This is a genomic window from Hydrogenophaga borbori, assembly GCF_003417535.1.
Classification (GTDB): domain Bacteria; phylum Pseudomonadota; class Gammaproteobacteria; order Burkholderiales; family Burkholderiaceae_C; genus Hydrogenophaga; species Hydrogenophaga borbori.
Genome location: NZ_QVLS01000001.1, coordinates 389,353 through 445,058, shown reverse-complemented (window position 1 = coordinate 445,058; position 55,706 = coordinate 389,353). Strand labels below are relative to the sequence as shown.

The 55,706-nt window shown below is 69.5% G+C and carries 54 protein-coding genes and 1 tRNA gene (1 of these 55 running past the window's edge); 17 read left to right on the top strand and 38 right to left on the bottom strand.

Annotation, left to right across the window (positions count from 1 at the left end; translation table 11 throughout):
* Nucleotides 1-1,283, top strand: the 3' portion of a protein-coding gene (locus DY262_RS02110; protein ID WP_181936382.1) for a winged helix-turn-helix domain-containing protein. It extends 847 nt beyond the left edge of the window; only the last 1,283 of its 2,130 coding nucleotides appear in the window; its start codon lies beyond the left edge, outside the window; it ends in the stop codon at nt 1,281-1,283.
* Here DY262_RS02110 and trhO read toward each other — a convergent pair.
* The 5 genes from trhO to DY262_RS02085 all read right to left on the bottom strand — a co-directional run bounded on the left by trhO (nt 1,229) and on the right by DY262_RS02085 (nt 7,753).
* A complete protein-coding gene (trhO, locus tag DY262_RS02105) occupies nt 1,229-2,278 on the bottom strand; it encodes an oxygen-dependent tRNA uridine(34) hydroxylase TrhO (RefSeq protein WP_116957318.1) in 1,050 nt (349 codons plus the stop codon). The genes DY262_RS02110 and trhO overlap by 55 nt on opposite strands.
* A 31-nt stretch (nt 2,279-2,309) precedes the next feature.
* The gene (locus tag DY262_RS02100; protein WP_116957317.1) at nt 2,310-3,407 is read right to left on the bottom strand and encodes a patatin-like phospholipase family protein; all 1,098 of its coding nucleotides are present in this window, start codon (nt 3,405-3,407) and stop codon (nt 2,310-2,312) included.
* Between the two features lie 38 nt (nt 3,408-3,445).
* Nucleotides 3,446-4,306 (bottom strand): HDOD domain-containing protein, encoded by an 861-nt coding sequence (locus DY262_RS02095; protein WP_070398400.1) that lies wholly within the window; start codon nt 4,304-4,306, stop codon nt 3,446-3,448.
* Between the two features lie 93 nt (nt 4,307-4,399).
* Entirely contained in the window at nt 4,400-5,227 is an 828-nt protein-coding gene (locus DY262_RS02090; protein ID WP_070398399.1) for an HDOD domain-containing protein, read from the bottom strand.
* 186 nt (nt 5,228-5,413) lie between these two features.
* On the bottom strand, nt 5,414-7,753 hold the full coding sequence (locus DY262_RS02085) for a Tex family protein (RefSeq protein ID WP_116957316.1): 2,340 nt from the start codon (nt 7,751-7,753) through the stop codon (nt 5,414-5,416).
* Between the two features lie 243 nt (nt 7,754-7,996).
* Between DY262_RS02085 and DY262_RS02080 the strand changes: the two genes are divergently transcribed.
* Nucleotides 7,997-8,971, top strand: coding sequence for a response regulator (locus DY262_RS02080; RefSeq protein ID WP_116957315.1), 975 nt, complete (start codon nt 7,997-7,999; stop codon nt 8,969-8,971).
* A 33-nt stretch (nt 8,972-9,004) separates the two neighbouring features.
* Here the strand turns inward: DY262_RS02080 and DY262_RS02075 are convergent, their stop codons facing one another.
* A complete protein-coding gene (locus DY262_RS02075; protein ID WP_116957314.1) occupies nt 9,005-9,553 on the bottom strand; it encodes a cysteine hydrolase family protein in 549 nt (182 codons plus the stop codon).
* A 117-nt stretch (nt 9,554-9,670) separates the two neighbouring features.
* Between DY262_RS02075 and DY262_RS02070 the strand changes: the two genes are divergently transcribed.
* A complete protein-coding gene (locus DY262_RS02070; RefSeq protein ID WP_116957313.1) occupies nt 9,671-10,642 on the top strand; it encodes a GlxA family transcriptional regulator in 972 nt (323 codons plus the stop codon).
* An 8-nt stretch (nt 10,643-10,650) separates the two neighbouring features.
* Nucleotides 10,651-11,745: a DUF72 domain-containing protein gene (locus DY262_RS02065; RefSeq protein ID WP_116957312.1), complete on the top strand. Its 1,095-nt coding sequence runs from the start codon at nt 10,651-10,653 to the stop codon at nt 11,743-11,745.
* Here the strand turns inward: DY262_RS02065 and DY262_RS02060 are convergent.
* The 13 genes from DY262_RS02060 to DY262_RS02000 form a co-directional block, all read right to left on the bottom strand.
* Nucleotides 11,735-12,304 (bottom strand): methylated-DNA--[protein]-cysteine S-methyltransferase, encoded by a 570-nt coding sequence (locus DY262_RS02060; protein ID WP_116957311.1) that lies wholly within the window; start codon nt 12,302-12,304, stop codon nt 11,735-11,737. The genes DY262_RS02065 and DY262_RS02060 overlap by 11 nt on opposite strands.
* A 6-nt stretch (nt 12,305-12,310) precedes the next feature.
* Entirely contained in the window at nt 12,311-13,216 is a 906-nt protein-coding gene (locus tag DY262_RS02055; protein ID WP_116957310.1) for an SDR family oxidoreductase, read from the bottom strand.
* Nucleotides 13,217-13,241: 25 nt separating this feature from the next.
* Nucleotides 13,242-13,682 (bottom strand): GNAT family N-acetyltransferase, encoded by a 441-nt coding sequence (locus DY262_RS02050; RefSeq protein ID WP_245980765.1) that lies wholly within the window; start codon nt 13,680-13,682, stop codon nt 13,242-13,244.
* 8 nt (nt 13,683-13,690) lie between these two features.
* Nucleotides 13,691-14,629 (bottom strand): glutathione S-transferase family protein, encoded by a 939-nt coding sequence (locus DY262_RS02045; protein ID WP_116957540.1) that lies wholly within the window; start codon nt 14,627-14,629, stop codon nt 13,691-13,693.
* 37 nt (nt 14,630-14,666) lie between these two features.
* Nucleotides 14,667-16,316 (bottom strand): isovaleryl-CoA dehydrogenase, encoded by a 1,650-nt coding sequence (locus tag DY262_RS02040; protein WP_116957309.1) that lies wholly within the window; start codon nt 16,314-16,316, stop codon nt 14,667-14,669.
* Entirely contained in the window at nt 16,300-17,352 is a 1,053-nt protein-coding gene (locus DY262_RS02035; protein WP_116957308.1) for a fatty acid desaturase, read from the bottom strand. Before DY262_RS02035 ends, DY262_RS02040 begins: the two co-directional genes overlap by 17 nt.
* 7 nt (nt 17,353-17,359) lie before the next feature.
* Nucleotides 17,360-18,376 carry an NADP-dependent oxidoreductase gene (locus DY262_RS02030; protein WP_116957307.1) on the bottom strand — a complete coding sequence of 339 codons (1,017 nt, stop codon included), beginning with the start codon at nt 18,374-18,376 and terminating at the stop codon, nt 17,360-17,362.
* Nucleotides 18,377-18,393: 17 nt separating this feature from the next.
* Nucleotides 18,394-18,822 (bottom strand): PaaI family thioesterase, encoded by a 429-nt coding sequence (locus DY262_RS02025; RefSeq protein ID WP_181936381.1) that lies wholly within the window; start codon nt 18,820-18,822, stop codon nt 18,394-18,396.
* On the bottom strand, nt 18,822-19,613 hold the full coding sequence (locus tag DY262_RS02020; protein ID WP_116957305.1) for an SDR family oxidoreductase: 792 nt from the start codon (nt 19,611-19,613) through the stop codon (nt 18,822-18,824). Before DY262_RS02020 ends, DY262_RS02025 begins: the two co-directional genes overlap by 1 nt.
* A 114-nt stretch (nt 19,614-19,727) precedes the next feature.
* Nucleotides 19,728-21,551, bottom strand: coding sequence for an acyl-CoA dehydrogenase (locus tag DY262_RS02015; RefSeq protein WP_116957304.1), 1,824 nt, complete (start codon nt 21,549-21,551; stop codon nt 19,728-19,730).
* A 13-nt stretch (nt 21,552-21,564) separates the two neighbouring features.
* Nucleotides 21,565-22,002, bottom strand: coding sequence for a PaaI family thioesterase (locus DY262_RS02010; protein WP_116957303.1), 438 nt, complete (start codon nt 22,000-22,002; stop codon nt 21,565-21,567).
* A gap of 14 nt (nt 22,003-22,016) precedes the next feature.
* Nucleotides 22,017-23,192, bottom strand: a complete 1,176-nt coding sequence (locus tag DY262_RS02005) for an acetyl-CoA C-acyltransferase (protein ID WP_116957302.1) — start codon at nt 23,190-23,192, stop codon at nt 22,017-22,019.
* Nucleotides 23,193-23,220: 28 nt separating this feature from the next.
* On the bottom strand, nt 23,221-25,335 hold the full coding sequence (locus DY262_RS02000) for a 3-hydroxyacyl-CoA dehydrogenase NAD-binding domain-containing protein (protein ID WP_116957301.1): 2,115 nt from the start codon (nt 25,333-25,335) through the stop codon (nt 23,221-23,223).
* A gap of 363 nt (nt 25,336-25,698) precedes the next feature.
* Here DY262_RS02000 and DY262_RS01995 point away from each other — a divergent pair, with 363 nt between their 5' ends.
* Both DY262_RS01995 and DY262_RS01990 read left to right on the top strand, forming a co-directional pair.
* Nucleotides 25,699-26,388 carry a hypothetical protein gene (locus tag DY262_RS01995; RefSeq protein ID WP_116957300.1) on the top strand — a complete coding sequence of 230 codons (690 nt, stop codon included), beginning with the start codon at nt 25,699-25,701 and terminating at the stop codon, nt 26,386-26,388.
* Between the two features lie 69 nt (nt 26,389-26,457).
* Nucleotides 26,458-28,491 carry an ATP-binding response regulator gene (locus DY262_RS01990; protein WP_116957299.1) on the top strand — a complete coding sequence of 678 codons (2,034 nt, stop codon included), beginning with the start codon at nt 26,458-26,460 and terminating at the stop codon, nt 28,489-28,491.
* A gap of 81 nt (nt 28,492-28,572) precedes the next feature.
* Here the strand turns inward: DY262_RS01990 and DY262_RS01985 are convergent, their stop codons facing one another.
* The 7 genes from DY262_RS01985 to DY262_RS01955 form a co-directional block, all read right to left on the bottom strand.
* The gene (locus tag DY262_RS01985; RefSeq protein WP_116957298.1) at nt 28,573-29,268 is read right to left on the bottom strand and encodes an ABC transporter ATP-binding protein; all 696 of its coding nucleotides are present in this window, start codon (nt 29,266-29,268) and stop codon (nt 28,573-28,575) included.
* Nucleotides 29,268-30,053, bottom strand: coding sequence for an ABC transporter ATP-binding protein (locus tag DY262_RS01980; RefSeq protein ID WP_116957297.1), 786 nt, complete (start codon nt 30,051-30,053; stop codon nt 29,268-29,270). The genes DY262_RS01985 and DY262_RS01980 overlap by 1 nt, the downstream gene beginning before the upstream one ends.
* Nucleotides 30,050-31,297: a branched-chain amino acid ABC transporter permease gene (locus DY262_RS01975; RefSeq protein WP_116957296.1), complete on the bottom strand. Its 1,248-nt coding sequence runs from the start codon at nt 31,295-31,297 to the stop codon at nt 30,050-30,052. The genes DY262_RS01980 and DY262_RS01975 overlap by 4 nt, the downstream gene beginning before the upstream one ends.
* A 113-nt stretch (nt 31,298-31,410) precedes the next feature.
* Nucleotides 31,411-32,445, bottom strand: a complete 1,035-nt coding sequence (locus tag DY262_RS01970) for a branched-chain amino acid ABC transporter permease (RefSeq protein WP_116957295.1) — start codon at nt 32,443-32,445, stop codon at nt 31,411-31,413.
* Nucleotides 32,446-32,606: 161 nt separating this feature from the next.
* A complete protein-coding gene (locus DY262_RS01965) occupies nt 32,607-33,842 on the bottom strand; it encodes a branched-chain amino acid ABC transporter substrate-binding protein (protein ID WP_116957294.1) in 1,236 nt (411 codons plus the stop codon).
* Nucleotides 33,843-33,996: 154 nt separating this feature from the next.
* Entirely contained in the window at nt 33,997-35,640 is a 1,644-nt protein-coding gene (locus tag DY262_RS01960; RefSeq protein WP_116957293.1) for a 3-(methylthio)propionyl-CoA ligase, read from the bottom strand.
* A 118-nt stretch (nt 35,641-35,758) separates the two neighbouring features.
* Nucleotides 35,759-36,922, bottom strand: a complete 1,164-nt coding sequence (locus DY262_RS01955; RefSeq protein ID WP_116957292.1) for a hybrid sensor histidine kinase/response regulator — start codon at nt 36,920-36,922, stop codon at nt 35,759-35,761.
* Between the two features lie 147 nt (nt 36,923-37,069).
* Here DY262_RS01955 and DY262_RS01950 point away from each other — a divergent pair, with 147 nt between their 5' ends.
* The 3 genes from DY262_RS01950 to DY262_RS01940 are packed head-to-tail and all read left to right on the top strand — an operon-like array spanning nt 37,070 to nt 40,005.
* Entirely contained in the window at nt 37,070-38,560 is a 1,491-nt protein-coding gene (locus tag DY262_RS01950; RefSeq protein WP_116957291.1) for a protein adenylyltransferase SelO, read from the top strand.
* Between the two features lie 13 nt (nt 38,561-38,573).
* A complete protein-coding gene (gene msrB, locus DY262_RS01945) occupies nt 38,574-38,981 on the top strand; it encodes a peptide-methionine (R)-S-oxide reductase MsrB (RefSeq protein ID WP_116957290.1) in 408 nt (135 codons plus the stop codon).
* Nucleotides 38,982-38,985: 4 nt separating this feature from the next.
* Nucleotides 38,986-40,005 carry an LLM class flavin-dependent oxidoreductase gene (locus DY262_RS01940; RefSeq protein ID WP_116957289.1) on the top strand — a complete coding sequence of 340 codons (1,020 nt, stop codon included), beginning with the start codon at nt 38,986-38,988 and terminating at the stop codon, nt 40,003-40,005.
* A 9-nt stretch (nt 40,006-40,014) separates the two neighbouring features.
* Here DY262_RS01940 and DY262_RS01935 read toward each other — a convergent pair whose 3' ends face one another.
* Nucleotides 40,015-40,977, bottom strand: a complete 963-nt coding sequence (locus DY262_RS01935; protein ID WP_116957288.1) for a YcjF family protein — start codon at nt 40,975-40,977, stop codon at nt 40,015-40,017.
* A 108-nt stretch (nt 40,978-41,085) separates the two neighbouring features.
* On the opposite strand from DY262_RS01935, the gene DY262_RS01930 reads away from it, so the two are divergent.
* From DY262_RS01930 to DY262_RS01920, 3 genes are all read left to right on the top strand, one after another.
* Nucleotides 41,086-41,631, top strand: coding sequence for a septation protein A (locus DY262_RS01930; protein ID WP_116957287.1), 546 nt, complete (start codon nt 41,086-41,088; stop codon nt 41,629-41,631).
* Between the two features lie 6 nt (nt 41,632-41,637).
* Nucleotides 41,638-41,919: a BolA family protein gene (locus tag DY262_RS01925; RefSeq protein ID WP_116957286.1), complete on the top strand. Its 282-nt coding sequence runs from the start codon at nt 41,638-41,640 to the stop codon at nt 41,917-41,919.
* A 91-nt stretch (nt 41,920-42,010) separates the two neighbouring features.
* Entirely contained in the window at nt 42,011-42,790 is a 780-nt protein-coding gene (locus DY262_RS01920) for a peptidylprolyl isomerase (protein ID WP_116957285.1), read from the top strand.
* Nucleotides 42,791-42,866: 76 nt separating this feature from the next.
* Here DY262_RS01920 and DY262_RS01915 read toward each other — a convergent pair whose 3' ends face one another.
* From DY262_RS01915 to DY262_RS01885, 7 genes are read right to left on the bottom strand one after another with little or no spacing between them, the layout of a single operon-like run.
* Complete coding sequence (locus tag DY262_RS01915; RefSeq protein WP_116957284.1) at nt 42,867-43,481, bottom strand: malonic semialdehyde reductase; 615 nt, start codon at nt 43,479-43,481, stop codon at nt 42,867-42,869.
* A complete protein-coding gene (locus tag DY262_RS01910; protein WP_181936380.1) occupies nt 43,481-43,789 on the bottom strand; it encodes a Dabb family protein in 309 nt (102 codons plus the stop codon). The genes DY262_RS01915 and DY262_RS01910 overlap by 1 nt, the downstream gene beginning before the upstream one ends.
* A gap of 8 nt (nt 43,790-43,797) precedes the next feature.
* Nucleotides 43,798-44,103, bottom strand: coding sequence for a YciI family protein (locus tag DY262_RS01905; RefSeq protein ID WP_116957283.1), 306 nt, complete (start codon nt 44,101-44,103; stop codon nt 43,798-43,800).
* 4 nt (nt 44,104-44,107) lie between these two features.
* Nucleotides 44,108-45,427, bottom strand: coding sequence for a TRAP transporter large permease (locus DY262_RS01900; RefSeq protein WP_116957282.1), 1,320 nt, complete (start codon nt 45,425-45,427; stop codon nt 44,108-44,110).
* On the bottom strand, nt 45,424-45,993 hold the full coding sequence (locus DY262_RS01895; protein ID WP_116957281.1) for a TRAP transporter small permease subunit: 570 nt from the start codon (nt 45,991-45,993) through the stop codon (nt 45,424-45,426). The genes DY262_RS01900 and DY262_RS01895 overlap by 4 nt, the downstream gene beginning before the upstream one ends.
* Before the next feature lie 9 nt (nt 45,994-46,002).
* Nucleotides 46,003-47,100, bottom strand: a complete 1,098-nt coding sequence (locus DY262_RS01890; RefSeq protein ID WP_116957280.1) for a C4-dicarboxylate TRAP transporter substrate-binding protein — start codon at nt 47,098-47,100, stop codon at nt 46,003-46,005.
* Between the two features lie 37 nt (nt 47,101-47,137).
* Complete coding sequence (locus DY262_RS01885; RefSeq protein ID WP_116957279.1) at nt 47,138-47,968, bottom strand: intradiol ring-cleavage dioxygenase; 831 nt, start codon at nt 47,966-47,968, stop codon at nt 47,138-47,140.
* A gap of 146 nt (nt 47,969-48,114) precedes the next feature.
* On the opposite strand from DY262_RS01885, the gene DY262_RS01880 reads away from it, so the two are divergent.
* From DY262_RS01880 to DY262_RS01870, 3 genes are read left to right on the top strand one after another with little or no spacing between them, the layout of a single operon-like run.
* Nucleotides 48,115-49,050 carry a LysR family transcriptional regulator gene (locus tag DY262_RS01880; protein WP_070398361.1) on the top strand — a complete coding sequence of 312 codons (936 nt, stop codon included), beginning with the start codon at nt 48,115-48,117 and terminating at the stop codon, nt 49,048-49,050.
* A gap of 28 nt (nt 49,051-49,078) precedes the next feature.
* On the top strand, nt 49,079-49,345 hold the full coding sequence (locus tag DY262_RS01875) for a DUF2164 domain-containing protein (protein ID WP_116957278.1): 267 nt from the start codon (nt 49,079-49,081) through the stop codon (nt 49,343-49,345).
* Nucleotides 49,346-49,378: 33 nt separating this feature from the next.
* On the top strand, nt 49,379-51,025 hold the full coding sequence (locus DY262_RS01870) for a hypothetical protein (RefSeq protein WP_116957277.1): 1,647 nt from the start codon (nt 49,379-49,381) through the stop codon (nt 51,023-51,025).
* Here DY262_RS01870 and DY262_RS22200 read toward each other — a convergent pair.
* The gene (locus DY262_RS22200; protein WP_116957276.1) at nt 50,967-51,134 is read right to left on the bottom strand and encodes an aminoglycoside adenylyltransferase domain-containing protein; all 168 of its coding nucleotides are present in this window, start codon (nt 51,132-51,134) and stop codon (nt 50,967-50,969) included. The two genes, DY262_RS01870 and DY262_RS22200, sit on opposite strands and share 59 nt — an antisense overlap.
* Nucleotides 51,135-51,271: 137 nt before the next feature.
* Here DY262_RS22200 and DY262_RS01860 point away from each other — a divergent pair, with 137 nt between their 5' ends.
* Both DY262_RS01860 and murI read left to right on the top strand, forming a co-directional pair.
* Nucleotides 51,272-52,825: a fumarate hydratase gene (locus DY262_RS01860; protein ID WP_116957275.1), complete on the top strand. Its 1,554-nt coding sequence runs from the start codon at nt 51,272-51,274 to the stop codon at nt 52,823-52,825.
* Nucleotides 52,822-53,637: a glutamate racemase gene (gene murI, locus DY262_RS01855; protein WP_116957274.1), complete on the top strand. Its 816-nt coding sequence runs from the start codon at nt 52,822-52,824 to the stop codon at nt 53,635-53,637. Before DY262_RS01860 ends, murI begins: the two co-directional genes overlap by 4 nt.
* Here murI and DY262_RS01850 read toward each other — a convergent pair.
* The 3 genes from DY262_RS01850 to DY262_RS01840 all read right to left on the bottom strand — a co-directional run bounded on the left by DY262_RS01850 (nt 53,628) and on the right by DY262_RS01840 (nt 55,703).
* Nucleotides 53,628-54,929 carry an MFS transporter gene (locus DY262_RS01850; protein WP_116957273.1) on the bottom strand — a complete coding sequence of 434 codons (1,302 nt, stop codon included), beginning with the start codon at nt 54,927-54,929 and terminating at the stop codon, nt 53,628-53,630. The genes murI and DY262_RS01850 overlap by 10 nt on opposite strands.
* Nucleotides 54,929-55,552: a DUF6806 family protein gene (locus tag DY262_RS01845; protein ID WP_116957272.1), complete on the bottom strand. Its 624-nt coding sequence runs from the start codon at nt 55,550-55,552 to the stop codon at nt 54,929-54,931. Before DY262_RS01845 ends, DY262_RS01850 begins: the two co-directional genes overlap by 1 nt.
* 58 nt (nt 55,553-55,610) lie before the next feature.
* A tRNA-Leu gene (locus DY262_RS01840) sits at nt 55,611-55,703 on the bottom strand.
* Nucleotides 55,704-55,706 lie beyond the last annotated feature (3 nt).

The following is a 55,706-nucleotide window of genomic DNA, read 5'->3' as shown; positions in this document are numbered from 1 at the left end:
CCGACATCCTCATGGAAAGCGCTTGGCGTGGTGACCCGCGCACACCTCAGGAAGCCTTGGAGCTGCGGCGGCGGGCCTCCCGCTCGAACGCCCCTCACCACGAAGGCTGGGCGGACCTGTGCCTGGCTGTGTACGAATGGACCGCTGGCGACTCGCGCCGCGTGGCCCATCTGGTGGACCGTGCCTTGACCCACTTCGATCACGTCGCCACCACGCCTCAAGCGGTGCGGGCCGGGGCGACGGCCGAACACCTGATGGCGGTGGTGGGGGCCGACTGGGCGCCGCCCGCGTGGTGGCGCAGCCTGCGCGACGCGCCCGCGGTGGACGGCTCGGCAGGCATCCGCCGCTGGCACCGCCTGGCCAACCTGCACCGGCAGATCACGCGCGAGACGTCCGGCGGGCCGGCCTTCCACCGCAGCAGCGAAGCCGGCAGCAACGTCTCGCCGGGCTGCGAAGGCCTGCAAGCCCTGTTGCATGCCCTCTCCGGCCTGACACGGCATGCCGATGGCGACCTCGACACCGCCTTGAGCGAGTGTTCGCGCGCCCAGGAGCTCGCCGAGCGCTCGCCCTGGCTCACGCCCCGGATCCTGTGCCGGCTCGCGCTGGGCGACCTGGCCGCTCGGCTGGGTGACGAAGCGCGCCTCGGCGCCTGCCTGCAAGGCTTCGATGCCCTCCCCCTCACCGGCCTGACCCGCTGGAATGCCACACGGGACTGGCTGTTGGCGCGGCGCCTGCGGCTGAACGGCTTGCCCCATGAAGCGTGGCGACTGGTGGAGAAAGCCCTGCCGGTGCTGTCGCACTGCAGCCTGTGGTTTCGTGACGAGGCCTGGCTCTTTGCCATCGACATCGCCTGGCAAACGCGCTCGCGCACGGCACTGCAGGGTTTGCGCGAAACACTGGGGGGCCACACGCGGCGCGACAACCGCAGCATCACCGCCATCGTGCTGGCCACCGACGCCACCATCGCCCTGCTCGACAACGATGTCGCCCACGCGCACCAACTCATCCTGCGTGCCTGGCAAACCGCGCCTTCGTCGGGCGCCAAGCGCCAGCTCGCCATGGCGGCCGCCACCGCCATGCTGTGGCGCCGGCCGGCCTCGTCTCAAACCCTTGATCAGGCCCTCCTGCAGGCCGGTGCCTGGCTGCAGCGCTCGGCGAGCGGCCTTCGCCTGAGCCAACTGCACCGCCGGCCACACAGCGTGCCAATCACGGTGCAGGCCCCGTCGTTCTATCGGGTGACGGAACCCGCCGAAGACAACACCGGCTGGCTCTGGGCACCCTGAACGCTGGCAGGCCGCACCGGACCCGCCCCGCCCTCAACGGATCCTTCGGCCCCGGTCGGCGCTGCGGCCATGGGAATGGGCGAACCGATATGGGTCAGACCGCGTTCTCGCGCCAGCGTGACCTGGCGTTGGCGCTCGGCCAGGCGCTCCCGGTCCGCGTCACCGCGCTGGGCGTGGCAATGGGGGCAGCTCACCCCTTCCTCGTAGAGCGGCGAGGCGCGGTCGGTCTCGTCGAGCGGCCATCGGCAGGAGCGACACAGCGCGTGCCCGCCAGGCTTCAAACCATGGCCCACACTCACCCGCTCATCGAACACAAAACACTCGCCGCGCCAGCGGCTCTCGGCCTCAGGCACGGTTTCCAGGTACTTCAGGATGCCCCCCTGCAGGTGGTACACCTCCTCAAACCCTTGCTGGCGCAATAGGGCCGTGGACTTCTCGCAGCGGATGCCACCGGTGCAGAACATGGCCACGCGCGGCTTTGCCGGGCCTTGCAGCGCCGGCTGGTTCGCCAGCCAGGCGGGCAGCTCCGTGAAGGCGCCGATACCCGGGTCGATCGCCCCCTCAAAGCTGCCGATCTTGACCTCGTAGTGATTGCGCGTGTCGATCAGCAGCACGTCCGGCTGGGCGATCAGGGCGTTCCAGTCCTCGGGCTTCACGTAACGGCCGGCGTGCTCTTGCGGCCGCAAGCCAGGCACGCGCAGGGTCACGATTTCGCGCTTGAGCCGCACCTTGAGGCGGTGAAACGGCGGCCGCTCGGACCAGGAGACTTTGTGCTCCAGGTCGCTCAGGCGCGGATCGCGCCGCAGCCAGGCCAGCACCGCCTGCACGCCCGCCTCAGGCCCCGCGATGGTGCCGTTGATGCCCTCGGCCGCCAGGAGCAGCGTGCCCTTGACCTGATGCGCCCGGCACAGCGCGATGAGCGGTTCACGCCAATCGGCGTGGTCGGGCAGGTCGACGAACTTGTAGAGCGCGGCGGTGAGGTACGGTGCAGTCACCCAGGGATTATCCCGCGCGGCCTCGCGGGGCTCACAGCGGTTCGACCCGGCGGACGTCGGGCCGGGCCAGCCACTCCCCCAGTTCTTCCGCCAGCTGCCGCGCCGCCTTCACGGCCGCGCCCCAGGCCCTGACGCGCGCGGCCAGGTCCTGCCCGTAGCGCCCGAAGTCGCTGCGATCGGGCAGCTTGCCGCCCGGCAGGGCCTGCCTCACCCAGTCGGGGTCGGGCGCCACCACCAGCATGTGGTCCAGCGCGGGGCTGCTTCGGTGGCGGCGCTTCCAGGCCTTGTCCAGCCAGCCCGGCACCACCGCCCGCTGGAAGTGCGGATACAGCACGATGGGCGCGGCGGCGTCGTGCCGGTAGTGCAGGTGCAGGTGGTAATCGGTGATGCCACCGTCCCAGTACGGCCCGTGCGGCGCGCCCGGAATATCCACCACCGGGCGCAGCACGAAGGGAATGGAGCAGCTGGCCTGCAGGGCCTGCATGAAGTTGTGCGGTCCCATCGGGATCTGGCGCGTGCGCAGATCGTGGGTGGCGAAGGGCAAGGCGCTGGTGGTGCCGGCCGCCACGTCCGGCCCCGAGAACACCACCCGCTCCAGCCACTGGCCGAGCGCCGGGCGGCGCACGGCATTGGCCGCATAGGCGCTCAGGTAACCCAAGGGCGTGCGCCAGCGCCCGTCGTGCGCGAGCAGTCGCCGCCCGCGCGAGGTGACGACGTGCAGCCGCCAGCGCGGGTGCTGCAGCACGGGCTCGACGCGCCCGCCGTAGAAGGATTGAAGATTGAGCGAGAACTGTTCGCTCACCTGCTGTGCCGTGGGCCGGCGCTGGCCGGGCGGCAGTTCATAGTGCTGGTGGATGTAGTCGTGCTCGAGCCGCTCGAAACTGCCCACCGCGTCGGGCAGACAGGCCGTGGCCATGCGCCAGGCGCCGATGGAGGCGCCCACCAGGTGGATGGGTTGCGGCGCGTCGGCCAGCCAGTGGCCGAACAGCAGGCGGTCGATGGGCCCGAGGATGAGGCCCTTGGGTCCACCGGCCGCGGCGGGAACGACGCCAACGTCCGAGGGGCGCAGGCCCCGCTCGCGCAGGTGGTCTAAGGCCGAAGGGCCGGCATAGAGGCGCAGGGCTCGCATGGGCCCGAATTGTCACCGAGCGCCGCGGCCCCCGGTCATCAGTGGGGCACGGAATCGCTGGCCGGCTCGACGCGCGGCTTGGCCTCGTCCTCCACCGGGTGGCGGGAAATCGAGGGAATGCGCTCGGCCACCACGGTGTCCGGATCGATGCCCAGCACCACGCCCACCGGGTCCGGGTAGGTGTTGATGAGCAGCTCGCCCCGCAGGTCCTGCTCTTCGGCGCGGGCGCGCCAGGAGCCGATGTGGATGACGCCGGCGATCGGTTCGTACACGTCGTTGTCGAAGGGTGCCGTCTGGTGTTCGATGGCGTTGATCATGCGGCGCGGGAACTTCCATTCGCGCGCCAGCGCCGCGCCCACCTCGGCGTAGCTGTAGCCGAACAGGCTGCGCTCGGCCTTGGCGCGTTTGAGGTCGAGCATGGGAATGTTGCGGTCCAGCTCGATCATGGCCTCGGGCATGCCCACATGCATCACCAGTTCGCCGATGGCGTGGATCAGGCCGGCGGTGAAGGCGGTGTTCTCGTCGATGCGGATGGGCAGCGCGATGTAGCGCGACAGGTTGGCCGTGTTCAGGCTGTAGCGCCAGAACTGGTTGAGGTTGACGCCACCCACCATGTGGAAGCTCTCGCCCAGGGCGCTGGCCACCACCAGCGCGCGCACCTTGATGAGGCCCAGGATGTTCATGGCCTCACGCGCGTTGGTCACGTTGCGCGACAAGCCGAAGAAGGCCGAGTTGGCGGTCTTGAGCAGCTTGGCCGTGAGGACCGGGTCCTCTTCGATCAGCGAGGCCACCAGCATGGGATCGACGTCGGCCTGCTCGAAGGTTTCGATCAGGCGCCGCACCACCTTGGGTACGGACGGAAGGGCCTGAGGCTGCTTGAGCAGTTTTTCGAGATGCATGGCGATCCTCTTGCGGCTGGAACGTCGGGTGTTTGCTTTGTTTATCGTTACCGGCAGGCGTTTCTTTAGAACTATCGACGACATGGGGTGCGATCAATCCAGGAAGGCGGACAGCGCGTCGGTGAACTCCCACTCGGCCGGGTCTTTGCCCAGCACGCTGCCCAGGTCCAGTCCCAGGGTCAGGCCCACCATGTCCGGGAAGGTGGCGGCCAGGCCGCCATCGTCGAGCTGGATTTCCTCGGCGCGCGCGCGCCAGGACGCCAGGTGCAGGATGCCGGCCAGCGGGTCATACACGTCGCCGTCGAAGGGCGCGGTCTGGTGCTTCAGCGCGCTCACGATGGCCGGGGGGAAGTTCCAGCGCTCCACCATGCCCGCGCCGACCTCGGCGTAGGTGTAGTCGAAACGGTTGCGTTCGGCCTGGGCGCGCTGCAGGTCCAGCGGCGGCGTGCCCATGTCCAGGGGGGCGATCTCATCGGGCATGGCGATGTGCATCACCAGGTCGCCGATGGCGTGGATCAGGCCGGCCGTATAGGCATTGGACTCCTGCTGGCGCAGCAGGCCCGCCAGGGATTTGGAGATGTCGGCCACGCGCAGGCTGTAGCGCCAGAACTGCGGCAGGTTCACACCGGGCACGTTCTTGAAGCTGGAGCCCAGCGCGGCGGCCATGACCAGCGAGCGCACGTGCGTCATGCCCAGCATGGCCACGGCTTCCTGGGCGCTGCCGATCTTGCGGCTGGCGCGGAAGAAGGAGGAGTTGGACAGGCGCAGCACCCGGGTGGTGAGCGAGGGGTCTTGCCCCACCAGCTCGGCCACCCGCTTGGGGCTCGGGTCGTCCTTGTTCATCTCCGACATCAGGTCGGCGACGGTGCGGGACATCGCCGGCAAGGCGCCGGGGTAGTTCAGGAGCGCTTCAAGATCCATGGCGGGCGGTGGGGATGAATACCTCGGACTGACATTGACCCCCCCGCCGCACTGCGCGCGCCCTCTCGGGGCGGCACCTGCGGCCCGGCACAGCCGGTTCCGCGGTGCCCCGATCAGGGCACGCCAGTCAACGGAGTTGTCGCTTCCTGCCCTATCGGCACGCGGCAGCGGAACTTGATGCGCCGCTCAGCGCGGCTTGGCGCCGCGCAGCTTCTCGAAAGCCGAGGCCATGGCCGACGGCGCGGCCACCGTGTCCCGCCCGCCCGAATAGCGCGCGAAGCCCTCGCGCCCGCCGCGCGGCGCGCCCGCCCCCGCGCCGCCGCCCTCGCGCCGCGCGGGCGCGGCGTCGAGCTTCATGCTCAGCGAGATGCGCTTGCGCGCCGTGTCGACCTCCAGCACCTTGACCTTCACGATGTCGCCGGTCTTGACGACCTCGCGCGCGTCGTTCACGAACTTGTGACTCAGCTGGCTCACATGGACCAGGCCGTCCTGGTGCACGCCCAGGTCCACGAAGGCGCCGAACTGGGCCACGTTGCTCACCGTGCCCTCCAGGATCATGCCCTCGCGCAGGTCCTTGATGTCCTCCACGCCCTCGTTGAAGCGCGCCACCTTGAAGTCCGGGCGCGGGTCGCGGCCGGGCTTCTCCAGCTCTTTCAGGATGTCCTTCACGGTGATGGCGCCCACGCCGTCCACCGCGAACTGCTCGGGCTTGAGCCGGCCCTGCCAGTCGGCGCGGCCCATGAGCTTGTTCACCGGCTCGCCCACGCTGGCGATGATTTTTTCAACCACGGCGTAGCTCTCGGGGTGCACGCCGGTCATGTCCAGCGGGTTGTCGCCGTCGCGGATGCGCAGGAAACCGGCCGCCTGTTCGAAGGTCTTGGCGCCCAGGCCGCTCACCTCGAGCAGTTGCTGGCGGCTGCGGAAGGCGCCGTGCGACTCGCGCCAGCGCACCACGGCCTTGGCCTGGGAGGCCGACAGGCCCGATACGCGCGACAGCAGCGGCGCGCTGGCGGTGTTCAGGTCCACGCCCACGCCGTTCACGCAATCCTCGACCACGGCGTCGAGCGTGCGCGCCAGCTCGCTCTGGTTCACGTCGTGCTGGTACTGGCCCACGCCGATGCTCTTGGGGTCGATCTTCACCAGCTCGGCCAGCGGGTCCTGCAGGCGGCGAGCGATGCTGGCGGCGCCGCGCAGGCTCACGTCCACGTCCGGCATTTCCTGGCTGGCGTATTCGCTGGCCGAATAGACCGAGGCGCCGGCCTCGCTCACCACCACCTTCTGCACGGCCGGGAAGCGCTTGAGCAGATCGGCCGCGAGCTTGTCCGTCTCGCGGCTGGCGGTGCCATTGCCGATGGCGATCAGGCTCACGCCGTGTTTCTCGCACAGGCGGCCCAGGGTGTGCAGGGCACCGTCCCAGTCGCGCCGGGGCTCGTGCGGGAACACCGTCGCGGTATCGACCAGCTTGCCGGTGGCGTCCACCACCGCCACCTTCACGCCGGTGCGGATGCCCGGGTCCAGGCCCATCACCACCTTGGGGCCGGCCGGCGCGGCCAGCAGCAGGTCGCGCAGGTTGGCGCCGAACACCTGGATGGCCACGCCCTCGGCGCCTTCGCGCAGGCGGGCGAACAGGTCGCGCTCGCTGGACAGGCTCAGCTTCACGCGCCAGGTCCATGCGACGCATTTGCGCAGCAGGTCGTCGGCGGGGCGGCCCTGGTGGCTCCAGCCCAGGTGGCGCGCGATGCGGCCTTCGGCCAGGCTGGGCTGACCGGGCAGCGCGTCCTCGGGCAGGGCCAGCTTCACGTCCAGGATTTCCAGCCCGCGCCCACGGAACATGGCCAGCGCGCGGTGCGAGGGCACCTTGCCGATGGGCTCGCGCTGGTCGAAGTAGTCGCGGAATTTGGCCACCTCGGGCGCGTTCTCGTCCTTGCCGGCCACCAGCTGGCTGGTGATCTCGCCCTCGGCCCAAAGCCACTCGCGCAGGGCCTGCACCAGCGCGGCGTCCTCGGCCCAGCGCTCGGACAGGATGTCGCGCACGCCGTCGAGCACGGCCGCCGCGGTGGTGAAGTCGCTGCCGTCCTCGCCCTTTTCGGCCTTCACGTAGGGCGCGGCGGCGGTGGCCGGGTCCAGCGAAGGGTCGGCCCAGAGCGCGTCGGCCAGGGGCTCGATGCCCGCCTCGCGCGCGATGGCGCCCTTGGTGCGGCGCTTGGGCTTGTAAGGCAGGTAGAGGTCTTCCAGGTCCTGCTTGGTGTCGGCGGCCTCGATGGCCGCGCGCAGGGTGTCATTGAGCTTGCCCTGCTCCTCGATGCTCTTGAGCACCGTGGCGCGGCGGTCTTCCAGCTCGCGCAGGTAGGCCAGTCGGGCGTCGAGCTCGCGCAACTGCACGTCGTCGAGGCCGTCGGTGGCCTCCTTGCGGTAGCGGGCGATGAAGGGCACCGTGGCGCCGCCGTCGAGCAGTTCGATGGTGGCCCGCACCTGCTGCTCACGAATCTTCAGGTCTTGCGCCAGGCGCGCAACGATCTTCTGCATGGGTCTCCCGGTGGCCCCCCAAGGGGTGCCTCACTTCACGAAGCGCGGGAGTTTGCCACAGGCCGATGCCCCGCCCGGTTCCTTTGCCAGCCATCAAGAAATGCGCCGCTGGCACGGGAGAAGGCCCGAATACTGCAGCGGCAGTATGTGGTCGGCCGCTCGCCGTTCCTAGCATGCCGCGCCTGAGCCCGTCGGCGCTCCAGCTGCAGCCGAACGACCTGCCCCTTCCTCCCAAGGCACGGCATGAAGAACGAAGCCAGGCATCGGCCCAAAGTGCTCTGCGTGGACGACGAACCGCCGCTGTTGCGCTCGCTGCGCTGGCTGCTGCGCGGCGAATTCGACGTGGTCGTGGCGAGCGACGGCGCGCAGGCGCTCGCCCTGCTGGGGGCCCAGCGCTTCGACGTGCTGCTGTCCGACCAGTGCATGCCTGGCATGTGCGGCACCGAGCTCCTGCGCCAGGCCCGCGAAGCCTCGCCGCACACCGTGCGCCTGCTGCTCGCGGGTTACGCCGATTTTTCCTCGGTGGTGTTCGCGCTGAACGAGGGCGACGTGTTCCGCTGCATCAGCAAACCCTGGAACGACGCCCGGCTGCTCCGCCACGTGCAGGACGCGGCCCGTCTGTCGCGCCTCACGCGCCTGGCCTGGAGCGATTTCCAGGACACGGGCGCCGACGCCGACTCGCCCGTCCGGCACGAAGAAGTGCTGCTCGTGCAGGCCGACGCCGAGCTGGGGCGCGCCTGCGACCAGGCCTGCGCGCGCCGGGCCCCGGCGCCTGCCCGCCTGCTGCGGGCCCAGGACATGGCCGATGCGCTCACGCTGCTCGCGCAGCGCCAGCCGGCGGTGCTGGTGCTGCAGCAATGCGGCGACCCGCGCGGCACGCTGGAACTCGTGCGGGCCGCCAAACGCCGCACGCCGGCCCTGTCGGTGGTGCTGGCCAGCGCCTCGCACGACGCGGCGGCGCTGCAGCAACTGATCAACGAGGGCCTCATCTACCACTACCTGTGCCTGCCCGCGCACGGCGCCCACCTGGCCTTGGTGATCGACAACGCCATCGAGCGCCACCTGGTGCTGCGCCGCCAGCCGCGCTGGCTGGCACGCAAGCGCCGCCCGCCGCCCGACGAAACGCGGCTGGGCCTGGAGCCCCAGCGCGAAACCGCGCCGCGCCGGCACCGGCGCCACTGGCTGCTGCGCTGGTGGCCCGATACCGACGAGGGCTGAGCCGTGGACCCGCGGCGGCCGGCCACGCGTGCTTCAGCGCGCCAACAAGGCCTCGGTGGTGCTGAGCGTGGCGTACGACGCCCCCAGCGCTGCCATGAAAGCGGCGTGCACCTGTGCCGCCGGCACCGTCTGCCCGCCAAACACCAGGTCGCGCGTGGCGCAGGCGTCGTGCACCACGGTCACGGCATAGCCCAGATCGGCGGCGGCGCGGGTGCCGGCGTCGATGCACATGTGGCTCATGGCGCCCACGATCACCAGCTCGCGCACGCCCAGCTCGTCCAGCAGCGCCTTCAGCGGCGTCTCGCGAAACGCATTGGGAAAGTGCTTGACGATCACCGCCTCGCCCTCGGCGGGCGCCACCGAGGCGTGGATCTGCACGTTGGGCGTGCCTGGCCTGAACACCGGCGCGTCGGGCCGACCGGCCTCGTGCCGCACGTGGACCACCGGCACGCCCTGGGCGCGGGCCTTGGCGATCACGCGTGCCGCGTTGGCGGTGGCCGCCTCGATGCCGACCAGGGGCAGTTGGCCGGTGGGGAAATACTCGTTCTGCAGGTCGATCACGACCAGGGCGCTGGCGGGCATTCGGTTCTCCGTGGGTTCAAGCGTCGTCCGTCCCGGAAAAGGGGCGAACGAATGATCCCTGGGGTGCCCGCCGGCGCACAGTGGCGTCATCGACATTCCAAGGGGCAGAATCGACACATGCCCTCCCCCGCCCCCACCGAAATCGGCCTCGTGCTCTACCCCGGCGCGCAGCAGGCCGCCGTGCTGGGCATGAGCGACCTCTTCGACTACGCCTCGCGCACCGCCACCCCGCGCGTGGGCGGCACCGCCCACGCCCTGCGCGTGAGCCACTGGCAGCTGCATGAGCAGGGCCCGCCGTCGCGCGTGTTCGACAGCGCCCCCGGCCAGGAGGGCACGCCCGCCGTGCTGGTGCTGCCCCCCAGCCTGAACCCGCCGCTGGCGCGCGAAGCGGCGGCGCCCTTCGGCGCCTGGCTGCGCGAGCGGCACGCGGCCGGTGTGGCCCTGGCCTCGGTCTGCGCGGGCGCCTTTGTGCTGGGCGAAACCGGCCTGCTCGTCGGGCGCACCATCACCACCCACTGGCGCTACGCCGAGGCCTTCCAGGACCGCTTCCCCGGTGTGCGGCTCGACACCGACCAGCTGATCGTCGACGACGGCGACATCCTCACCGCCGGCGGCGCCATGGCCTGGACCGACCTGGGCATGCGCCTGATCGACCGCACCCTGGGGGCCACGGTGATGGTGGAGACCGCGCGCTCGCTGCTGGTCGATCCGCCGGGGCGCGAGCAGCGCTACTACAGCGCCTTCTCACCCCGGCTGCGCCACGGCGACGCCGCCGTTCTCAAGGTGCAGCACTGGCTGCAGGCCACCGACGCGAAAGACATCGCCCTGCCCAGGCTGGCGGCCCAGGCCGGTCTGGAAGAGCGCACCTTCCTGCGCCGCTTCCAGAAGGCCACCGGCATGACCACCACCGAGTACTGCCAGCGCCTGCGCGTGGGCCGGGCGCGCGAGATGCTGCAGTTCGGCCGGCTGCCGGTGGACCGCATCGCCTGGGATGTGGGCTACGGCGACACCAGCGCCTTCCGCAAGGTGTTCATCCGTTTCGTGGGCCTCACGCCGGGCGAGTACCGCCGGCGCTTCCACGCGGTTTGACGGCACCGATGCAAGACGACCTGTTCGGCGGACCGCCCTCCTCACCGCCCTCGCCGCCCTCGCCGCCGCCAGCGCCCGCCGCACCGCCGCCCGCCCATGGCCCACCCGCGCGCCGCCGAGGCGGCGCTGGCGTCTTGCCCGCCGGGCACAGCGAGGCCCTGCGCGCCCTGGCCGCCGCCCTGCCGCCGCGCCTTCGCCTGGGCACCTCGTCCTGGACCTACCCGGGCTGGGCTGGCCTGGTCTGGGACCGCGGGTACCCCGACGCCACGCTGTCCAAACAAGGCCTGGCCGCCTATGGCCAGCACCCGCTGCTGCGTTGTGTCTGCATCGACCGCAGCTTCTACCGCGCCCTCACCGAGGTGCAGTTCCGGCGCTACGCCGAACAGGTGCCGAGCGATTTCCGCTTCGTCGTGAAGGCCCCCGCGCTGGTCTGCGACGCCCAGGTCCGCGGTGAGGACGGCATGGGCCGCCAGCCCAACCCGCTGTTCCTGGACCCGGCCGTGGCGGTGAGCGAGTTCATCGAACCGGCCCTGGCCGGCCTGGGCCACAAGGTCGGCGCGCTGGTGTTCCAGCTGAGCCCCCTGCCCTTCGCGCAGTTGCAGCGCCTGCCGCTGCTGCTGGAGCGCCTGCGCGCCCTGCTCAAGGCCCTGCCGGACGTGCGCGGCGCCACGCCCGACGGCGTGGTCGCGGTGGAGGTGCGCGACCCCGAGTGGCTGTCGCCGCGCATCGCCCCCGCGCTGGCCGAGGTGTTGCGCGAGGCCGGCGCCACCTACTGCCTGGGCCTGCACGCCAAGATGCCGCGCATGCGGGACCAGCTGCCGTTGCTGCGCGCCCTGTGGCCCGGCCCCCTGGTCTGCCGCTGGAACCTCAACCCCCTGCACGGCGCCTACGGCTACGAAGACGCGCAGCGCGAGTACAGCCCCTACGACCGCATCCACGACGTGGACGAAGACACGCGCGATCTCATCGTGCGCACGGTGCGCGGCATCACGGGCGCGGGGCAGAACGCCTACGTGACCATCAGCAACAAGGCCGAGGGCTGCGCCCCGCTGTCGGCGCTGGCGCTGGCCGAGCGCCTGGCCGGACCGCCCCTCAGCGACTGAGCCCGGGCGGCGGCGGATCGAACAGGTCGGGCTCCAGCGCGCCCTCGATGCCCAGCATGCGCAGCTTGGTCATGGCACCGCCGCGCGCCGAGAAGCCGCCCGGCTGTCCGCCCGCCGCCATCACGCGGTGGCAGGGCACGATGGGCGCGAAGGGGTTGGCCCCCATGGCCTGACCCACGGCGCGCGCCAGTGGCGGGTCGCCCAGGGCCTGGGCCACCTCGCCGTAGGTGCGCGTCTGGCCCGGCGGGATGCGGCGCGCGAATTGGTACACCCGCTGGCGGAAAGCACTCACGCGCGCCATGTCGAGCGCCACCTCCAGCAGGTCGCGCCGCTCGCCCGCCATCAGGGCCACCACGCCCGCGATGGCGTCTTGCACCTGGGGCGGCGGCTCGGCGGCCGGCAGTGCCTCGCCCGCGTTGCGGAACAGGCGCCGGCGCGTGGCCGCGTCGTCGGCCTCGGGCAGCTGCACGGCCACGATGCCCGCCGGCCCCCAGGCGATGGCGCAGCGGCCGATGGCGGTGTCGAACAGGCAATGGCCGCGGGCGGCCGGCGCGTCCACGCGGCCTCAGCCTTCGCGCAGCGCGGCGCGCAGCTGCGCGCCCACCTCCGGGCGCTCCATGAAGGGATCGGGCGGGTTCTGAACGTTCACGATGGCCTCCATGCGCGAGCGCACATTGCCCAGGGCCTTCGGGTGGCTGAAGACGTAGAAGCGGTCGGCTTCGATGGCCTCGAACACCTTGTGCGCCACCTCGGGCGCCGTCACCTTGCCCGACCCCACGGCCTTGTCCGTCATGGCCTGGCCGATGAGCTGGCTTTTGGTCAGGCGCTCGCCGGCCAGCTCGGCCGGCTTGTTGCGCTGGCTCTGGCTGATGCCGGTGGGCACGAAGTAGGGGCACAGCACGCTGGCGCCGATCTGGTCGCTGACCAGGCGCAGGTCCTGGTAGAGCGTTTCGGTGAGCGCCACCACCGCGTGCTTGCTCACGTTGTAGATGCCCATGTTGGGCGGCGTCAGCAGACCCGCCATGCTGGCGGTGTTGACGATGTGGCCGCGCCAGGCCGGGTCGGCCTTCGCGGCGGCCAGCATCATGGGCGTGAACAGGCGAACGCCGTGCACCACGCCCCAGACGTTCACGCCCAGCACCCATTGCCAGTCGCGCACCGAGTTCTCCCAGATCAATCCGGCCGAACCCACGCCCGCGTTGTTGAAGACGAAGTGCGGCGCGCCGAAGGTCTGCCGAACCTCGTCGGCCAGGGCCTCCATCTGCGCGGCGTCGGACACGTCCACGCGGCGCGCCAGCACCCGCGCGCCGCTGGCCTTCATCTCGGCCTCGGCGCGCGCCAGGGCGTCGGCCTGCACATCCACCAGCACGAGGTTCATGCCGCGCTGGGCACCGATGCGCGCGCACTCCAGGCCGAAGCCCGAGCCTGCGCCGGTGAGCACGGCGGTCTTGCCGTGGAAGTCCTGGATCATGGTGTCGTCTCCTTGGTTCGTGTGTTCAGCGGCGCAGCATCTCGACGTGCGGGATGCCGTCCTCGTCGTAGGGCGGCCCCTCGGTCTCGAAGCCGTGCTGGCGGTAGAAGCCCTGCAGGTGCGCCTGCGCGCCGATGCGGATCGGCTGTTCGCCCCAGAGCGCGTGCAGCTGCCGCACCGCCTCGCGCATGAGCGCGTGACCCATGCCGGTGCCGCGCGTGGACGGGTCGCTCACCACGCGGCCGATGCTGGCCTCGGCGAACTTCAGGCCGGCCGGCACCAGGCGCGCATAGGCCAGCAGAACGCCGCCGCGTTCGCCCAGCAGGTGGTGGCAGGCGGGGTCGGCGCCGTCCATGTCCTGGAACACGCAGTTCTGCTCCATCACGAACACCTCGGTGCGCAGGCGCAGCAGGTCGTACAGCGCCCGGGGCTTCAGTGCGTCGAAGGCCTGGCAGTGCCAGATCAAGCCGCCGCTCAAGCCCGCACCTCGCGCAGCACGTAGCCCACGCGCGGAAAGTGCACGTGCACCGTGCCGGCGCGCTCGTCCTGGCGTTCGATGGTGTAGCGCGTTCGCGTGGCCGCGCGCAGCAGGCCTTCGCTCGTCTCGGTGCCGAAGGCCTCGGCGGCGATGCTGACAAGGCTGCCCAGCGCAATGCCGTGGTCGTCCTGGAAGGACACGTCGGGCCCGATGGGCTCGGGCGTGGCGGCGTGCGCGATGCCCAGGGCATCGGCGCTGCTCAGACGCTCGCTGCGGCCATGGCCGATGGCGGCCAGGCGGTCCATCCACTCCAGCACGTCGGGGGTGGCATCCAGGATGCTGGCGAGGCCCGGGTTCAGCGTGCGTGTGAACCACAGCGGGTGGTAGGCCGCGAAGTCGGCGATGCAGGGCACCTCGCCCAGCAGGAAGGGCTGGTCGTCGAGCATGCTGGCCAGGCGGCGCAGGTAGCTGCGGTAGGCGCTGGTGGCGTCGGCGGGGCGCAGCAGCGTCATGTTCTGGCGCATGGCGGCGCGGTCGCTGGCGAAGGCCTGGCCCTCGCCGGCCGGCCGGCTGGCGAACATCGCCGCCGCGCCCTTGGGGCTGAGCGTGTAGCCCATGGAGGCCCAGAACAGGGAGGAATCGGCCCACTGCGCCACGGTGCGCGACAGGCCACGCGCGTGCGCCGGGAACAGCGGGGGCTCGGGCTCGCGGTGCTCCAGCACGTCGGCGATGAGGGCGGTGTCGCAGTAGATGTCGGCGCCGATCTGCAGCAGCGGCGTCTTGCGGTAGCCGCCGGTGAGGGCCACCACGTCGGGCTTGGGCATCACCGCGGGAATGTGAACGCTGTGCCAGACCAGGCCCTTGTGGCCGAGCATGAGCCGCGCCTTCTCGGCGAAGGGCGACATGGGGTAGTGGTGGAGGATCAGGTCGTGCATGGTGGTGGCGTGCATGGCCGTGGGCTCGTTCATCGGGTCAGCGCGGCATGGCCCGCTCGATGATGGCATCGACCTCGGTGCCGGCGGACAGCGAACCGAAGCTGTGGCCCCAGTGCCCGCCCAGCCGCGAATCGCAGAAGGCGTTGAACACGGCGGCCGGCGCGGTCTGCGCCAGCAGCGCGGCCTGCACGGCCAGCGCCACGTCCTGCGCCAGGCGGCGGGCTTCCATCTCGGTGGCCATTTCTTCCACGCGCAGCGGCAGGCGCGCGGCCAGGTGGTCCAGCGCGGCGTGCTGGCCCCTGGCGGGCGCCAGCTCCTGCGCCAGCGCGGCCGCGGCGTCGGCCTTGCGCAGGGCGCGCAGCAGGTCCAGCGCCATGATGTTGCCGGCGCCTTCCCAGATGGAGTTGAGCGGCATCTCGCGGTAGATGCGGGCCATGATGCCCTCACCGCCCTCCTCCACGTAGCCGTTGCCGCCCAGGCACTCCATGGCCTCCTGCGCGAAGTGGCTGCCGCGCTTGCAGATCCAGAACTTGGCCACCGGCGTCAGCAGGCGGGCCATCACCTGCTCGTGCGGGTCGTGCTGGCGGTCGAAGGCGCGCGCCAGGCGCAGGGCCAGTGCGGTGGAAGCCTCGGATTCGAGCGCCAGGTCGGCCAGCACGTTCTTCATCAGCGGCTGGTCGATGAGGTACTTGCCGAAGGCCTTGCGCTGCGTGGTGTGGTGGAGCGCGATGGACAGGGCCTGGCGCATCAGCCCGCTGGTGCCCAGCGCGCAGTCCAGGCGCGTCATGGTGCCCATGGCCAGGATCTGCGGCACGCCGCGCCCTTCTTCGCCCACCAGCCAGGCCGTGGCGCCCAGGAACTCCACCTCGGAGCTGGCGTTGGCCTTGTTGCCCAGCTTGTCCTTCAGGCGCTGGATGCGGACCGCGTTGAGCGAGCCGTCGGGCAATACGCGCGGCAGAAACAGGCAGGACAGGCCGCTGGCGGTCTGCGCGAGAACGAGGAAGGCGTCGCACATGGGCGCCGAGAAGAACCACTTGTGGCCGGTGACCGCGAAGCGTTGTCCCCAGCCGTCGCGGCCCGCGGGCTCGGCGCGCGTGGTGTTGGCCCGCACGTCGGAGCCGCCCTGCTTCTCGGTCATGCCCATGCCCATGGTGGCACCGGGCTTGTCGCGCCAAACCTTCAGCGCGGGGTCGTAGTCGCGGCTGGTGAGTTGCGGCGCCCAGTCGCGGTAGATGGCGGCGTTGTCCTGCAGCGCGGGCGTGACCGCGTAGCTCATGGAAATGGGGCACAGCACCGAGGGCTCCAGCTCGGTGAACAGCATGAAGCCGGCGGCGCGGCGCAGGTGGGCGTTGCCGCGGGCCTGTTCCGCGGCGCCAAAGGCGGCGCCGTGCAGGCCGGCGCCCACCGCCTCGCGCATCAGCGCGTGGTAGCTGGGGTGGAACTCCACCTGGTCGATGCGCTCGCCCACGCGGCTGTGCGTCTTGAGCTGCGGCGTGAATACGTTGGCCAGGCGCGCATGGGCCTGCATCCCCGCGCTGCCCACGGTGGCGCCCAGGGCGCGCAGGCCGGTGGTGTCCAGTCCCGGCGCGTTGAAGGCCAGCGCGGCCTGCAGCGCGCGGTTGGTGTCGAAAAGGTTGAGGTCCACCAGCGGCGCGGGCTGGTTGAAGACTTCATGCGTGGACAGCATGTCGGGCCTTTCTCGCGGCAAAGATCAGGGACCAGGTCTGGCGGACATCGCGCACCTCGGCCGCGTCGAGCGCGCCCTTCTCGCGCAGCAGGGCGTGCAGTCGCGGCAGGTGGTAGTGAGGCACCGCCGGGTAGAGGTGGTGCTCGAGGTGGTGGTTCACATGGTGCGGGAAGAGCAGCGCGCGCGCCAGCCAGTTCAGCGGCGAACCCCAGGTGCGGTTGCAGCGCGCCGCGGTGAGCGGCGAGCCCAGGTCTCCCACCGCGCCGTGCTCGCAGATGGCGCGCAGGCGCAGGATGGGTTGCAGCACCGTCAGCAGCGGCAGCAGCCACAGCACGGCATACATCAGCAGGCCGCGTGGCCCGCCCAGGCCCAGCGCGAGCAGCGGCGCACCGAGGTGAAAGGCCACCACGTACCAGCGGTCGCGCCGGGCGGCGGCGCGCAGCGCGGGCGAGGTGTCGTCCAGCGGGCGGATCTCGCGGCGCGTGTCGTCGTTGATGGCGGGTGCGCCGAAGAAATAGGCGTAGGTTTTCCAGGCGTTCAGGCCCAGCAGGTCCTGGCCCAGCTTGCGCCACAGGTAGGCGCGCCCGCGCGGGTAGCCGCCGTGGATGGCGGTGTCGGGGTCGTCGTCGGTGTAGAGGTGGTTGTGGTGCAGCCGGTGCGTCACGCGGTACGTGCACATCGACAGGCCGGCCACGATGCCCATGAGGCGGCCCAGGCCGTCGTTGGCCCAGCGGGCGCTGAACAGGCGGTAGTGCGTGGCCTCGTGCGCCAGGATGAACAGGCCGTGCTGGGCGATGCCGATCACCGGCACGCACAGCAGCAGCCAGGCGCTGGGCCAGCTGGCCATGCCCAGGGCCACCGCGCCCGCGATCAGCCCGAGGGTCTGCGCGATGGCCAGCAGAGAACGCGGCGTGGACAGGCGCGTCAGCGGCGCCAGCTCCTCGGGCGTGAGCAGGCGGCGCGCCTGCGCGGTGCGCGAGCCGGGGCCGCGCAGGTCCTCGCGAAACTCCTCACCGCGCGCCGGCGCCGCGTCCATGGCCGCCTCAAACCAGCTTGACCAGCTGCTTGCCGAAGTTCTTGCCCTTGAGCAGGCCCAGGAAGGCCTCGGGCGCCGAGGCGATGCCCTGCGCGACGGTCTCGCGCGGGCGCAGCTTGCCGCTGCCCACCAGGGTGCCCAGTTCCTTGAGCGCCTCGGGCCAGACCTCCATGTGCTCGCTGACGATGAAGCCTTCCACCTTGAGCCGGTTGACCAGGATGAGCGCCGGGTTGGCCAGCGGCAGCGGCTGGCCGTCGTAGCCGGCGATCATGCCGCACACCGCGATGCGGCCGAAGGCGTTCATGCGCAGCAGCACGGCGTCCAGGACCATGCCGCCCACGTTCTCGAAGTAGCCATCGATGCCATTCGGGCAGGCCTCCTTGAGCGCTTTGGCCAGCGAGTACATGTCCTTGTGCAGGCGGTAGTCGATGCAGGCGTCGAAGCCCAGTTCTTCCACGGCGTACCTGCATTTCTCGGGCCCGCCCGCGATGCCCACCGCGCGGCAGCCGCGCGCCTTGGCCAGCGCACCGAAGGCGCTGCCCACGGCGCCCGTGGCCGCGCTCACCACCACGGTGTCGCCGGCCTTGGGGTTGATGATCTTCACCAGGCCGTACCAGGCCGTCACGCCGGGCATGCCCACGGCGCCCAGGTAATGGCTCAGCGGCACGTGGGTGGTGTCCACCTTGCGCAGCGCGCCGGGCTGCTCGGCATCGACCACGCTGTACTCCTGCCAGCCGCCCATGCCCACCACCTGGTCGCCGACGGCGTACCTGGGGTGCTTCGATTCGGCCACCACGCCCACGGTGCCGCCGATCATCACCTCGCCCAGGGGCTGGGAGGCGGCGTAGCTCTTGCTGTCGTTCATGCGGCCGCGCATGTAGGGGTCCAGGCTGAGGAAGTGGTGCCGCACCAGCACCTGGCCGTCCTTGAGCGGGGGCGTCTCGGTGCTGACGAGCTTGAAGTTGTCGACGGTGGCCTCGCCCTTGGGGCGGTTGTCGAGCAGGATCTGGCGGTTGGTGGGCATGAGGGTCTCCCGGTGGGTCAGTCGGTGGGGATGCGGTTGAGCGGGTTCACGCGGCCCGCCCCCGTGGGCAGGCGCGGCACGAACTTGAAGGTGCCCGTGGCATGGCTGCACAGCTTGCCGCTGGCGTCGAGCACGCGGCCCTCGGTGAAGGCCATGGTGGCGGTTCGGTGCAGCACCAGGCCGCGCGCCACCAGCGGGCCCTTGGCGGCGCGCACGAAGCTGGTTTTCATTTCGATGGTGACGCAGCCCATGTCGGTCTGCAAGGAACGCGCGGCGTGCGCCATCACCACGTCCAGCAGGGTCATGCCGACGCCGCCATGCACCACGTCGAAGGAATTCAGGTGCTCGGGCGCGGGGTCGTAGGCCATCTGGGCCTCGCCGCCCTCCATGCGCTCGAGGCGAAAGCCGAGCAGATCGACAAAGGGAATGCGTACCGAGAATTCCATCAACCGCCCGTGATGATCGAGACACCGCCGTCCACGGCCAGCCATTGGCCGGTGATGTGCTTGCCGGCGTCGCTGGCGTACAGCACGGTCAGGCCCTTCAGGTCCTCGTCGTCGCCCAGGCGGCCCAGCGGCGCGTGCGCGGCCAGCTTGTCCTCGCCCATGGCCTTGAGCGTGCCCTGGGTCATCTTGCTGGGAAAGAAGCCCGGGCAGATGGCGTTGACGCGGATGCCATGGTCGCCCCACTCGGCCGCCAGCGCGCGCGTGAAGTTGATGACCGCGCCCTTGGAGGTGTTGTAGGCGATGGTCTTCATGCCGCGCGGGTTGCCGCCCAGGCCGGCGATGGAGGCCGTGTTGATGATGCTGCCGCCCTTGCGCGGGATCATGCTGCGGCGCGCGACTTCCTGGGCCAGGATGAAGTAGCTGCGCACGTTGAGGTCCATGACCTTGTCCCAGGCGTCCACCGGGTGGTCCTCGGCCGGCGCGCCCCAGGCCGCGCCCGCGTTGTTCACCAGGATGTCGATGTGGCCCAGGCGGCGCATCGTCTCGTCGACCAGCCGGCGGCACTCGTCCTCGCTCTGGCCGTCGGCGGCCACCCATTCGGCGGCGATGCCGGCGGCCGTGAGTTCCGCGCAGGCCTCCTCCAGGTCCTTGGCCTTGCGCGAGCTGATCAGCACGCGCGCGCCGGCCTCGCCGAGCGCGTGCGCCATCTGCAGGCCCAGGCCGCGCGAGCCGCCGGTGATGAGGGCGGTGCGGCCCTTGAGGTCGAAGAGTTGGGAGATGGTGCGGGTCATGTCTGGTCTGCCTCGTGTGTTGTTCGGGGTGGCGGAAACCGGGTCATTGTGGACCGTGGCGCGGCGCCTGTGTGTCGCCCGGGCGGCGCCGGCGCGCCGGCCCCCGCGCCGGGCTCAGAACGCCTCTTCCGGCAGCTCGGCGCAGGTCGGGTCGCGCCGGCTCACCACGGCGAGCCAGGCGCCGGTCTTGGGCAGCTCGTAGTGGAAGAAGAAGCGCATGGCGCCCAGGCGGCCGGTGCGCGCGGGGCTGTCGGGTGCGGCCAGCGCGGCCAGGGCCACGTCCAGCCAGATCCAGGCCAGCACCGTGTGGCCGAAGGCCTGCAGGTAGGGCACGGCGTTGGCCAGGGCCTCGGCCGGGTTGGCGGTGGCCCAGGCGGCCTTGGTGGCCGCGCCCACTTGCGCCAGGGCCTGGCCCAGGGCGTTGGCGTGGGCCGCCAGCTCCGGCGTGTGGATGGCGCGCTGAATGGTGGCGTTGACGCGCTGGGCCAGCAGCTGCAGGCCGCGGCCGTTTTCCATCAGCACCTTGCGGCCCAGCAGGTCCATGGCCTGGATGCCGTGCGTGCCCTCGTGGATCATGTTCAGGCGGTTGTCGCGCCAGTACTGCTCCACCGGGAAATCGCGCGTGTAGCCGTAGCCGCCGTGCACCTGGATGGCCAGGCTGTTGGCCTCCAGGCACCACTCGCTGGGCCAGCTCTTGGCGATGGGCGTGAGCACCTCCAGCAGCAGGCGCGCCTCGTCGGCGGCCTCGGGCGCGCCGGTGTGCTGCTCATCCACCAGGCGCGCGCAGTACAGCTCCAGCGCCAGCGCGCCCTCGCAGTAGCTCTTCTGCGCCAGCAGCATGCGCTTGACGTCGGCGTGTTCGATGATGCGGCTCTGCGGCCGGCTCGGGTCCTTGCCCTCCGGCCCCACGGGGCGGCCCTGCGGGCGGTTCTTCGCGTAGTCCAGGCTGGCGTGGTAGCCCGCCATGCCCAGCATGGTGGCCGCCATGCCCACGCCGATGCGCGCCTCGTTCATCATGTGGAACATGCAGCGCAGGCCCTCGCCGGGCTGGCCGACCAGGTAGCCGATGGCGCCGGCCGCGCCCCGCACGGGGAACTTGCCTTCGCCGAAATTGAGCAAGGTGTTGGTGGTACCGCGCCAGCCGCACTTGTGGTTCAGGCCGGCCAGGGCCACGTCGTTGCGCTCGCCGGTGAGTTGCGCGCTGGCGTCCACCAGCTTCTTGGGCACCACGAACAGCGAGATGCCCTTCACCCCCGGCGGCAGCTTGCCGTCCGGCCCGGGGATCTTGGCCAGCACCAGGTGAACGATGTTCTCGGTCAGCTCGTGCTCGCCGGCCGAGATCCACATCTTGTTGCCCTTGAGCCGAAAGCGCGGCCCCAGCGGGTCGTCCATGAAGCCCTCGCCGTCGGGCACGGCGCGCGTGGCCACGTCGCTCAGGCTGGAGCCGGCCTGCGGTTCGCTCAGGCACATGGTGCCGGACCAGCGGCCCGCGAACTCGTTGAGCGCGAACACGCGCCGCTGCGCCTCGCTGCCGTGCGCCATCAACAGGTTGGCGTTGCCCACGGTGAGCATGCCGCTGCCGATGCTGACCGAGGCCATGGCGAAGAAGGCGTTGGCCGCCGCCTCCACCGTGTAGGGCAGCTGCATGCCGCCCAGGCGATAGTCCTGCGCGGCGCTGAGCATGCCGCTCTCGGCATAGGCCTGGTGCGCGTCGTGCGTGGCCTGCGGCAGCACCACGCGCTCGCCGTCGAAGTGCGGCTCCTGCGTGTCCACCGTGCGGTTGAAGGGCGCGTACTTTTCGCGCGCGATGCGCTCGCAGGTGTCGAGCACGGCGTCGAAGGTCTCGCGGCTGTGGTCGGCGAAGCGCTCGCGCTGGTTCAGCGCCTCGACCCCCAGCCAGTCGTTGAGCAGGAAATCGACGGTGGGGCGAAGGCTCATGACAGGTCTCTCGTCAGGTTCTGGGTGGCAAGGCGGCGATGGTGCCCTGCGCCACGGCGCACAGCTTTTCCTCGCCGTCCCGCAGCACGAACACGTCGCAGCGGCACACGGCCTGGTTGCGGCCGGTGTGCACCGCCTCGGCGCGCGCGATCAGGCGCTCGCCCACCGCGGGCCTCAGGTAGTTGATCTTGAATTCGCTCGTGACCACGGGCACGCGCATGGCCGTGCCACCCGCGTAGGTGAGTGCGTTGTCGGCGGCGTAGCTCACCACGCCGCCGTGCACGAAGCCGTTCTGCTGCTTCACCGCCTCGCCGATCGGCACCTGCAGCTCGCAGCGCCCGGGCGCGAGCGCGGCAAGCTCGGCACCGATCAGGCGCGAGAACGGCTGCTGCGCGAGCAGCTCGCGTCCCATGGCCAGGAACACCTCGGGGCTCACGCCGGCGGCGTCCATGGCGGCGCGCGCGCTTACAGGACCTCGAACACGCCGGCGGCACCCATGCCGCCGCCGATGCACATGGTGACGCAGACGCGCTTGGCGCCCCGGCGCTTGCCTTCGATCAGCGCGTGGCCGGTCAGGCGCTGGCCCGACACGCCGTAGGGGTGGCCCACGGCGATGGCGCCACCATTGACGTTCAGGCGGTCGGCCGGAATGCCCAGCTTGTCGCGGCAGTAGATCACCTGCACCGCGAAGGCCTCGTTGAGCTCCCACAGGTCGATGTCGCTGACCTTCAGGCCCAGCTTCTTGAGCACCTTGGGCACGGCGAAGACCGGGCCGATGCCCATCTCGTCGGGCTCGCAGCCGGCCACGGCAAAGCCCAGGAAGCGGCCGATGGGCTTGAGGTTGTGCGAAGCGGCGTACTGCTCGCTCACCACCACGCAGGCGCCCGCGCCGTCGCTGAACTGGCTGGCGTTGCCGGCGGTGACCACGCCCCCGGGCAGCGCCGGCTTGATGCCGCTGATGCCCTCCTTCGTCGTGCCCTCGCGCAGGCCTTCGTCGGCGCCCACGGTCACCTTCTTGGTGATCAGGCCCATCGTCTTGTCGGCCACGCCGGCGGTCACGGTGATGGGGGCGATCTCGTCGTTGAACTTGCCGGCCGCCTGGGCCGCGCAGGCCTTTTGCTGGCTGGCGGCGCCGTACTCGTCCATGGCGTCGCGCGAGATGTTGTAGCGCTTGGCCACCTGCTCGGCGGTCTGCAGCATGCTCCAGTAGATCTCGGGCTTCTTGCGGTCCAGATCGAGGTCGCGCAGCATGTGCAGGTTCATCTCCTGCTGCACGCAGGAGATGCTCTCCACCCCGCCCGCCACGTAGACATCGCCCTCGCCGGCGATCACGCGCTGGGCGGCCATGGCGATGGTCTGCAGGCCCGAGGAACAGAAGCGGTTGACGGTCATGCCCGACACGCTCACGGGCAGGTCGGCCATCAGCGCGATCTGGCGCGCGATGTTGGCGCCGGTGGCGCCCTCGGGGTTGGCGCAGCCCATGATCACGTCCTCGACGGCCGCGCCCTCCACGCCCGCGCGCTCCAGCGCGGCGCGAACGGCGTGGCCCCCCAGGGTGGCGCCGTGGGTCATGTTGAAGGCGCCCTTCCAGCTCTTGGTCAGCGGCGTGCGGGCGGTGGAAACGATGACGGCGTTGCTCATGTGGTATCTCCTGATTCGGTGCGGGCCATCAGCCGTTGAAATTCTTGCCTTCGGCGACCAGCCGCTGAATGAGCGGCGCGGGCTGCCAGAAGGCCGCGTCGTCGAGCGGGTTCTTCTGGAAGCGCTTCATGGCCTGCATCACGTTGAACAGGCCCACCTCGTCGGCGTACTTCAGCGGGCCGCCGCGGTGCACCGGGAAGCCGTAGCCGAAGATGTAGACCACGTCGATGTCGCTGGCCTTGTTGGCGATGCCCTCTTCGAGGATGTGCGCGGCCTCGTTCACCAGCGAGAACACCAGGCGCTGCACGATCTCCTCGTCGGAAATCTTGCGCGGCGTGATGCCCAGCGCCTGGCGGTGCTCCACGATCATCTGCTCGACCTCGGCGTTCGGGATGGCGTCGCGCTTGCCCGGCTTGTAGTCGTACCAGCCCTTGCCCACCTTCTGGCCGAAGCGGCCTTTCTCGCACAGCAGGTCGGCGGTCTTGCTGTACTTCATGTCGGGCTTTTCCTGGTAGCGGCGCTTGCGGATCGCCCAACCGATGTCGTTGCCCGCCAGGTCGCCCATGCGGAAGGGCCCCATGGCGAAGCCGAACTTCTCGATCGCGCGGTCCACCTGCGCGGGCGTGCAGCCCTCATCGAGCAGGAAACCGCCCTGGCGGCCGTACTGCTCGATCATGCGGTTGCCGATGAAGCCGTCGCAGACGCCGGACACCACCGCCGTCTTCTTGATCTTCTTGGCGACGGCCATCACGGTGGCCATCACGTCCTTGCCGGTCTTGTCGCCGCGCACCACTTCCAGCAGCTTCATCACGTTGGCCGGGCTGAAGAAGTGCAGGCCCACCACGTCCTGCGGGCGCTTCGTGAAGGCGGCGATCTTGTTCAGGTCCAGCGTGGAGGTGTTGGACGCCAGGATCGCGCCGGGCTTCATCACCTCGTCGAGCTTCTTGAACACCGCCTCCTTGACGCCGATGTCCTCGAACACCGCCTCGATCACGAGGTCGGCGTCCTGGATGTCCGCGTAGTCCACCGTGGTCTTGAGCAGGCCCATGCGCTGGTCGAGCTTGTCCTGCTTGAGCTTGCCCTTCTTCACCTGGGCCTCGTAGTTGCCGCGCATCACGCCCACGCCGCGGTCCAGGGCCTCCTGCTTCATCTCCAGAATGGTCACGGGAATGCCCGCGTTGAGGAAGTTCATGGAGATGCCGCCGCCCATGGTGCCGGCGCCGATGACGGCCACCTTCTCGATCTTGCGCTGGGGCGTGTCCTCCGGCACGTCGGGGATCTTGCTGGCGGCGCGCTCGGCCATGAAGAGGTGGCGCAGGGCGCGGCACTCGGGCGTCCACATCAGGTTGATGAACATCTCGCGTTCGGTGGCCATGCCCTGATCGAACTTCTGCTGGGTCGCGGCCTCGACCGCGTCCACGCACTTGGCCGGCGCGGGGAAGTTCTTGGCCATGCCCTTGACCATGTTGCGCGCGAACTGGAAGTAGGCGTCGCCGTCCTTGTGCTTGCAGGGCAGGTGGCGCACCAGGGGCAGCGGGCTGCCGTCGGCGTGCTTGGCGGCCACTTCCCTGGCCAGGGCGAAGGCTTCTTCCAGCAGGGTGTCGGGGCTGCTGGCCAGCTTGTCGAACAGCTTCTGGCCCGGCAGTTGCGCCAGCATCTCGCTCTTCACCGGCTCGCCGCTCACGATCATGTTGAGCGCGGCCTCCACGCCCAGCACGCGCGGCAGGCGCTGCGTGCCACCGGCGCCGGGGATCAGGCCCAGCTTCACCTCGGGCAGCGCGATGTTGGCGCCCGGCGCGGCGATGCGGTAATGGCAGCCCAGCGAGAGCTCCAGCCCGCCGCCCATGGCCACGCTGTGGATCGCGGCCACCACGGGCTTGCTGCAGTTCTCCACCGCCAGGATCACGCTCAGCAGGTTGGGTTCGGCCAGTGCCTTGGGCGTGCCGAACTCCTTGATGTCCGCGCCGCCCGAAAAGGCCTTGCCCGCGCCGGTGAGCACGATGGCCTTGACGGCCGGATCGGCCTGGGCCTGCTCCAGCCCGGTCGTGATGCCCAGGCGGGTGGCCAGGCCCAGACCGTTGACCGGCGGGTTGTTCAGCGTGATGAGGGCGATGTCTCCTTGGACCTTGTACTCAGCCGTCATGTGGGTTCCTTCGATGGCGGTGTTGGGAAAAGAACGATCGTTCGATTTTGGCATTCTAGAAAGACCCTCCGGGGGCGCCAAACGGGTTTGTCGCGGTCGGGACAAAACGCCCGGGCGCACCTTCTCGCTACGCAGGGCACCCCGCACCGCCAAAACGAATACGGCTGTGCTAATCGGCCCGCGCTTTGCCGCTGCCCGCTTCAAAAGCCGGAGCAGCGCGCGCGCCGCCCATCAGCGTAGGACCCACGCGACACCGGGGTTTCTCGGCGCGTCACGTGAGACAAGGGCCATTGACAATCTCAAAGTGCCAACTTTGGCACACCTCGCCGCCCCCGTTCGTCGCCTTTCGTTTGGAGAACCCTCATGGACATGATTCAGACCCTGACCACCATCGCATCTTCCCCGACCAACGGACACGCCTTCGGGCAAGCCGTGGTCCCCTGGTCCGCACCCGGTGCTGCGCCCTGGCAGGCGCCAGAGCCGCTGAGCGCCATGGTGCTGCACACGCGCACGCAGCGGCTGATGGTGGCGCACCTGCGCGAACTGGCCGATACCCAGACCGAATACGAAATCGACCCCGCCTTGGCCTCCATGGAAGCGCGAAAGGATGAGCTCGGCGTGGTCATGGCCCTGATGCGCGGCAGCGAGCCGATCGGCACCATCCGGTTCATCCCCACCTGCCACAACGTCACCGTGACGGAACGCTTTTGGGGCCACGCCAGCGCAGGAACCGAACTGATCGGTCCCGACAGCTGGGAAGCCGGGCGTCTGATCATGTCGCCCGACCACCGCCGCGGCGATCTGCTGCCCGCCTGCATGTCGCTGGCTTTCGCGGAACTGGTGCAGACGGTGAAAGTGCGGCATCTGCACGGCTCCTGCCACATGCGCCTGATGCGCCTCTACCGGCGCTTCGGCTTCCAGATCCACACCACAACGGTTTTCAATGGCAAGGAATGCGCACTCGTGCATGGTGATGTGCACGCCGTGGCACGCGCGCTCAAGGTCGACCTGAGCGAGCTGACGGATGTGCGGGAGTTCGCGCTGGCGGCCTGAACCGCCGCTGGAACAAACTGCTAGAGTCCCCGCGATCCGGCCGTCGAGGACCGGTAGGGGACCACGCCAATGCTTGCCAGCCTGGAGCGGCTATTCGAACGCTACCGCATCCACCACGAGAGCCAATCGCTGCTGCAATGGATTGGTGGTGTGGGTGCGGTGGCCTTTCCCGTGCTCTACCTCCTGCGCCTCACCTCCATCGTTCCGCCGCGCTACGACGACGTCGCGTGGCGCGTGGTGGCCGTGGTGCTGTGCATCGGTCTGGCCCTGCGTCGCTGGTGGCCCGAGCGCCTTCGAGGGGTCTACATCGGGTATTCCTACCTCGTCGTTTTTTATTGCCTGTCCTTTCTGATGACCTTCACCTCCATGATGAATCAGGGCGGCGCCCTGTCGGTGGTGAACATGGTCATGGGCACGGTGCTCATCATCCTGTTGGCCGACTGGCGCAACGCGGTGGTCATGCTGGTCGGGGGCTATGCGCTGGCGGCTGGCGCCTACCTCTACATAGAACCCACCTCGCCCATTCCCTCGGCCATCGCGGTGGCCGCGCTCACCTCCATCCTGGTGGTGGTGGCCGGCGCGCTGTCCCACGCGGGCCAGAAGCGCGCCGAGCACGAGCGTTTGCGACAGGTCTACACGGGACTGGCGGGCTCCATCGCGCACGAGGTGCGCACGCCATTGGCGCAGGTGCAACATGCGCTGCGCCGCATCAGCGGCCAGGTCTCGGCCGGCTCCGACGCCGGCCTCGCCGCTGAACAGGGGCTGATGGCGGTCCAACGAGGCCTGCAGTCCATCACCATCACGCTGCAGCAGATGGGCGATCGCCAGCCGCAATCGTCGGAGTTTGTCTGGCTGTCGGCCGCGCAATGCGTGCGCGATGCCGTGGCGGGCTACGCCTACGAATCCCAACAGGCGCGCGATTGCGTGCGCCTGCGCATCGAGAAGGACTTCGGCTTTCGCGGCGAGGCAACGGCCATCCAGCTGGTCGTCTTCAACCTGTTGCGCAATGCGCTGTACTACCTGCCCTTGCATCCGCAGATGACCGTAAACATCCAGGTGTCGAGCGAACCCGTGCCACGGATCGCGGTGCGCGACACCGGGCCGGGCATCGATCCCCGGCTGGCGAGCAAGCTGTTCCAGGAGTTCCAGACCCTGGGCAAGGCCGAGGGCACCGGCCTGGGCCTGTCCTTCTGTCGCCGCGTCATGCGCGGCCTGGGTGGCGACATCGAGTGCCGCTCGGAGTGGGGCCATTTCACGGAGTTCACGCTGCGCTTCCCGCTGGCGCCCGCCGGCGCGCCGGTCACCACGGTGGCCCCGGCCAGCGTGGCCCTGGCCGGCCGCAGCGTGCTGATCGTGGACGACCAGCCACTCAACCGCACCATCGCGCGCGCCCTGGTGGGCGAGCTGGGCCTCACGGTGATGGAGGCCGAGCACGGCCAGCAGGCGCTGGACATGCTGCAGGCGGGCCAATTGCCCGACGCCATCCTCATGGACATCAACATGCCGGGGCTCGACGGCATCGCCGCCACGCGGCGCCTGCGCGCCCTGCCCGGCGACGCCGGCCGCGTGCCCGTGCTGGCGCTCACCGCCAACGACTCGGCGGCCGTGCAGGCCCGTGCGCGCCAGGCCGGCATGCAGGGCGTGCTGGGCAAGCCCATCGACCCCGCGGCGCTGCAGCGCGCGCTGAGCGCCGCGCTGCAGGGGCGCAGCACCGCGCCCGCGTCGCCGCCGCCGGCGCCGGCGGCCGACCTGCTCAGCACCACGCGCATCGAGAACTTCCGTCGCCTCGGCCTGCTCGACGACCTGCTGCCGCGCGCCTTGCTGGACCTGCGGCGCCACGTTCAATCGCTGGAGCAGGCGGCCACCTCGGACGACCGGGAAGGCGTGTCGGCCGCGCTGCATGCGCTGGTGGGCCTGGCCGGCGAGGTGGGCGCCCAGGCCCTGCATGCCCGCGCGCGCGAACGCTACGCGGGGTGGCTGGAAGGCCAGCGGCCCGGTGGCGAGGCTTGGACGCGCGAACTGCGCGAGCTGCTGGAGGCCACCGAGCGGGCGCTGTGGCAGTACTGCGGCGTGCGCGCCGAGCGCGTGCCCCCCCTCGCCTGAACGCCGTCGCGGCCGGCGGCCTGGCCGCCATCGGGCCTTTGTACCGGGCCCCGACCTCGGTAGCGGTCGCTTGCCGCGGGGCTAGACCTCCAGCCACTCCTTGCGCACCGCCGGGTCGGCCTTGAGCTGCTGCGGCGTGCCGTCGAAGACGATGCTGCCATGCCCCATCACCAGCGCGCGGTCGGAAATGCTCATGGCGATGGTGAGCTTCTGCTCGATCAGCAGCACCGAGATGCCGCGCGCCTTGAGCTTCTGCAGGTACTCGGCCACCAGCTCCACGATCTTGGGCGCCAGGCCCTCGGTGGGTTCGTCGATGATGATCAGGTCCGGGTCGCCCATCAGGGTGCGGCACAGGGTCAGCATCTGCTGCTCGCCGCCCGAGAGCACGCCGGCCTCGGTGTGCTGGCGCTCCTTCAGGCGCGGGAACATGGCGTACATGTCGTCGAAGCCCCAGCGCGAGCCCTTGCCGGCGCCCTTTTGCCCCAGCAACAGGTTCTGGTGCACGGTGAGCGTGGGAAAGATGTCGCGGCTCTCGGGCACGTAGCCCAGGCCCAGGTGGGCCACCTCGTAGGCCTTGCGGCCCACGATCTCCTGGTTCTTCCACCGCACGCTGCCCTCGCAGTCCACCAGGCCCATGATGGCCTTGGCCGTGGTGGAGCGGCCCGAGCCGTTGCGGCCCAGCAGCGCGACGATCTCGCCGCTGCGCACCTCGAAGTCCACGCCGTGCAGCACGTGGCTTTTGCCGTAGTAGGCATGAAGGTTCTGGATCTTCAGCATCAGTGCCCCGCTCCCTGCGTCTCGGCCACGTGCGAGCCCAGGTAGGCCTCCTGCACGCGTTCGTTGGCGCGCACCGCCTCGGGCGTGTCGAAGGCCAGCACCTCGCCGTACACCACCACGGCGATGCGGTCGGCCAGGCCGAACACCACGCCCATGTCGTGCTCCACGGTCAGCAGGGTCTTGCCCTCGGTGACGTCCTTGATCAGGCCGATGAAGCGGCCGGTCTCGCTCTTGCTCATGCCGGCGGTGGGCTCGTCGAGCAGGATCACGTTGGCGCCCCCTGCAATGGTGATGCCGATCTCCAGCGCGCGCTGCTCGGCGTAGGTGAGGTTCATGGCCAGCACGTCGCGCTTGCGGTCGAGCTGGATCATGTGCAGCAGCTGCTCGGCGCGCTGGTTGGCGTCGGTCAGGTTGGCCAGGAACTTCAGGAAGGTGTAGCGGTAGCCCAGGCTCCACAGCACCCCGCAGCGCAGGTTCTCGAACACGCTGAGCTTGGGGAAGATGTTGGTGATCTGGAAGCTGCGCGACAGGCCCGCGCGGTTGATCTCGAAAGGCCGCTTGCCGTCGATGCGCTGGCCGTTGAGCAGCACCTGGCCGCTGGTGGGCGCGAAGCGTCCGCTGATGAGGTTGAACAGCGTGGACTTGCCCGCGCCGTTCGGTCCGATGATGCCCACGCGCTCGCCCGCCTTCACCGACAGGTTCACGCCGCGGATGATTTCGGTCTTGCCGAAGCTCTTGCGCAGCTCCCTGAGCTCCAGCGCCGGGGTGGATGTGGTGCCGCTCACTGCGCCTCCCTCTGCTTGATCTGGTTTTCGATGTCCTCCTGGATGGCGCCCCAGCGGCGCACGAAGCGGCGCCGCGCCCACTCGAAGAGGCCGAAGCCGCCGAACGCCAGCGCCAGCGCGCCCAGCCAGCTGGCCCAGCCGCGCGCGTGCAGCGTCAGGCCCAGGAAGTTCAGCTCGTCGCCCAGCGTGGTGCTGAGCTGCAGGTGGTAGACCATCTCGATGATGGCCGCCGCGCCCAGCAACATCACCACCGCCGAGGCGATCAATGCCACATAGCTGCCGCTGAGCTCGCGCAGGCGGCCATGGACGGCCACGCGCACGTTCATCATGATCAGGCTGGCGATGCCTCCGGGCGCGTACATCACCATGAACAGGAAGATCAGCCCCAGGTACAGCAGCCAGGCCTTGGTGAGCTCGGACAGCAGGATCAGCGCCAGCACCATCAGCACGCCGCCGATGATGGGACCGAAGAAGAAGGTGGCACCGCCCAGGAAGGTGAACAGCAGGTAGGCGCCCGAGCGCGCCGCGCCCACCACCTCGGCCGTGACGATCTCGAAGTTCAGTGCGCCCAGGCCGCCCGAGATGCCCGCGAAGAAGCCCGCGATGATGAAAGCCAGGTAGCGCACCTTCTGCGTGTCGTAGCCCACGAACTCCACCCGCTCGGGGTTGTCGCGCACGGCGTTGAGCATGCGGCCCAACGGCGTGCGCGTGAAGGCGTACATGGCGGCCACGCAGACGAAGGTGTAGAGCGCGATCAGGTAGTAGACCTGCCGCTGCGGCCCGAAGGTGATGCCCATGAAGGGTTCGCCGGCCATGCGGTCGCCCGACACGCCGCCCTCGCCGCCGAAGAACTCGGGGATCATGAGCGAGAGCGCGAACACCAGCTCGCCCAGGCCCAGGGTGATCATGGCGAAGGTGGTGCCGGACTTGCGCGTGGTGACGTAGCCGAACAGCACCGCGAAACCCAGGCCCGCCACGCCGCCCACCAGGGGAATGAGCGAGACGGGCAAGTGCATCGCGCCCTCGGTGACGCGGTTGAGCGCGTGGATGGCCATGAAGGAGCCCAGGCCGGTGTACACGGCGTGCCCGAAGCTGAGCATGCCGCCCTGCCCCAACAGCATGTTGTAGGACAGGCAGGCGATGATGGCGATGCCCATCTGCGAGAGCACCGTCAGGCCCAGGCCGCTGCCCCAGATCAGTGGCGCCACGATCAGCAGCAGGGCGAAGCCGCCCCAGATGGCCATGCGCGACGCATGCCCAGGTCGAACCGGGAGGTACCGCGGAACCGGCTTTGCCGGGCCGCTGGTAACGCCCCCTTGAGGGGGTCGCGCAAAGCGCGGCGGGGGTGTATTCATGTTCATGTCTCGCGTTTGCCCAGCAGGCCACGCGGGCGGAAGATCAGGATCAGCACCAGGAACAGGTACGGCAGGATGGGCGCCACCTGCGACAGCGTGAGCCGGATGTAGGAGTTGTTGCGCAGTCCCTCCGACAGCGGCACGCCGATCTGCTCGAACAGCGTGAGCAACGAGTACTCGAAGGCGACGGCGAAGGTCTGGATCACACCGATGAGCAGCGAAGCGACGAAGGCGCCCGACAGCGAGCCCATGCCGCCCACCACCACCACCACGAAGATCACCGAGCCCACGGTGGCGGCCATGGCCGGCTCGGTCAGGAAGGTGCTGCCGCCGATGACCCCGGCCAGGCCGGCGAGCGCCGAGCCGGCACCGAAGACCAGCATGAACACGCGCGGCACGTTGTGGCCCAGCGACTCCACCGCCTGCGGGTGCGTGAGCGCGGCCTGGATCACCAGCCCGATGCGCGTGCGCGTGAGCAGCAGCCAGACCGACAGCAGCATCACCACCGCCACCAGCATCATGAAGCCGCGCGTGGCGGGGAACGGGGAGCAGACCACGCGCACCGCGGCGTCGGCGGCGCTGCACAGCTCGGGCGCGGCCGCGCCCCAGACCAGGCGCAGCCCGTCCACGGAATGGTTGATGAGGGTGAAGACCGGGCCCTGCAGCTGCTCGGGCGGGCGAAACTCCACCGCGATGCGGCCCCAGATGAGCTGGACCAGCTCGACGATGACGTAGGACAGGCCGAAGGTCACCAGCAGCTCGGGCACATGGCCGTACTTGTGCACCTTGCGCAGACACTGGCGTTCGAAGGCCGCGCCCAGCAGGCCCACCACGATGGGCGCGACCACCAGCGCCGGCCAGAAGCCCACGAACTGCGCCACCTGGTAGCCCACGTAGGCGCCCAGCATGTAGAAGCTGGCGTGCGCGAAATTGAGCACGCCCATCATGCTGAAGATCAGCGTGAGCCCCGAGCTGAGCATGAACAGCAGCAGCCCGTAGCTGAGCCCGTTCAGCATCGAGATGATGAAAAACTCCATTCCTACCTCATCGTTGAACTGAAAAAAGCCCGAGACGGCTTCCCGTTTCGGGCTTCTCCGGAGTGCAGTGACTTACCCCAGAGGCACCGCGGAACCGGCTTTGCCAGGCCGCAGGTGCCGCCCCCTTGAGGGGGTCGCGCGAAGCGCGGCGGGGATGGTCCTCATCCCGGGCGCTTCATCTGGCAGCTCGTCGGGGTGCTCGACACGTAGTTCGGGTACTCCGCCACGGGCGCCAGCGTCATGCCGGTTTTCTCGGGGCTGTAAGGGTACTTGGCGTCGGCCTTCTGCCACACCGACATGTAGAGCGGCTGCTGCAGCTGGTGGTCGGTCTTGCGCATCTGCACCTCGCCGTTGAAGCTCTTGACCGTGAGGCCTTCCAGGGCGGCGGCCACCTTCACCGGGTCGGTGGACTTGGCCTTGGCCATGGCCGCGCCCAGCATCTCGTACACGCGGATGGTGGAGCCGGTGTAGAAGTCGTCGTTGTACTTCTGGTTGAACTCCGTCATCCACTTGGCCATCTGGCCACCCATGTTGTAGTGGTTGTAGGCGATCTGGTAGACGCGGCCGGCACCGTTGGTGCCCAGCGCGGTGGGCGTGCCGGTGACGCCCGCGTAGTAGGTGAAGAACTTGCCGTTGTAGCCGTTCTCGTTGGCGGCCTTGATGAGCAGCGACAGGTCGGAGCCCCAGTTGCCGGTGATCACGGTATCGGCGCCCGCCGCCTTGATCTTGGCGATGTAGGGGGCGAAGTCGCGCGTCTGCGCCAGCGGGTGCAGGTCCTCGCCCACGAACTGGATATCGGGGCGCTTGCGGCCGATGGTTTCCTTGGCGTACTTCACGACCTGGTGGCCGTGCGAGTAGTTCTGGTTGAGCAGGTAGATCTTCTTGATGTCCGGCTGCGTGGCGATGAAGCTGGACATGGCCTCCATCTTCATGGAGGTGTCGGCGTCGAAGCGGAAGTGCCAGTAGCTGCACTTGCTGTTGGTGAGGTCAGGGTCCACCGCCGAGTCGTTGAGGTAGAGCACCTCCTTGCCGGGGTTGCGCGCGTTGTGCTTTTCCACCGCGTCGGACAACGCCAACGCGACCGAGGAGCCATTGCCCTGGATGATGTAGCGCGCGCCCTGATCGATGGCGGCCTTCAAGGCGTTCAGGCTCTCCGCCGGGCTGAGCTTGTTGTCGATCGCGGTGATCTCGAACTTGACGCCGGCCGGGTTGCCCTTGCCGCTGAATTTCTCGGCGAAGAACTGGTAGCCCTTGAACTGGCTCACGCCCACCGGCCCCAGCAGGCCGGTCAAGGGGTCGATGCGCACCATCTTGACGGTTTCGCCCGCCTGGGCGAAAGACGCGCCGGACGCCACCAGCAGAGCCGCCGCGGCCAGGGCCTTCATGCTCGATTTCATGCCTTGTCTCCTTGATGAGGGTGTTGAACCACAAACCCGAGCAGCGTAAGGCGCGAGGGCGCGGGGGCGCTTCAGGGATTGCCCGGACCCCTATCCCCTGGGCGACACCCACGCCCGCCCCCCTGCACCGTTGCGGGGCGGCGCGGGCCCACCCTCACACCCCCGGGAGCACGTAGTCGTGGAGCTGCTGGCGCAGCACCATCTTCTGCATCTTGCCGGTGGCGCCCAGCGGGATGGCGTCGACGAAGACCACGTCGTCCGGCACCTGCCACTTGGCGATGCGGCCCTCGTAAAACTTCAGCAATTCTTCACGCGTGACCTCGGCGCCGGGCTTCTTCACCACCACCACGATGGGCCGTTCGTCCCACTTGGGGTGCTTCATGCCGATGCAGGCGGCCATGGCCACGGCCGGGTGGGCCATGGCGATGTTCTCCACGTCGATGGAGCTGATCCACTCGCCGCCGGACTTGATCACGTCCTTGCTGCGGTCGGTGATCTGCATGAAGCCGTCGGCGTCGATGGTGGCCACGTCGCCGGTGGGGAACCAGCCGTGGCCCTGGGCGTCGTAGCGCAGCGGGTCGCCGCCCTCGCCCTTGAAGTAGCTGGCGATGATCCATGGGCCGCGCACCAGCAGGTCGCCATAGCTCTTGCCGTCCCAGGGCAGCTCGTCGCCGGCCTCGTTCACGATCTTCATGTCCACGCCGAAAATGGTGCGGCCCTGCTTGAGCCGCACCTTGAGCTGCTCGTCGCCCGGCAGCGCGAGCTGGGCGTTCTTGAGCGTGCACACCGTGCCCAGCGGCGACATCTCGGTCATGCCCCAGGCGTGCAGCACGTCGACGCCGTACAGGTCGTTGAAGGCGCTGATCATGGCCGGCGGACAGGCCGAGCCGCCGATCACCGTGCGCTTGAGGGTGCTGAACTTCAGCTGGTTCTGCTGCAGGTGCGCCAGCAGCATCTGCCAGACCGTGGGCACGCCGGCGGCCATGGTCACGCCCTCGGCCTCGATGAGTTCGTAGACCGACTTGCCGTCCAGCGCCGGCCCGGGGAACACCAGCTTGCAGCCCACGGCCGCCGCGGAGTACGGCAGGCCCCAGGCGTTGACGTGGAACATGGGCACCACGGGCAGGATGCTGTCCCGCGCCGAGCAGCCCATGGCGTCGGGCATGGCTGCCCCATAGGCATGCAGCGTGGTGGAGCGGTGCGAGTACAGCGCGGCCTTGGGGTTGCCGGTGGTGCCGCTCGTGTAGCACATGCTGGAGGCGGTGTTCTCGTCGAACTCGGGCCAGGCGTAGCTGTCTTTCTGCGCGCCGATCCAGGCCTCGTAGCTCTGCAGGCCGGGAATGCCGCTGTCGGCGGGCAAGGCGGACGCATCGCACAGGGCGATCCAATGCTTCACCGTGGGGCACTTGCTCCACACCGCCTTGACCAGCGGCAGAAAGCTCATGTCGAAGCACAGGGCCTTGTCTTCGGCGTGGTTGACGATCCACACCAGTTGCTCGGGGTGCAGCCGCGGGTTGAGGGTGTGCAGCACGCGGCCGGTGCCGCTGACGCCGAAATACAGTTCCAGATGGCGATAACCGTTCCAGGCCAGCGTGGCCACGCGGTCGCCGAAGCCCAGGGCCAGCGCGTCCAGGGCGTTGGCCACCTGGCGCGAGCGGCGCGCGACCTCCCGCCAGTTGGTGCGGTGGATGTCGCCCTCGACCCGGCGCGACACGATGTCGGTGGCGCCGTGGTGCCGCTCGGCGTGCACGATGAGGTTGGAAATCAGCAGCGGTTGGCTCTGCATCTGGCCCAGCATGAGTCGGTCTCCGAAGTGGTTGGAATCGTGGCGGCCATGCTAGCCCGGCGCGCAACGCCCGGCGGACGGGGTTGTCCCGGAGGCAACACCCTTTCGGGGGACGGCCCTGGCGGCGCGCTCAGGCCGCGCCGGCCGCCGGCTGCACGCCGCGCTCGAAGGCCAGCTCCACCGTGGTGCCTTGGCCCAGCGCGGACTGCAGGCGGATGGCACCGCCGGCGGCCTGCATCACGCGCTGGCAGAACATCAGGCCCATGCCGTTGCCGCCGGTGGCCGCGCGCGTGGTGACGGGCTCGCGCGTGAGGCGCGCCAACACCTCGGGCGCAATGCCGGGGCCGTTGTCGATGAAGCGGATCCAGGCGCGCGGCGCGCCCGGGCCCGGCGCGCAGTCCACTTCGATGCGCAGGCGCGGGTCGGCCGTGTCGCGCAGCGCCAGGATGGCGTTCTTGGTCAGGGTGCACAGCACCAGGTACAGCAGGTCGCGCCGCCCGGGCAGGCGGAAGTCCTGCCGCAGTTCGGTGCTCACCCAATGGCGTTCGCGGTCTTCGAAGGGGTACTCGTCGACCAGCGAGCCCAGCAGGCTGGCCGCGCTCACGGTCTGCGGGGCCGCGCCCGGGTAGGCGTCGCGCGCCGATTGCACGAAGGTGGCCACCAGCGACTGGCAGTACAGCGCCCGCCGCTCGGCGCGCTGCAGCGCCGCCAGCAGCTCTTGCGGGCCCAGGCCCTCGAAGCGCACCGTGCCCGGGGCGTCGCCCGGCTCCGGCGGGCGGTGGCGCTCCAGCACCGCCGCCACGCTGCCGCGCACGGTGGCCAGCGGCGTGTTGAGCTCATGCGCCAGGAAGCCCAGGGTTTCGCGCAGCGCGGCGGCGCGGCCCTCATTGAGCGCACGCTCCAGCGCCTGGTGCCGGTAGAGCGACAGGGCCTCGCGCAGGGCCTCGCGCGTGGGCTCGTCCTCCAGGGGCTTTTCCAGGATGCGCATCACCTGGCCCTGGTTGACCGCCGCGATGGCGACGTCCTTTTCGGCGTAGGCCGTGACCAGCAGGCGCACCAGGTGGCGGTGCTCGCGCCGCACGAAGCACAGCAGCTTCATGCCGTCCTGCTCGGGCATGCGGTAGTCGGTGATGAGCGCGGCGAAGGACTCCCCGCGCTCGGTGAGGATGGCCAGCGCGTCGTCCACGCTGGCGGCGGTGGATATCTCGAATTCGTCGCCGAAGCAGCGAGAGAACCACTGCCGGGACACGGCTTCGTCGTCCACGAACAAGATGGCCTGGGCGTCAGTCCGCATCGTTTTTCTTCATGGTTGTTATTCCCCCTGGCGCCGGCGTGAGGCCGGCGCATAACCGGCGCCCATTATCAAGCGCGGCCCGGCGCTGGCAATCCGCCATGGCCCTGGTGCCACGCCGGAATACCCCCTGCGGGGACAATTCACCGCATGAACGACACCGCGCTCGCCGCGCCCGCGGCGCTGGACCTCGCCCGGCCCTGGCGCCACCGCTTCGCCGACCTGGGGCCGGCCTTTTTCACCGAGGTGCAGCCCACCCCGCTGCCCGACCCCCACCCGATCGGCCTGAACGCCCCGCTGGCCGCCGCCCTGGGGCTGGACCCGCAGCGCCTGCGCCAGGCCGATGCCGTGCGGGCGCTGGCGGGCTCGCTGCCCGTCGAGGGCACGCGGCCGCTGGCCACGGTCTACAGCGGACACCAGTTCGGCGTCTGGGCCGGCCAGCTCGGCGATGGCCGGGCCATCCTGCTCGGCGAGCTGGACACGCCCCAGGGGCCGATGGAGGTGCAGCTCAAGGGCGCCGGCCTCACGCGCTACTCGCGCATGGGCGACGGCCGCGCCGTGTTGCGCAGCTCGATCCGCGAGTACCTGTGCAGCGAGGCCATGCACGGCCTGGGCATACCGACCACCCGCGCGCTCAGCCTCACCGGCTCGCCGCAGCCGGTGGTCCGCGAGACGGTGGAAACCGCGGCCGTGGTGGCGCGCGTGGCGCCCAGCTTCATCCGCTTCGGGCACTTCGAGCACTTTTCGGCCAACGGCCACACCGCCGAGCTGCGCCGCCTGGCCGACTTCGTCATCGACAGCTGGTACCCCGAATGCCGCGACGGCCATGGCAACGCCTACGCCCGGCTGCTGCAGGCCGTGAGCGCACGCACCGCCGAGCTGATGGCCCAATGGCAGGCCGTGGGCTTCTGCCACGGCGTGATGAACACCGACAACATGAGCATTCTGGGCCTCACCATCGACTACGGCCCCTTCCAGTTCATGGACGCCTTCAACCCGGCGCACATCTGCAACCACAGCGACCATGGCGGGCGCTACGCCTACCACCGCCAGCCCAACGTGGCCTACTGGAACCTCTTCTGCCTGGGCCAGGCCCTGTTGCCGCTGATGGACGAGCAGCAACAGGCGCTCGACGCGCTGGAGCCCTACAAGGCCCTGTTCCCCGCCGCGCTCACGCGCCGCATGGGCGCCAAGCTGGGCCTGGCAGACACGCGGGACGGCGACGCCGAGCTGGTCGAATCGCTCATGCAGCTCATGGCGAAGGACGCGGTGGACTTCACCATCCTGTTCCGCCGCCTGGGCGACGCCGCCGAGGGCCGACTGGACCCCGTGCGCGACCTCTTCCTGCAGCGCGAGGCCTTTGACGCCTGGGCGGCTCGCTGGCAGGCGCGCCTGCGCGCCCAGCCCGGCTTCGACGGCGCCGCCACCGCGGCCGCCATGCACCGCGTCAATCCCCGCATCGTGCTGCGCAACCACCTGGCGCAGACCGCCATCGAACGCGCCCAGCAAGGCGATTTCAGCGAGGTCGACCGGCTGCTGAAAGCCTTGGCGGCCCCGTTCGACGAACGAACCGGCGAGGACGACCTCGCCGCCTTCCCCCCCGACTGGGCGCAGCACATCGAAATCAGCTGCTCCTCCTGAAAGGACCGCCGACATGGACTTCCCCATCAAGAAAACCGAAGCCGAGTGGCGCGAGATCCTCGCCGCCAAGGGCGCCGAGCCCGGCGCCTTCGAGGTCACGCGCCGGGCCTACACCGAGCGCCCCTTCACCGGCAAGTACGAAGAGGTGTGGGCCGATGGCAGCTACCACTGCGTCTGCTGCGGCAACCACCTGTTCGACGCCGGCACCAAGTTCGACGCCGGCTGCGGCTGGCCCAGCTTCTGGAAGGCCGTCCCCGGCGCCATCACCGAGATCAGCGACCGCAGCCACGGCATGGTGCGCACCGAAACCGTGTGCAGCCAGTGCGGCGCCCACCTGGGCCATGTGTTCGAGGACGGTCCCGCGCCCACCGGCCTGCGCTACTGCATGAACTCGGCCGCCATCGACCTGCAGGAGAAGTGAGCCGATGCCGAACCTCGCCGACATCCGACTGTCCATGCTCGACCTCGTCGCCGTGCGCGAAGGCGGCAGCGTGGCCGACGCCCTGGCCATCGCGCGCCAGACCGCCCAGCACGTGGAGCGCCTGGGCTTCACGCGCTACTGGCTGGCCGAGCACCACAACATGAGCGGCATCGCCAGCTCGGCCACGGCCGTGCTGGTGGGCCACATCGCGGGCGCGACGCAGCGCATCCGCGTGGGCTCGGGCGGCGTGATGCTGCCCAACCATGCGCCGCTGGTGGTGGCCGAGGCCTTCGGCACCCTGGCCGAGCTGTACCCGGGCCGCATCGACCTGGGCCTGGGCCGCGCGCCCGGCACCGACGGCCTGACCATGCGCGCGCTGCGGCGCGACCGCGTGGAGACCGAAGCCGATTTCCCGCGCGAGGTGGCCGAGCTGGCCGCCTTCCTGGGCCCGGTGCAGCCGGGCCAGCGCGTGGTGGCCGTGCCGGGGCAGAACACGAACGTGCCGATCTGGCTGCTGGGCTCCAGCCTGTTCTCGGCCCGGCTGGCGGCGCAGCGTGGCCTGCCCTTTGCCTTCGCCTCGCACTTCGCGCCGCGCCTGCTGCTGCAGGCGCTGCAGGTCTACCGCGCCGAGTTCCAGCCCTCCGAGACCCTGTCCAAGCCCTACGCCGCCATCGGCGTGCCGCTGATCGCCGCGCCGACCGACGAGGAGGCGGAGTACCTGGCCAGCAGCACCTACCAGCGGGTGCTGGGCATCCTGACCGGCAAGCGCGGGCAGCTGCCGCCGCCGGTCGAAGGCTTCGTGGCCTCGCTGGCCCCGCACGAGCGCCAGGGCATCGGCGATTTCCTGGCCGCCGCCGTCATCGGCAGCCCCGATTCGGTGCGCGCGGGCCTGCAGCGCCTGGCCGACCTGACCGAGGCCGACGAGTTCATCCTCGTCAGCGACGTGTTCGACCCGGCGCTGCGCCTGCGCTCGCTGGACATCGCGGCGGCGGTCATGCGCGAGGGCGCGCCGGCGCCCGCCTGAGCGGCGCGCTCAGCGCCCGCGCACCATCGCCATCACCTGCCCCGCGTCCAGGGTGGCGGCCTTCTGCTGGATCTGCGGCAGGTACTGCGCCTGCATCTGCTTGGCCGGGCCCAGCAGGTCCTGGAAGCTCTGCTTGAGCAGGTCCGTGCTCATCTGGCGCCCGCCCGCGTAGTAGCGCTTGGCCACCTGTCCCAGCGCATAGGTGGTGGCGAAGGAGAACGCCATGCCGGTGGCCGCGCGGCCCACCCCGCCCAGCGCGCGCCCCGCGGCCTTGCCCAGCAGGCCGCCGATGAGCTTGCGGCCGAACTGCTCCAGGTACTGCGAGGTCAGGCCCACGCCCACCGCCGCGATGAACTCGCGGATGTGGCCCTGGTCCAGCTCCACGCCGTGCGCCTTGCCGATCTCGTAGACCATCTTGACCTGCAGCGGAATGATGGCCATCGAGGCCCAGGACTGCGGCAGCAGCTCCAACGCGCCGTTGAGCAGCGCGTAGTTCAGGATGGACTTGTCCAGCGCCGCCCCGTCGGGCCCGCGCCGCTCGCTGGCGGCCGGGGCCGCGGCGGCAGCCACCGCCACGGGCACCACGCTGGCGGCCACGTCCACCAGCTCGGCCTCTGCCTTCTCGAACGCCGCCGATTCGGCCGCATCCGGCCGCAGCCGCGCCTTCAGGTCGGCCAGGAACGCCGTTTCGGCCGGGGAGCGGGCGCCGTCGGCGTCGCACACGCAGACCGCCATTTCGTAGGCCAGCTCCCGCTGGCCCGGGTCGCCCAGCCGGTCCACGCAGGCCGCCAGGTCCACCCGCTTGAGCAGCACGTCCTGGTACACCCGGGCCAGGCCGGCGGCCCCGCCCTCCCCGCCCAGGGATTCGGCAATGCCGCGGATGCTCTCGCGCTCGGCGTCGGCCTTGGCGCCGTCGGCCAGGGCGGCCATGAGGGCGATGGTGAGGATGGCTTGCTGTTCTTGCGGGCTCATGAAATCTCCAGACGACGAACGGGAATGGCCGCCAGGCGGCGGCCGGACATCAGAGCCGCCCGGCCCCGCCGCGGTTCCCTGGCGCGGGCTCCACGGATAATCGCACCCATGCGACTGCTGATCGACTTCTTCCCCATCCTGCTCTTCTTCGCCGCCTACAAGATGCAGGGCATCTACCTCGCCACCGGGGTGCTCATGGCCGCCACCGTGGCGCAATGCGGCATCGTCTACGCCATCGACCGCAAGCTGCAGAACATCCACAAGATCACGCTGGTGCTGGTGCTGGTGTTCGGCGTGCTCACCCTGGTGCTGCAGGACGAGCGCTTCATCAAATGGAAGCCCACGGTGCTCTACGCGGGCATGGCCGTGGTGCTGGGCGCCGCGCTGTGGGGCTGGAAGAAGAACTTCCTGCAGATGCTGCTGGGCAGCCAGCTCACCCTGCCCCAGCCCGTGTGGGCGCGCCTGACGGTGGCCTGGATCGGCTACTTCCTGTTCATGGCCGCCATCAACGCCTGGTTCGCCGCCTATCAGACCACCGAGCAATGGGTGAACTTCAAGCTCTGGGGCTACATCTTCCCGGTGCTCTTCATCGTCGCGCAGGGCCTGTACATCGCGCGCCACATCAAGGACGACGAGCCCCGCTCCGAAACCTGACCCCCCATGAGCCCCAGCGTCCCCACCGCCCCCACCGCTGCCGCCATCGAGGCGCGGCTGCGCGACACCCTCGCGCCCAGCGCCCTGGAAGTCATCGACGAAAGCGCCGCGCACGCGGGCCACTCGGGCGCCAATGGCCTGGGCTACGGCACGCACTTCCGGGTGCGCATCGCGGCGCCCGCCTTCGCCGGACTGGGCCGGGTAGCGCAGCATCGCCTTGTGTATGATGCCCTGCGTCATTTCACCGACGCCGGGCTGCACGCCCTGGCCATCGAGATCCAGCGCTGACACGGCCCCCGGCTACCTTCTGTCACATCCCCCGCGAACCCGCGCGGGCGCGTCGGCTCCAACCCCTTTTTCTCCAACTCCGAGGATTTCCATGAAAGTCACCCTCACGGCACTGACCGCGGCGGCGCTGATCACCACCGCTCCCTGGGCGGCCGCGCAGAACGTGGCCATCGTCAATGGCAAGCCCGTGCCCACGGCGCGCGTCGACGCGCTGGTGCAGCAGATCGAGGCCACGGGCCGGCCGGTGGACGACGCCGTGCGCGCGCAGATCAAGGAAGAGGTGGTGCTGCGCGAGATCTTCATGCAGGAAGCGCAGAAGAAGGGCGTGGCCAACACCACCGAGTTCAAGAACCAGATGGAGCTGGCGCGCCAGACCATCATGATCCGCGCCCTCTTCGCCGACTACCAGAAGAAGCACCCGGTGACCGACGAGGAGATCAAGGCCGAGTACGACAAATTCGCGGCCGCCAGCGCCGGCAAGGAGTACAAGGCCCGCCACATCCTGGTCGAGAAGGAAGACGAGGCCAAGGCCATCATCGCCAGCCTGAAGAAAGGCGCCAAGTTCGAAGACATCGCCAAGAAGCAGTCGAAGGACCCGGGCTCCGGCGCCAACGGCGGCGACCTGGACTGGGCGCCCGCGGCGAACTACGTGCCCGAGTTCTCGCAGGCCCTGCTCAAACTGGAAAAGGGCCAGCTGGCCGACGCGCCGGTGCAGAGCCAGTTCGGCTGGCACGTGATCCGCGTGGACGACATCCGCGACGCGGAGATCCCCAAGCTGGAAGATCTCAAGCCGCAGATCGCGCAACAACTGGCGCAGCAGAAGATGCAGAAGTACCAGCAGGACCTGCGCGACAAGGCCAAGGTGCAGTGAGCGGCGCCCGGCCCCGTCCCGGCATGAAAAAAAGCGCGGCCCGGCCGCGCTTTTTTGTGTCCGTCGCTCGGCCCGCTCAGAGCACGCGGCAGGCCTCGTCGAAACTGAGGCGCGCATTGCGCTTGAACAGCAGGCTGTCGTCGCCGTAGCCGAGGTTGATCAGGAAATTGGTCTTCCAGCGGCCATCGGGGAAGAACTCGGCGTCGACCTTGCCGATGTCGAAACCGCTCATGGGACCGCAGTCCAGGCCCAGGGCGCGCGCCGCGACGATGAAGTAGGCGCCGCCGAGGGTGCCATTGCGCGTGGCGGTGCCGGCGGCCAGGGCCGCGTTGGCCTCGAAGTTCTCCTTGGCGCCCTCGCGGTGCCAGACCTGGGGCATGTACTCGTAGAACCGGGTGTCGGTGGCCACGATCACGGTCACCGGCGCGGTGCGCGTCTTGTCCAGGTTGCCCGGCAGCATGGCCGGCAGCAGGCGCTCGCGCGCTGCCTTCGAGTTCAGGAACACGTAGCGCGTGGGCTGGGTGTTCATGGAGGTGGGGCCGAGCGCGGCCAGCTCGTACACCTGCTTGAGCAGCGCCTCGGGCACGGGCTTGTCGAGGAAGCCGTTGGCGGTGCGCGCCTTCAGGAACAGGGTGTCGAGGGCGGCGTTGTCCAGGGGGGTCACGGAGAAGGGTCCTTTCGGTTCGGGCATCAGTTGGGGAAGTAGTCGACCTGGTGGCGCGCGATGCGCAGGCCTTCGAGCGCCTGGCGCACGCGCAGGTGCTCGGGGTGCGAAGCGTAGTCGGCCAGGGCTTGTGCTGTCTCGAACTCGGAATAGAGCACCACGTCACAGGCGTAATCCACGCGGCTCACGTCCACGCCGATCTCCAGCGCGAGCAGGCCCGGGATGCGCCCGCGCATGCCCTCGAAGGCGGCCTTCAGGCGCTGTGTGTTGCTGGCCTTCTCCTCCGCGCTGTCGCCGAGGATGTTCCACATCACGATGTGTTTGACCACGGGCATGTGTCGGCTCAGGCTTTGGGCGGGAATCCGGCCTTCTGAGGCCACAGGTTCTGGAACGCATGGACCGACACGCTGGCGTACAGCCCGGCCCGCGTGAACGGCTCCTGCGCCTGCCATTGCAGCGCGGCCTCGCGGCTGTCGAAGTCGATGGCCAGCACGCTGCCCACCATGGTGGCGCCGTCGTCGGCCAACAGGGGGCCGGCGAAGGCGATGCGCTCGGCCATGGCGCCCAGGTAGGCCTTGTGTTCGGGGCGCATGCGCTGGCGCAGTTCGAGGCCGCCGGGTTTGTCGAGAAGGTGGAAGACGTAGATCATGGGTTCACATGCGCGCCAGCCAGGTGGACAGGCTGGGGAAGATGGCGAGGATGACCAGGGACAGCACCATCACCAGCACGAAGGGAAAGGCGCCGGCGAAGATGTCCTTGATGGAGATCGCGGGGTTGTTGAGCGCGCTCTTGACCGTGTAGACCGACACGCCGAAAGGCGGCGTGAGCAGACCGATCTCCACCGCCAGGACGGTGAGCACGCCGAACCAGATCAGGTCCATGCCGAAGCTGGTGGCGATGGGCAGCACGATGGGCAGCATGATCAGCATGATCGAGACCGAATCGATGATGCAGCCCAGCGCGATGACGATGAGCAGGTAGGCCGCCAGGAAGCCCCAGGGGCCCAGGCCCATGTCGGTGATGCCGGTGGTGATGGCCGCCGGCATGCCGGTGAGCGCGAGCATGCGGCTGTAGAGCGAGGCCGCCACGATGAGAAACAGCACCGACACCGACACATAGCCCGTTTCGGTGAGCACGTTCCACAGCTTGCGCCAGGTCAGGCGGCGGCGGGCGATGGCGATCACGAAGGCGCCCGCCGCACCCACGGCACCGGCCTCGGTGGGCGTGAAGAAGCCGCTGTACAGCCCCCCCAGCACCAGCACGATGAGCAGCAGGATGGGCAGGAACTTCACCGCGGCGCTGTGCAGGGTCTCGGTGTCCTGCTCGGCCGCCGGAGCCGGCGCGCCCGCACTGTAGATGCTGGCGGGGCGCAGGTAGGCCATGCCGACGATCAGCCCGCAGAACAGCAGGGCCAGCAGCAGGCCGGGCAGCACGCCGGCCAGGAACATGCGGCCGATGGACTCCTCGGCGATCACGCCGTAGATGATCATGAGCAGCGAAGGCGGGATCAGCATGCCCAGGATGGACGAGCCCGCGACCACGCCCACCGAAAAGCGCGGCGTATAGCCGTGGCGCATCATTTCGGGCACGGCCACCTTGGTGAACACCGAGGCCGAGGCGATGGAGATGCCGGTGATGGCCGCGAACACCGCGTTGGCGCCCACCGTGGCCAGGCCCAGGCCGCCGCGCAGCTTGCGCAGCAACCACTGGAACACGTCGAAGGTGTCGCGCCCTACCCCGCTCACGCTCACGAACATGCCCATGAGCACGAACAGCGGCACCACGCCGAAGAGGTAGTCGCGGATCGCGTCGTTGGCCGCCGCACCGACGAAGCGTGCGGCGATCTCGGGCGAGCGCATCAGCCAGACCGTGACGAAGGAGCTGACGACGAGCGCCACGCCGATGTGCATGCCCAGGATGATGAGGGCGAGCATGCCGCCGATGGCGAGGAAGCCCAGGACCAGATCGCTCACGGCCGGCCCCCTTTCGCCTCGGCGGCGGCGCTCTCGCGCCAGTCCTGCCAGGCCAGCAGCGCGTACTGCAGCGCCGCCAGCGCCGCGCCCACGAACACCACGATGCGCATCGGCCAGGTGGGGAAGGTGAACACGCCCTCGACGCCGAAGAACTCATTGTTCGCCCAGGCGCGCTGGAACAGCGGCCAGGTGGCGTAGGCGATCACGCCGCTGGCAAAGACGCCCGCGAGCGAGAACACCGCCCGCAGGCGCTTGCCCGCCTTGGGCCGCCGGGCCACGAAGGGGTCGATGAACAGGTCGGCGCGGCTCATGCGGCCATGGCGCAGCGTGGCCGGCAGTTGCAGGAACACGATCACGATGATCGAGGCCGCGACCATCTCGGCCACGCCGTCGAGGGGGTGGTTGAAGGCGTTGCGCATGAACACGTCGGCGCACATCAGCACCATGACGAGCGCGATGACGATCGAGCCCAGACCGTTGAGCGCGTCGACCACGTGCCCGAAAGGGCTGGACGGCGCCGTCGGGACCGGCGCCTCTTCCAGGTTGGTGTTGGCTTCGTAGCTCATGAAGGGCGATCAGAGTTCCTTGTCCCAGTCGCGCAGGGGCTTGGCGCCGCGCTTGCGCAGTTCCTCCAGGTAGGTCTTCACGATCTGCGCGGCCGGGCCGCGCGAGGCATTGGCCTTGACCCAGTCGCCCGCGATGTTGGGCATGGTCTTGGCCCACTTCTCGCGCTCGCCGGGGGCCATGGGCGCGATCTTCACCGGCACGGCCTGCTTGGCGCCCTGCTCGCCGATGGCCTTGAGCGCGGCCTCGTAGCGCTGCATGAGCGTGTCGCCCAGCACGCGCGAGTACTCCAGGCCAACGTCCTTGATGATCTTCTGCACCTCGGGCGGCAGGCCGTTGAAGGTGTCCTTGTTGATGGCCATGCCGCCGTTGTAGAGCGCGCCGATGTCCACCGTGGTGACATAGGGCGCCACCTCGTACACCTTGCTGGGCAGGATGCCGGTGGCGATGGAGATGGTGCCCTCGCTCACGCCGGTCTGGATGTCGGTGTAGTAGCTGGTGAGCGAGCCGTCCACCGGCACCGCGCCCGAGCCCTTGAGCCACAGGCCCAGCGCGCCGGGCGCGGAGATCTTCTTGCCGTTGAGATCGGCGTAGGTGCTGATGGGGCTCTTGGTGAACAGGTGGTAGGTGTCCACGCCGGAGGCGCCCAGGAACACCAGATTGTTGCGGTCCCACTCGGCCTTGAGCGCGGGGATTTTTTCGTTCAGCTCGTTGGCCACCTGCAGCAGGGTGCGCACGTCGCCGGTGGCGAAGGGTGTGACGGTGGCGTACTGGGTCAGCGGCATCTTGGCCGCTTCGAGGTTGGCGAACACCCAGCCGATGTCGGCGATGCCCTGGCCCACGCTGGTGAGCGTGGCGTTCATCTTGTAGAGCTGGCCACCGTAGGCCTCTTTCCATTCGATCTTGTAGCCCTTGCCCAGGGCCTCCACGCGCTTGTTCACCTCGGGCACGAAGAGCGTGCTCATCAACCCCACCCAGGGCAGCGAGGTGGGGTGGCTGGACGCGATGGTGAGCTTGAAGGTCTGCGCCGCGTGGGCCGGGGCGAGGCCCGCGGCCATCAGGGCGGCGGCCAGGGCACTGGCCACGAAAGCGCGTTTCTTGATCGTCATGGTCTTGTCTCCTCGTTGTGTCTCAGGGGGGGCGAAATCAGCGGGACGGGTTCAACACGAAATCGAAATCCAGGGTCACGCGGCCGTCGGGTTGTTCCACCCAATCAGCCACCAGGGAACTGCGCACGCCGAACACGGCGTCGGAATCGAGGTAGGGGTCGCCGTCGCGAAAGACGTGCGTCACCAGGGTCTCGTAGCCGGGCGCCTGCAGGCGGAAATGCAGGTGCGCGGGCCGCCAGGGGTGGCGCTTGGTGGCCGTGAGCATCTCGCCCACCGGACCGTCGTTGGGGATGGGGTAGGGCTCGGCCACCACGCTGCGGAAGTGAAAGCGCCCCTCGGCGTCGCTGCGCAGCACCGCCCGGCCCTGCGGCTCGGCCAGGCCCTCGCGCTGCACGTCGTACAGGCCGTCGGCGTCGGCCTGCCAGACGTCGATGACCGCGCCCGCCACCGGCTCGCCACCCAGGCCGCGCACGCGGCCCGACACCTCGCAGGGCCGGCCGGGCGCGCCGTTGGCCACGTCGGCGCCGTGCGGCACCTCGGGAGCGCCTTCCACGTGGAAAGGCCCGAACACCGTGGCCTCGGTGCAGCCCGGGGGTTTGTGGTTGTTCAGCGCCACCGTCAGCATCGACAGGCCCAGCGTGTCCGACAGCAGGATGAACTCCTGGCGCTGCTCGTCGCAGGTGTGGCCCACGCGGGTGAGGAAGTCGATGCCATAGGCCCATTCGGCCTCGGTCAGCTTCACCTCCCGGGCGAAGGCGTGCAGGTGCTGCACCAGGCTGGTCAGCACCTGCTTGAGGCGCGGGTCGGGCGTCTGGGCCAGGCGGGCGATGACCGCCTGGGTGATGTTGTCCTGGTTGAGGTTCCTCACCGTCGTCTCTCCGGTTGGGTGCCGCGGGGCCACCGTGGCGGCAGAATGTAGGCGGCCCGAAATGGAAAACCAATGCCAGGGAAACAAAAGACTTTTCCGGCGAGCGAAAGAAACCAAGGGACAACCCGGAGACGACGAGAGAGCCGATGGACCGCTGGACCGAGATCGAACTGTTCGTGCAGGTGGCCGAGACCGGCAGCCTGTCGCGCGCGGCCGAAGCCCTGAACCTGAGCAACGCCAGCGCCAGCCGCCACCTGGCGGCGCTGGAGGAGCGCCTGGGCGTGCGCCTGGTGGAGCGCAACACACGCCGCCTGTACCTCACCGACACCGGACAGGAGTTCTTCCAGCGCGCGCGCAACATCCTGAGCGACCTGCGCGACGCCGAGTCCGACGTGAACGCCGCGGCGCTCAACCCCACGGGCCTGCTGCGCGTGACGGCCTCGCTGAGTTTTTCCATGCACCACATCGCGCCGCTGCTGCGCGAGTTCACCGAGCGCTACCCCCATGTGAGCGTGCACGTGGAGGCGGCCAACCGCTACCTGGACATCATCGACAACAACATCGACGTGGCCATCCGCACGCGCGAGTACGAGCCCGACAGCAACATCACCATCCGCCGCCTGGGCGAAACGCGCCGCGTGCTGGCCGCCTCGCCGGGCTACCTGGCCCGGCACGGCTTTCCCAAGGGGCTCGACGACCTGCAGCAGCACAAGCTGCTGGTCTACCTGCACGCCAACACACCGAACGAACTGCGCTTCACCCAGGTGGCCACGGGCGAACAGAAAACCATCCAGATCAAGGGCCTGCTGGAGACCAACGACGGCCAGATCGTGCGCGCCGCCGCGCTCGACGGCATGGGCATCCTGATCCAGCCCAGCTACATCGTCTACGACGACATCGTGGCCGGCCGCCTGGTGCCGGTGCTGGAGGACTGGGACCTGCCCCACCTCACCATCAACCTCGCCTACCCCAGCCGCAAGCACCTCTCGGCCAAGGTCCGCGCCTTCATCGACTTCATGGCGGGGCACTTCGCCAAGATGGACTACGAGCGGAAATGGACCGGGCGCTTCGCCGTCTACTGACCCTGCATCGACCACGCCACGCCACGCCATGCCCATCGAACTCTCCCGCGACGAACGCGCGCAGGCCATCGCCTCCATCGAACGCTACTTCCAGGAAGCGCTCGACCAGCGCATCGGCAACATCGGTGCCGGCGCGCTGCTGAACTTCTTCCTCGAAGAGATCGGCCCCCTGGTCTACAACCAGACGGTGGCCCAGCTGCAGGAGCGGCTTCAGCAACGCATGCAGGAACTCGACATCGAGTTCCACGAGGACGAGTTCCAGTACTGGCGGCGCCAGGCAAAAGCGCGGCGCTGACCCATCCCGACCCTGCACTATTCAAGGCCCACCATGCGCATCACCTCCGGTTTGCCCTGCGTTGTCGTGCTGGCGATCGCCCTGACCATGCTCATGCTCGCCAAGCTGTCGGTGGCCGCGGACCCCGCCGCCCACGCGGACCCGATTCCCGTCGTGGCCGGAAAACTGCACAACGGGCAGATCCACGGAGGGTCGACGGCATTCCTCTCGCAAAACGCGGTGGCGGACGTTCGGCTGCCCCACCACGTCAGGCATGTGTTCACCGCCGATACCCAGGGCGAACTGAACATCTCGGCGCATTCCGACACGCGCCGCCTGGTGCTCGCGGTCCTGCAGAACGGGCAGTTGCTGAAAACCGCTCAGCCCCACCCGTCGCGGCTCGCCACCCAGCAGCTGTCAGTGACGGTGAGCGCCGGAGACCGCCTGGAAATCATGGTGGGCGGGGACGCTTCGCAAACCCCTGTGCCCTATAGCCTGTGGGTGATCGATGCCCATGCGCCGGCGCTCGTTCCCCCCTTGCCGCGCGCCGTTCGGGCCGACGTCAAGAAGAGCGACGGGCAGGGGCTCAACCCGGCCACACCGTTCCAGTCCCAACCCGCGCACTGGTTCTCGGTGCCGACCGTCAAGGACAGCAAGGACTGGTACACCATCCGCGCCTCGTCCAACGACTTCGACCCGATGCTGGTGCTGCTGGACGACAAGAATCAGGTCATCGCCTGGCAGGACGATGTCAGCCGCCAAGACCGCTCCGCGGTGTTCACCTTCCAGGCGTCCCAGGCGCCTGAGCACTTCGTGCTGATCCCGGCGGACGAGCTGGGCGCGAAGGACCCCGCCAGCCTGAAGTACAGCCTTGACATCAGCCGCCGGCCTTACGACCCGAATCGCCCCTTCATCGCCGGCATCGAGTATTACCTCGGCAGCACACTGGGCGCATTCATCCTCGGCGTCATCGCCTCGGCGCTCATCTCGTACTACTTCTACGTGCGCTCCATCCGCACGAAGGAGCTGCATTGGGAGGTCATCTCGGACGAGATCTTTGTCGACAGCTCGTCCACGGCCCAATCGCTCAACATCACGGTGAACGGGGTGGAGGTTCAGGAGGCCAGCCGGCTGCGGGTCCGCTTCGTGGCCAAGGGGCCGCACCAGATCGCCAGCAACCTCGTGGCGACACCCCTGACGCTCCAACTGAAGAATGCCCTGGCCATCCTCGCCATGTCCGAGCGGCGCAGCGAGTCGTCGGGCTGGAGAGCCTTGCCCGTACCGAATGAGGCCAGCATCCGCCTCGACTTTGACCGGCTCAACCCCAAGGACTCCATCGAGCTGGACATCATCTACTCGCAAACAGGCGATCAGCTGCCCGAAGTGGCGGGCGCCGTGCTGCACGGCGCCATTGCCGAGGTGGCGATCCACAAGGACCACGACCGCCCGGCCACGGTGGTCACCCGGATCGCGACCCTGGCGCTCAATCTGATCGCCCTGCTTCTGCTGCCCCTGTTGCTGCTGGACTCGGTCTTTCGCTTCATGCCGGGCTGGTGGGCGCAGCTGTGGATCTACTACATGCCCTGGTTGTTGCTGATCGTGATGTTCTATTCCTTCGCCACCGCGGAAGGCCGGTCGTCGCTCATGAAGATGCTTCGCTACCTGGCCTCGGTGTCATTGTTCTGGCGGCGGCGGACCTGAGGCGGCGGCGCGGCAGGCAGTCGGCCGCGTGTGCTTTGGAACCGATCGCGCCCGTCTCGGCCGTGTACCAGATGCGCGCCAGCGCCAGGACGAGGTCGGTCCGCGGCACCGGGTCGCCGAGGGGGCCAGTGGGTGCATGGGCGGTATGTCAGCCAGCGCCAGGGGCCGGCCCGGCCCCCTGCCTGCGGGCCCATTTCCGCAGAGGGATAATCCCAAGGTTATCCACCCCCCAGCCCACGACCGACCATGCCCACCACCATCAAGGCCGACGACCTCATCGAATCGATCGCCGGTGCGCTGCAGTACATCAGCTACTACCACCCCGCCGACTACATCGCCCACCTGGCCCGCGCCTACCAGCGCGAGCAGAGCCCCGCGGCCAAGGACGCCATCGCGCAGATCCTCACCAACAGCCGCATGAGCGCCACCGGGCACCGGCCGATCTGCCAGGACACCGGCATCGTGAACGTCTTCCTCAAGATCGGCATGGACGTGCGGCTCGAGGGCTTCAGCGGCAGCCTGGACGACGCCATCAACGAAGGCGTGCGCCGCGGCTACAACCACCCCGACAACACCCTGCGCGCCAGCGTGGTGGCCGACCCGCAGTTCGCGCGCAAGAACACCAAGGACAACACGCCCGCGGTCATCTTCACCGAGATCGTTCCGGGCAATACCGTCGACGTGACCGTCGCCGCCAAGGGCGGCGGCAGCGAGAACAAGAGCAAGTTCGTGATGCTCAACCCCAGCGACTCGCTGGTGGACTGGGTGCTCAAGACCGTGCCCACCATGGGCGCGGGCTGGTGCCCGCCGGGCATGCTGGGCATCGGCATCGGCGGCACGGCCGAAAAGGCCATGCTGATGGCCAAGCAGTCGCTCATGGAAGACCTCGACATGTACGAGCTGCAGACCAAGGCCGCCAAGGGCGAGAAGCTGACGCAGGTGGAAGAGCTGCGCCTGGAGCTGCACGAGAAGGTCAACGCCCTGGGCATCGGCGCGCAGGGCCTGGGCGGCCTCACCACCGTGCTCGACGTGAAGATCGCCATGTACCCCACCCACGCGGCCAGCAAGCCCGTGGCCATGATCCCCAACTGCGCGGCCACGCGCCACGCGCACTTCGTGCTCGACGGCAGCGGCCCCGCCTACCTGGACGCCCCCAGCCTGGACCTGTGGCCCGACGTGCATTGGGCGCCCGACTACAACAAGAGCACGCGCGTCAACCTGGACACCCTCACCAAGGAAGAAGTGGCCAGCTGGAAGCCCGGCCAGACCTTGCTGCTCAACGGCAAGATGCTCACCGGCCGCGACGCCGCGCACAAGCGCATCCAGGACATGCTGGCCAAGGGCGAGAAGCTGCCGGTGGACTTCAGCAACCGCGTCATCTACTACGTGGGCCCGGTGGACCCGGTGCGCGACGAGGCCGTGGGCCCCGCGGGCCCCACCACCGCCACGCGCATGGACAAGTTCACCGGCATGATGCTGGAGAAGACCGGCCTGATCGCCATGATCGGCAAGGCCGAGCGCGGCCCGGTCGCCATCGAGGCAATCAAACAGCACAAGAGCGCCTACCTCATGGCCGTGGGCGGCGCGGCCTACCTCGTGTCCAAGGCCATCAAGACGGCCAAGGTGGTGGGCTTCGAAGACCTCGGCATGGAAGCCATCTACGAGTTCGACGTGGTCGACATGCCCGTGACCGTGGCCGTGGACGCCGGCGGCACCAGCGCGCACATCACCGGCCCGGCCGAGTGGAGCCAGCGCATCGCCTCGGGCGAGTTCAAGGGCATCGCGCTGGCCACCGCTTGAGCGCTGGTCCCGTCACCGCTGTCGGTGTCTTCGACAGCGGCGTCGGCGGGTTGAGCGTCTGGCGCGCCCTTCGCGCCGCGCTGCCGGGCGCCCACCTGAGCTACCTGGCCGACAACGCCTGGGCGCCCTATGGCGAGCGGCCCGCCGAGGCGCTGCGGGGGCGCGTCGCCGCCCTGGTGCGCGACTGGCGGGCCCACGAGTCCCTGGACCTGCTGGTGCTGGCCTGCAACACGGCCACCGCCGTGGCGATCGACGCGCTGCGGCAAGAACACCCTGACCTGCCCATCGTGGGCATCGAGCCCGCCCTGCGCCCGGCCCTGGCCGCCACGCGCAGCGGCCGCGTGGGCGTGGTCGCCACGCGCGCCACGCTGAACAGCGCGCGCTACCAGGCCCTGCGCTCGGCCTGCCTGGCGGACGCGGCCGGCAGGCCCAGCGTGCACGAGCGCGCGGCCGACGGCCTGGCCGATGCCATCGAACGCGGCGACGAAACGCTCGCACGGGCCCTGTGCCACCGCCACCTGCGGGCGCTGCTGGACGACGCCCCGGCCATCGACACCCTGGTGCTGGGCTGCACCCACTACCCGCTGGTGCGCGAGGCCTGGCTGGCCGCCAGCGAGGGGCCGATCGCACTGATCGATCCGGCCGAAGCGGTGGCGCGCCGCGCGCGGCACCTGCTGCCGGGCGCCGAACCGGGAAAGGGCGAGGCCCGGCCCTCGCCAACGTGGCGCTGCACCGGCCATCCCGAGGCGCTGCGGCGCGCCACGCGGCAGTGGCTGGACCTGCCGGCCGAGGTGCGGTCGCCTCAGAGCTGAGCGGTGCTCGGCGCGGTGAGCGCGGCCTCGCGCCCGCGCCGCATGTTCACCGGCAGCAGCAGCAGCAGCCCCAGCGCGAACAGCAAGGCGGTGGACACGATGGCCAGGCGCTGGTTGCCACCGGTCATCCAGGTGATGGCGCCGTAGCTGAGCGGCCCCACGATGCTGGCCACGCGCACGGCGAAGGTCCACAGCCCGAAGAACTCGGCCAGCTGCGCGGGCGGCGCCAGCATGCCGGCCATGGCGCGTCCGGCCGACTGGCTGGAGCCCATGCACAGGCCCGCGATGGCGGCGGCGTACCAGAACATGCCTTTGGTGGTGCTGAGCGCGGCGATCACGCAGGTGGCGATCCAGCCCAGCAGGGTGAGGCTCAGCGCGAGCTTGTGGCCCAGGCGGTCTTGCCCGTAACCGAAGGCGAAGGCCCCCGCCATGGCCGCGATGTTGAGCACAAAGATCAGCGCCATGGTTTCCTGCTGCGCGAAACCGATGACCTGCTCGGCGTAGATCGCCGCCAGCGCCACGGCCACGGCCACGCCCCCCTGGTAAGCCGCCGTGCAGGCCAGCAGCCACATGAAGTCGCGGTAATGGCGCGCCTGCTGGAAGGTGGCGCGCAGCCGGCGCAGCGAGGCGCGCCAGCCGCCCTCGCGCCCGGCCTGGGGCTGGGCGCGCTCGCGCAGCAGCGACAGCGTGACCAGCGAGGCCAGTCCGAAGATGGCGGCGGTGACGATCATGGTGACGGGCACGAACTGGCCCGCCTTCTGCCCCTGGGCCTGGGCCCACAGCACATAGGCCAGGCACAGGCCCAGCGTGAGCATGCCGCCCACGTAGCCCAGGCTCCAGCCCCAGCCGCTCACCCGGCCCATGGCCTCCGGCCGGGCGATCTCGGGCAGGAAGGACGCGATGAACGACTCGCCCCAGGCGTAACAGACGTTGGACAGCACGATGAGCACCACGCCCAGCGCCACCGCGCCGGGCTGCACCAGGGCTAGGCCCGCCGTGGCGGCCACGCAGCCCAGGGTGGTGAGCATCAGCAGGCGCTTCTTGGCGGCGTGCCGGTCGGCCCAGGCGCCCATGGCAGGGACGGTGAACATCACGATCAGGTTGGACAGGCTGAGCGCGGCGGTCCAGGCGAAGGTGGCCCAATGGGCACCGCCGGCCACCCCACCGACGAAATAGGCCGCGAACACGGCGGTGAGCACCACCGTGGTGTAGCCGGAGTTGGCGAAGTCGTACATCGCCCAGCCGAACACCTCGCGCTTGCGCACGCCAGGGTTCAGGGCGCTGGCGAGCATCAGTGCAGGTGCCGCGGTTTGCGCGGTCCGCCGTGGCCCGAGGGGCCGTGGCCGCGCGGCGGCTTGCCCAGCTGCATGGAGCTGACGAGGGCGTCGAAGCGCTGGTTGAACAGCTTGTCGATCGAGGCCACCACGTCACCCAGCTCGGAGGCGTCGAAGTGGCGCTCCATCACCTGCACCACGTCCTGCACCAGCAGGTCGCGCTGCACCTGCATGATGGCCGCGGGCGTGGGACCGACGAAGCACATGACGAAATCGTCGCGCGCCTCTTCCTCGTTGTTCTCGTCTTCCTCGTCGAACTCGGTGTCGTAGAAAGACACCTCCAGCGGCGCGCCGGCCGAGGCGATTTCGTTCAGGCCCATGCAGGCGTCCTCGACGGCCTGGCGGAAGTCCTCGTCGCCATTGACCGTCCAGCAAATCTGCAGGGTGTGCGACTCGGCGTCGAAGCGGATGCCAGGCTCGTCCTCGTAGCTGCTCTCGGCCACCGCCGCGAGCGAGCGGCCGCCCGCGTACTGCCACAGGGGCTTGAGGGCCTCCTGGATCTGCTCGAACACCACGTCCTCGCGCAGGGGCACGTCACCGTGCACGTGGATTTCAAAAGGGGCGTCGTATCGGCTGCTCATGGAAACTCACTCTACCGGGCTGTCCGGAAAAAACCTAGGCCCCCGCGCGGAAAGCGCCTGGTGCCTCGAACCGGGGTCGAACCGGTACGCCCCCTTGCGGGCAAGCGGCGGAGTTTAAGTCCGCTGTGTCTACCAATTTCACCATCGAGGCAGG

Coding starts and splice junctions, on each gene's coding strand:
- DY262_RS02055 (WP_116957310.1), bottom strand. CDS start 13,216: ATGATCCAGGACTTCCACGGCAAGACCGCCGTGCTCACCGGCGCAGGC.
- DY262_RS02080 (WP_116957315.1), top strand. CDS start 7,997: ATGAAGAACGAAGCCAGGCATCGGCCCAAAGTGCTCTGCGTGGACGAC.
- DY262_RS01895 (WP_116957281.1), bottom strand. CDS start 45,993: ATGAGCTACGAAGCCAACACCAACCTGGAAGAGGCGCCGGTCCCGACG.
- DY262_RS02040 (WP_116957309.1), bottom strand. CDS start 16,316: ATGCTGTCCACGCATGAAGTCTTCAACCAGCCCGCGCCGCTGGTGGAC.
- DY262_RS01995 (WP_116957300.1), top strand. CDS start 25,699: ATGGACATGATTCAGACCCTGACCACCATCGCATCTTCCCCGACCAAC.
- DY262_RS01960 (WP_116957293.1), bottom strand. CDS start 35,640: ATGCTGGGCCAGATGCAGAGCCAACCGCTGCTGATTTCCAACCTCATC.
- DY262_RS01970 (WP_116957295.1), bottom strand. CDS start 32,445: ATGGAGTTTTTCATCATCTCGATGCTGAACGGGCTCAGCTACGGGCTG.
- DY262_RS01955 (WP_116957292.1), bottom strand. CDS start 36,922: ATGCGGACTGACGCCCAGGCCATCTTGTTCGTGGACGACGAAGCCGTG.
- DY262_RS01985 (WP_116957298.1), bottom strand. CDS start 29,268: ATGCTGAAGATCCAGAACCTTCATGCCTACTACGGCAAAAGCCACGTG.
- DY262_RS02010 (WP_116957303.1), bottom strand. CDS start 22,002: ATGGACGCCGCCGGCGTGAGCCCCGAGGTGTTCCTGGCCATGGGACGC.
- DY262_RS02075 (WP_116957314.1), bottom strand. CDS start 9,553: ATGCCCGCCAGCGCCCTGGTCGTGATCGACCTGCAGAACGAGTATTTC.
- msrB (WP_116957290.1), top strand. CDS start 38,574: ATGGACTTCCCCATCAAGAAAACCGAAGCCGAGTGGCGCGAGATCCTC.
- DY262_RS02045 (WP_116957540.1), bottom strand. CDS start 14,629: ATGCACGACCTGATCCTCCACCACTACCCCATGTCGCCCTTCGCCGAG.
- DY262_RS01925 (WP_116957286.1), top strand. CDS start 41,638: ATGAGCCCCAGCGTCCCCACCGCCCCCACCGCTGCCGCCATCGAGGCG.
- DY262_RS01860 (WP_116957275.1), top strand. CDS start 51,272: ATGCCCACCACCATCAAGGCCGACGACCTCATCGAATCGATCGCCGGT.
- DY262_RS02090 (WP_070398399.1), bottom strand. CDS start 5,227: ATGGATCTTGAAGCGCTCCTGAACTACCCCGGCGCCTTGCCGGCGATG.
- DY262_RS01920 (WP_116957285.1), top strand. CDS start 42,011: ATGAAAGTCACCCTCACGGCACTGACCGCGGCGGCGCTGATCACCACC.
- DY262_RS01965 (WP_116957294.1), bottom strand. CDS start 33,842: ATGAAATCGAGCATGAAGGCCCTGGCCGCGGCGGCTCTGCTGGTGGCG.
- DY262_RS01940 (WP_116957289.1), top strand. CDS start 38,986: ATGCCGAACCTCGCCGACATCCGACTGTCCATGCTCGACCTCGTCGCC.
- DY262_RS01870 (WP_116957277.1), top strand. CDS start 49,379: ATGCGCATCACCTCCGGTTTGCCCTGCGTTGTCGTGCTGGCGATCGCC.
- DY262_RS01975 (WP_116957296.1), bottom strand. CDS start 31,297: ATGGCCATCTGGGGCGGCTTCGCCCTGCTGCTGATCGTGGCGCCACTG.
- DY262_RS02030 (WP_116957307.1), bottom strand. CDS start 18,376: ATGCCCACCAACCGCCAGATCCTGCTCGACAACCGCCCCAAGGGCGAG.
- DY262_RS02085 (WP_116957316.1), bottom strand. CDS start 7,753: ATGCAGAAGATCGTTGCGCGCCTGGCGCAAGACCTGAAGATTCGTGAG.
- DY262_RS01905 (WP_116957283.1), bottom strand. CDS start 44,103: ATGATCTACGTCTTCCACCTTCTCGACAAACCCGGCGGCCTCGAACTG.
- DY262_RS01850 (WP_116957273.1), bottom strand. CDS start 54,929: ATGCTCGCCAGCGCCCTGAACCCTGGCGTGCGCAAGCGCGAGGTGTTC.
- DY262_RS01890 (WP_116957280.1), bottom strand. CDS start 47,100: ATGACGATCAAGAAACGCGCTTTCGTGGCCAGTGCCCTGGCCGCCGCC.
- DY262_RS02035 (WP_116957308.1), bottom strand. CDS start 17,352: ATGGACGCGGCGCCGGCGCGCGGTGAGGAGTTTCGCGAGGACCTGCGC.
- DY262_RS01930 (WP_116957287.1), top strand. CDS start 41,086: ATGCGACTGCTGATCGACTTCTTCCCCATCCTGCTCTTCTTCGCCGCC.
- DY262_RS02015 (WP_116957304.1), bottom strand. CDS start 21,551: ATGAGCCTTCGCCCCACCGTCGATTTCCTGCTCAACGACTGGCTGGGG.
- DY262_RS01875 (WP_116957278.1), top strand. CDS start 49,079: ATGCCCATCGAACTCTCCCGCGACGAACGCGCGCAGGCCATCGCCTCC.
- DY262_RS01950 (WP_116957291.1), top strand. CDS start 37,070: ATGAACGACACCGCGCTCGCCGCGCCCGCGGCGCTGGACCTCGCCCGG.
- DY262_RS02095 (WP_070398400.1), bottom strand. CDS start 4,306: ATGCATCTCGAAAAACTGCTCAAGCAGCCTCAGGCCCTTCCGTCCGTA.
- DY262_RS02070 (WP_116957313.1), top strand. CDS start 9,671: ATGCCCTCCCCCGCCCCCACCGAAATCGGCCTCGTGCTCTACCCCGGC.
- DY262_RS02025 (WP_181936381.1), bottom strand. CDS start 18,822: ATGGAATTCTCGGTACGCATTCCCTTTGTCGATCTGCTCGGCTTTCGC.
- DY262_RS01880 (WP_070398361.1), top strand. CDS start 48,115: ATGGACCGCTGGACCGAGATCGAACTGTTCGTGCAGGTGGCCGAGACC.
- DY262_RS01990 (WP_116957299.1), top strand. CDS start 26,458: ATGCTTGCCAGCCTGGAGCGGCTATTCGAACGCTACCGCATCCACCAC.
- DY262_RS01935 (WP_116957288.1), bottom strand. CDS start 40,977: ATGAGCCCGCAAGAACAGCAAGCCATCCTCACCATCGCCCTCATGGCC.
- DY262_RS01910 (WP_181936380.1), bottom strand. CDS start 43,789: ATGCCCGTGGTCAAACACATCGTGATGTGGAACATCCTCGGCGACAGC.
- DY262_RS01845 (WP_116957272.1), bottom strand. CDS start 55,552: ATGAGCAGCCGATACGACGCCCCTTTTGAAATCCACGTGCACGGTGAC.
- DY262_RS02000 (WP_116957301.1), bottom strand. CDS start 25,335: ATGACGGCTGAGTACAAGGTCCAAGGAGACATCGCCCTCATCACGCTG.
- DY262_RS02020 (WP_116957305.1), bottom strand. CDS start 19,613: ATGACCCGCACCATCTCCCAACTCTTCGACCTCAAGGGCCGCACCGCC.
- DY262_RS02005 (WP_116957302.1), bottom strand. CDS start 23,192: ATGAGCAACGCCGTCATCGTTTCCACCGCCCGCACGCCGCTGACCAAG.
- DY262_RS02100 (WP_116957317.1), bottom strand. CDS start 3,407: ATGCGAGCCCTGCGCCTCTATGCCGGCCCTTCGGCCTTAGACCACCTG.
- DY262_RS02065 (WP_116957312.1), top strand. CDS start 10,651: ATGCAAGACGACCTGTTCGGCGGACCGCCCTCCTCACCGCCCTCGCCG.
- DY262_RS01915 (WP_116957284.1), bottom strand. CDS start 43,481: ATGCCCGAACCGAAAGGACCCTTCTCCGTGACCCCCCTGGACAACGCC.